Source organism: Roseibium salinum (genome assembly GCF_026240905.1).
GTDB classification, from domain to species: domain Bacteria; phylum Pseudomonadota; class Alphaproteobacteria; order Rhizobiales; family Stappiaceae; genus Roseibium; species Roseibium salinum.
In genome coordinates this window covers 56,673-114,343 of record NZ_JAPEVI010000001.1, presented here as the reverse complement: position 1 = coordinate 114,343, position 57,671 = coordinate 56,673, and the positions used below count along the sequence as shown (strand labels likewise).

Here is a 57,671-nt window from a genome sequence, read left to right as displayed (position 1 = left end):
CGGGTTCAAAGTGGATCACCCGGAACACGGCACCATTGTGCGGGGGGTGCAGGATCAACGCATCCTCCACGGTTTCGTCGGGACCATCCCACGCGGCGGGAGTTTCAAAATTCTGCCACAGGTTAATCAGCGCCACACCGGGCCGGCTGGGCCGCTCCAGGATATTCGTGGCCGGGCCATCGGATACGACAATCGCCTTGCCGGTTTCGTCATGACCGGTCACGACACGACGGACATATCGGGACATATGGGGGTTCTCCTTTGCCTCCTGTGATGAGGGCATCATAGTGCCTATGTCGAGTTTCGCAATAAAAATCGATTTTATCGGATACCTTGTTCTGATCGGTTATGGCAGAATGAGGATGCGGGGAAGGAGCGCCTGCGAGACGACAGGAGACGGCCATGAAACTACGTGTCAGCATTTTCACCAATGCCGGGACCGTACCCTTGGAAATTGCGCAAGATCGGGGATTTTTCTCTGACGAGGGCCTGGCTGTCACCGTGGTTGGCACCACCAGTTCAGTCGAACAGATGACGGGCGTAATCAATGGCCGTTATGACATTGCCGCCACCGCCATCGACAATCTGATCGCCTACAATGCGGGGCAGGGGGCGGCGCCGACAGAGCGGGTGTCAGAGTTGGTCGTGTTCATGGGCAGCGCGGCCTATCGCCTGCAGTTGGTCGTCGGCCCGGGAGTGCAAAGTTTTGAGGATCTGCGAGGCCAGCGCATCGCGGTCGATGCCTTGTCCACGGGATTCGCCTTTTTGCTGCGCGAAATGTTGGCGCTGAACGGCCTGCCCCTCGGCAGTTATGAGCTGCTGCCCACTGGGGGGCCTCGCGAACGCTGGCATGCAGTGCAAGCCGGAACCGCGGCCGGGGCGCTGTTGAACGCGTATTTCGAGAGCCTGGCCCATGGCGAAGGCTGCCGCACCCTGATCAGCGATCCTGACCCATGGGACGGCTACCAGGGCAACGTGTTTTGCGCACAGCCAGCGGTTCTGGCCACAGGCGCGGTCGATGGTTTCATGCGGGCTGTGCTGCGCGGTGTGGATTTCGTGCTTGACCCGGCCAATGCCGAACATATCGCACAGGCGCTCGTGGATCATTTGGGCGACATGACACCCGCCCGTGCCGTGCGCGTGGCCGAAGCGCTTTCGGGGCAGAACAGCATCCTTGCTCCTGGCCTGCCAGTGTCGCGTTCGGGCACGCGTCGGGTGATGGATTTGCGCCAGACCTATACGGGCAAGGCGCTGCCTTTCGACGTAGAGAGCCTGTTCGACCCGCGCGCCATGGTGCTGGCATGAGCGTGCCGCCGCTGTCGCTGACCGTCAATGGAGCCCGCGTGACCGTGACGCCGCGCGCCGGGCTGACCCTGCTTGCCCATTTGCGCAATGATCTGGGTTTGACAGGTACCAAGACTGGATGCGCCACCGGGGCTTGCGGGGCATGCACGGTGGTCATGAACGGGGCTGCTGTGCAAGCGTGCCAGGTGCCCGCCGCGGCGCTGCAAAACGCCGATGTGCAGACGATCGAGGAGCTGGTGAAAACCCCCGCCGGGCGCGCGGTGGCTGAAGCCTTGATCGCGGCAGGCGCGGCGCAATGCGGCTATTGCCTGCCTGGTATCGTTGCCGCCGCCAGCGCCGCCCTAGCGCGGGACGGGGCAGCTACGGACCTGCCCGCGGCGCTGTCGCGCAACCTGTGCCGTTGCGGCACGCATGCGCGTATTCTAGGGGCGCTTGAACGGGTGAAGAATGCATCAGGGGCAGAGGCATGACCGGGATTGGCAAACGGTTCGTGTTCGATCCCGTCGCACGCCGGATTGGCTTGCGCGTTGGCAAGGTGGAATTGGGCCAGCACATCTTCGAAGCCTATGAGGCATTGGCCGCCAACGCTCTTGGCATTGATCCGGGCCATTTGCGGGTTCTGCCCGTCAGCACCAAGGACAGTCCAGATGACGGGCTGACGGCGGGCAGCCTTTCGGTGCAGGTGACAGGCGCGGCGCTGGCGCTCGAAGCCGCGACGGTCCTGTCCAACCTGCGCAACGCCGCCGCACAGGCGCTCGGGGTATCCGCCGAAAAGGTCTCGCTCGACCCCTCGACGCTGTGTTTTGCCCATGGCCAAAACGCCTGCGACCTGTTCGACCTGTTAGCAGGGCTGGAGTGCGCGCAGATCGGCACGGTGCCCGACCTGCGCGCGGGGACGGATTTGGTCGGCGATGCGGTGATCGGCGCGCGTGCTTATCTTCAAGACATGGCGTTGCCCGGCATGATGCATGCCCGCGCCTTGCGGGGCAGGGCGGTTGATGACGTGCGCCCCCTTTTGCCCGACACCTGCCATTTGATCGTCAATCAGGCCTATGCCGCTGTCCTGGCCCCGGATGAGGCCACGCTGGCCGCGCTCTGGGCGCGCCTGGTTGAGCCCGCCGCGCCGGGCGACACGCGCTGCGATGGTCCGGTGTCTGGCTGGATCAGATGGGGACGGGTGTTGAGCACCCGGACGGGCAGCATACCAGATGCGCCGTCCACGTTCAGCGTTTCTGCCAGTCGGGGGTTCATCCTGCACGGCTCGATCGCGCCCTCTTGTGCGGTCGCGGTCTGGGACGGAGCGGAAATGACCGTCTACAGCCATTCGCAGGGCCTGTTCGCGCTGCGCACGCAGATTGCCCGCGTCCTGGAACTGGGCGCGGATCAGGTGCTGGTCCATCACGTGCCCTCTGCCGGTTGCTACGGTCATACCGGCGCAGATGATGCGGCAATGGATGCCGCCTTGATCGCGCGGCAGGCCATAGGGCAGCCCGTGCGTGTGGCCTGGCCGAGGATAGACGACATCCGCCTGGCGCCCCTTGGCGCACCCATGCTGGCCGAAGCCAAGGTGACCACGAATGAAAGCCACACCATCACCGGTTGGCAACAGGAGATCTGGAGCGCTCCGCACGGCCAGCGTCCCGGCGGGGCTGGTCATGTCAACCTTCTGGCCGCGATGGAGCGCGATCCCGACCTGCGGCCGGTCGACATACCCGATCTGCCAGAACAGGTCGGGGCAGGGGCTGCGCGCAACGCCGTGCCAATTTATGCCATACCCAAGGTGCAAGTGACCACGCATATCGTGCAGGATCTGCCTGTACGCACTTCGTCGCTGCGCGGCCTGGGCACCCATGTCAACACGATCGCGATAGAGGCTGCGATGGACCGACTGGCCGCGCGGGCCGGAGAGACGCCATTCGCGTGTCGCGACCGTCATCTGGACGACCCGCGTGCGCGCGCCGTGCTGGATAAGCTTGCCACCACCTGCGCCCCTGCCATGGCCGCGCTGTCCACCATGCCCGAGGATAGCATTGGCATTGGCCTTGGGCGCTACAAGAACAAGGCTGCCTATGCGGCGGTTGCCGCCCGTATCCGGCTGGAGGACGCGCCGCGCCTGTTGGAGTTGTGGGCCGTTGTCGATGCTGGCCATGTCGTGCATCGCGATGGGGCGTTGAACCAGATCGAGGGCGGGATGATCCAGTCCGCCAGTTGGACCTTGCTGGAGCGTGCGCTTTTGCGCAACGGCCAGATCGAGGTCGAAGGCTGGGACGATTATCCCACACTTGGATGGGACGGCGTGCCGAAGCTGCACGTTTCACTCGCAGATCCCGGCTCCGATGTGCCTTCGCTTGGGGTGGGCGAGTGCATGGTCGGCCCGACCGCTGCTGCCATCGTCAACGCCATCAGCCAGGCGTTGGGCCAGCCGATCACCGACCTGCCCCTTGACCGCGACAGGCTGATTGCCGTTCTGATGAACGACGAAAAAATCGATAAAAAGTTGCAAAATAGTTTTTCTTGATTAATCTGGTTTCATTCGGCCGTGCACGAATGAGGAGATCGGGTTCGGCCGGCACAGGTGCAACACAGGGAGGTACATATGAAAACGCTAACGAAACTCGTCGTCACAGCGGTTCTGGCGCTAGGCGCGACGCTTCCGGCGCAAGGCGTCTCAGCGCAAAGCGAACTGCGGATCGGCACCGCCAGCCTGGGCGGGGCCTATTACCCGATGGGGCAGGCGCTGGCCAATTCCATCAACAATTTCGCCGAAGGCTACACCATGTTGCCCATCGTCACGGGCGGCGGGGCGGAAAACCCCCGGCTGATCGCCTCGGGCGAGGTGGACGTGGCAATTGCCCCCGCAAGCCTTGCGTTCTTCGCCCATGAGGGCCGCACTCCCTACCCCGAGGCGCTTCCGATCTCGGGACTTGGCATTTTGCATTCCAGCGTCTTGCACATGGTCACCCTGCCCGGTTCGGGGATCAAAAGCGTCACCGACCTGCGTGGCCGTACGGTTGCCGTTGGCCCCGCTGGCGGCGGCACGCTGAACATTCTGAACGACCTGCTGTCGATGTATGACATGACGATGGAGGATATCACCCCCAGCTTCCTGTCGTATGCTGACGGCTTCAGTCAGTTGGCCGATGGCAGCGTGGATGCGTCCTTTGCGCTTGCGGGCTTCCCGACTTCTGCCGTGGTGCAGGCCGCTGCGACCAATGATCTGGAATTCATCGAACTCAGCGATGAAAACATGGCCGAGCTGAAGGCGCGCTTCCCCTATTATGGCGGGGTTGTCGTTCCAGCCGATGTTTACGGCACCGACGCGCCGGTTTCGGTCATCAGCTCGGCCAACCTGCTGATTGCTCCGGCTGACATGGACGAAGACCTGGCGTTTACCCTGACCCAGGCGGTTTACGACCACATGGATGCGCTGATCGCGGAAAATGCCTTGGCCGCGTCGATCGAGCCCGAAGCGTCGCTCGACCTGCCGATCCCGCTGCACCCAGGTGCGGCCCGGTATTTCGCCAATCGCAAATGAGCATGATCTGAACTGTAAATCGGACGTCGGCGCATGCGGCGCCGGCGGCCAAGATGTGCTTGGCAGAAAGGGGTGTAGCGGTGCTGACCATTGAAAAAGGCCTGAGCTACGTCGTGACCGTGGTCGCCATTGGGCTCAGCTTGTGGCACCTGGCGATTGTAGCGGGGTTCTTGACCTATTCCACGCTCGACATCCGCATTCTTCACCTGACGGTCCTGTTGGCGCTGGTGTTTCTGGTAAGACTGCCGCGCGACAATTCGGTCGAAAACGGCGCAAGCCCCAAACGCGCTGCCTTTGGCCTGTCGTTGCGGGTCGTTTGTGCGCTGATCGCCGTCGGCGCCGGTCTTTACACCTATTTTCGCTGGCGGCCGATTGCGTTCAGCGGCGGCGTGACGACGGATCTGGATGCGCGCGTGGGCCTGGTCATGATTGCGCTGGTGCTGATCGCGGTATCGCGCCGAATAGGCCTGTTCCTGAGCCTGATCGCGGTGGTCTTTCTGCTCTATCCGTTCGTGTCGTCCTATCTGCCCGAGGTCATTTCGACCCGTGGCTATGGATGGGAACGCGTATCTATCTTCCTGGCCACCGGCGGCGAGGGTATCTTTGGTATCCCCTTGGGCGTGTCGGCATCCTACATCATCATTTTCACGATCTTCGGCGCCTTTCTGAACAACTTTGGCGCGGGCGATTTCTTCTTTCAGTTGGCCCATTCCCTGACCCGCGGCGCACGGGCGGCCTCTGCCAAGACGGCCGTCATATTCTCCACCCTTCTGGGCATGATCTCAGGCTCGGCTGCGGGCAATGTGGCCGTGACCGGCACCATGACCATCCCGATGATGAAACGCGAAGGCTACACGCCCAACCAGGCTGCGGCGATCGAGGCCGTGGTCTCAACCGGTGGCCAGATCATGCCGCCAATCATGGGGGCTGCCGCGTTTATCATGGCCGAGATCATCGGCCGCCCCTATTCCGAGGTGATGACGGCTGCGCTTATCCCGGCGCTGTTATTCTTCAGCTCCATTTTCTTCATCGTTCATTTGCAGGCGGTCAAGGTAAACCTGCCCCGGACCGAGGCCGCCTCCGATGCACCGCCCCTGCGACGCTCCTTGCTGGCTGGCACCCGGTTCATGGTTCCGTTTTTCACCTTGATCGGGATGATGCTGGCTGGCTACTCGCCGTTTCGCGCCTCTTTCATTGCCTTGATCCTGCTGCTGGTGGGCTGCACCTTGTATGAATGGCGCGATCTGCGGGGCGTACTGCACAAAACCCTGAAATCCCTCGAAGACGGGGCGCTGGCCGTGCTGTCGATCGCGGTGGCCTGCGCGGCGGCGGGCATCGTGGCGGGGGTCTTGTCGATGACCGGGCTAGGGTCGAAAATCTCCAGCCTGATCATCGTTCTGGCCGCGGGCGAGCCGCTGCTCGCGCTGGCCATGACCGCCGTTCTGGCGATCATCCTGGGAATGGGACTGCCCACAACGGCGGCCTATCTGATCCTGGCCACTGTGGTCGCCCCGCCGCTGGTGCAGATGGGGGTGCCGCTGCTGACCGCGCACATGTTCGTGTTTTTCTTCGGCTGCATCTCGACCATTACGCCACCTGTGGCGCTTGCCTCTTATGTGGCTGCGGGGATCGCGGGCAGCGACATCAACCGCACGAGCTGGACCGCCTTTACCTATGGCATTACCAGCTACATCCTGCCCTTCATGTTCTTCTTCAGCCCGGCCTTGCTGATGCAGGGTTCAGGCATGAACGTTACAGTGGCGGTGATGACCGGGTTGCTGGCGGTGTTTTGCATCAGTTCGGCGGTCGTGGGGTATTTCCGGCGCAGCCTTAACCAGATAGGACGTGGGGCGATGGCCTTGTCCGGCCTGCTGTTGATATATCAAGAGCAGACCAGTTCCGTCATCGCCCTGCTTATGCTAACGGGTGTTGCTTTGGTGATCCAGTTCGGAGGACCCCGCGTGGCGCTCCTCGTGGCGAAGTGATCGGCCAACCGCAATCCGCCTTCCACGACCTTCTCCCTTGGAGCTTGAAGGGGCGTCAAGCTGGAAGGCCGCACGGCTCAGCCGCCGTTTGCGTATAAGCGGGCACCGCCTACGGCCCGGCGAACGGCGCCTTCGCGTAGAGCCTCCAGCGCTTGTTCCGGACCGGTGCCAGGTGCCGATGCTGATCGACGGGAGGTTTCCGCAGGTCCACATTGCCGATCTTCATCGTCTCCAGTTAGTCGTGATCACCGCCATTCAAAATCACTGGAATACTCGAGAACAGCGTGAGAAATCGGCTTAGGCCAAAAGACGTTTAGCAACGAGGAGTGTGCAGCCGGAAAACTGAACCTGTCAACTTGATGCTGAATCCACCGATCCGGCTACCCGGTTCAAAGCAGTAAGCAAGTTCGGGCACATCTGAATTGAATTCGTCGCGGATCACTCAGAGCCGCAACTGCTCGTCGAGTCCGGCCCGCCTTTTTTCGATCTGCGGAACCTCAACGAGGTGAGATCCTGCAACTGGTTCCTTGGTGGTAAACGGCACGAGGATCAGTTCTGTTTGGTTTTCTCGCTTCTGGATTATGAGGCCAAGGCAGTAATGCCTGAGCGACCAAGTGCCTAACATGAACATCACAACGCCGGTTTGGCTAAGCTATCTTGAGCTGATAGCTTGGTCGAATGGACATTCAAGTGTCTTTAATCTGTCGGCGAGACGTTCGGAAAATTCTAGCGTGATCTTTGATGCTGGTCGATCAAGGGGGCGCAATACATACAAAGTTTGCCAGAATGCCGGCGCGAATTGGGCAAGATCCAGCGCGTTCGCATAGCGTCGAGCGGTAATGGCGTCGATGATTCCCACTCCGAAACCCCGTCGGACAAAGCCGCATACCGACTCGAAGGTTTGCGCTTCAACAGTGGCTCCGGGGAAGGCGATTCCCCGCTGATCGAAGCGCTCCGACAGTTGAATCGTGGTTGGGTGTGTCGAACTCACACATATCAGGGTCTCTGCCAACAAATCGGCGGGTTTCAGCACGGGTTTGTCCCGTGGTGCTTGTCCGCGCGGAAAGGCGATCAGGCACGGGATCGAGAACTCCTGGACATCGAGGGTCTGATCCTCAGCCAGACGGGTTGAAATCGCCAGATCGAAATCATGGGTCTGCAGCAAGCCGGTCATCATTTCCGAGCGGCGCGCCTGAAGCTGAACCCGTACCGACGGCCTGTCTGCCAGAAAGCCGCTGAGGACCTCGGGCAGGAAATCGATAGCTATGTCGGGATAGGACACGATCGTGAGATCTCCACGGCGGTTGTCGCGGATCTGGCGGGCCCGATGTTCGGTTAATTCCACGCTTTCCAATGTGCGATTGACATCCGGCATCAGGAACTTCGCTTCGGGTGTGGCCACCAGTCGGCCCTTCACGCGGTCGAAGAGCCGAAACCCCAGCGTATGTTCGAGGTTGGCGATCAGACTGCTGGCCGAGGGCTGGGCGATACCCAATATTTCGGCCGCCTGCGTCATGTTTCCGCTCATCATGATCGCACGAAGGCACTGCAACTGACGAATATTGATCAAAATTCAACTCCATAGTCAAAAGCTATGAGCGCCGCAATATATATTATTATCTTCTATTGCTTCTGTTGTCTACGATCCTTGCAAGTAAACGCGGCTCGCGAAACAAGGACGCAGCACAGACCATGACTGGATTGCCGGAACTTACGAAACGCAGCAGTTTTGCTCTTGCACCGGACCTTTTGCTGACGCCAAAGGGAGCGCAGCCCGGCATGGTGTTGCAAGTCCGCGACGGCGCGATTTCCTTTGTCGGTTTCCGGACCGACTTCGAGACTCAATTTCGGGATACCCCGGTTACCGACTTGCCTGAACGCGCTATCGTGCCGGGCTTCATCGACGCACATACTCACCTTGGCCAGGCGTTCGGTAAGGCGATCACCGGGGGGAACCTGCGCAGATCTGGCGCCGCATCTGGACCCCGATGGAAGGCAGCTTTGATCCGGAAACGGTCTATGTTTCTGCCAAGTGGATGTTTCTCGAAGCGCTGCGCGGCGGTTTTACCGGCATCGTCAATTTTGCGATTCAAAATGAGGCCAAGACAGAGGCTCTTCACCGGGCGGCAACGGATGTCGGCATTCGCCTTGTGTCCAGCACCGGTGCGGCACTGCCTGTCGACGGCCGGGAATTGCCGGGAGCTTGCGACATTGCGAAGGCAATAGACTCGTCGCTGACTCGGGTCGAGGCGCATATCGCGGCTTGCAAGGACCAGCCGCTCATCACGCCTTCGCTCTGCATCCCCGCGGTGCAAGGTGCACCCGGCGAGTTGATCCGCGCATTGTCGGATTACAGCGCCGAAAAAGGCGTCCTGTTCCAGATCCATACCAACGAGCATCATGTGGAGGTGCATTGGAGCGTGTGCACATATGGCAAGCGTCCGCTGGAGTATTTCGCCGAAAATGGCGCGGTCGGGCCGCACACGTTGCACCACCATTGCACGCTGGTGACGGATAACGAGATCGAAATTCTTCGCGAGACCGGTTCCGCGGTCAGCTACAACCCGCTGGCCAGCGCCTGGAAAGGCGATCGCGCCGCGCCCGCCCTGGCATTTGCCGCCCGCGGTGTCCGCTTTGGCATCGGCACCGACAGCACGCGGTCCGACGCGCTACGCCTGCTTGAAACCGCCGAAACCGCACAGCGGTTTTCCCAAGGCATGCAGAACGCGGATTTCTCGTGTGGTGCGGCCTGGACCTGGATCGACGCCGCGACGCGCGGCAGTGCCGATGTTGCAGGGCTTGGCGGGGTGACGGGGGAGATCAGGGTCGGCCGACGCGCCGATTTCCTTGTGCTCGATCGTCGACAGCCCGAGGTCAATCCTTCCTGGGACTTCGAATGGGAACTGGTCCGGCTTTACAATCGCGACCAGATCGAAGCGGTGATCATCGACGGCAGGACCGTCATGGAGCATTCCCGGCCCGTCGGTTGGGATGCGGAAGAATTCCTCAAGACCAACAGGGACCGCGCGCATGACGTCGTCAGCGCTGCGCCGATTGTTCGGTGCCATGGCCGGTCGGGCGATTTTCGGAACAGATGAAAGGGTAGCAAAGCGATGGAAACGCATCTGAAAAAATACGGCCAGCTTGTCATGTCGCTTATGGGCGTGGTGGCGATCTGGTGGATCGTGTCGGGCTTCGGGCTCGTCAACCAGAACCTCTTTCCGACCCCTCCCCAGGTTCTGGCTGCCGCGGTGGAGCTCTACAAGGACGGAGTCTTGATCAGTGACTTGCAGATATCGCTGAAACGCGCCGGCATCGGCTTTGCGATCGGCTCGACACTGGGGGTGCTGATCGGGCTGCTTACCGCACGGGTCTTTGCCTTTTCGGTGGCTCTGGAACCCTTCCTGACGTTGTTGCGACCGATCCCTGCCATTGCGCTGGTGCCGATTGCCATCGTCTGGTTCGGCATCGGCGAAGGATCGAAATACTTCGTGATCTCCTACACAGTATTCCTGGCCGTCTGGCTGAATACCCATGCCGGAGCTTCTGCCGTCGCGGGCACCTATATCCGCGCCGCGCGGTCGCTTGGCGCCAATCGCTTCCGCGAGTTTTTCGAAGTCGTCGTTCCTGCCGCAGCGCCACATATCGTCGTTGGGCTTCGGCTGGGTGCGGCGCTGGCGTTCCTCAGCCTGGTCGCCGCCGAGCTTAGCGGCGCCTCGTCGGGCATCGGCTTCCGCCTTCAGGATGCCCGCCAGTTCATTCAGACCGACCGCATGTTCGTGGGGCTCATCGAGCTCGGCATCCTTGGCGCGCTGCTCGACTCGGTCTTTGTCATCATCAGCCGCCGGCTGGTCCATTGGGAGAGCGCATGATGGAAGCTGCACTGAAAATAGTCGAGGAAACTCAGGCAATGTCCAACACCGAGGTCGGCAGAATTGACGTGGAAAACGCCGCGGTCACATTCGAGGGCCCCGGAGGCAAGAAGATCGAGGCTCTCGCACCGACCGATCTGGTGATCGAGCCAGGATCGTTCATCTCGCTGATCGGACCGTCGGGATGCGGCAAGTCCACCTTGTTGAACGCGGTCGGCGGTTTTGTCGCTCTGTCCAGCGGTATCATCAAGCTGGATGGCGAGCCGGTGACAGGCATCAATCCGGATGTCGGAGTGGTGTTCCAGCAATACGCCCTGTTCCCGTGGTTCACTGCGCTCGGCAACGTCCTGTTTGCGCTCAAGCGGTTCCCGATGACGAAAGAGGAGCGCAGGGAGCGTGCGATGACAGCTCTCAAGGAAGTCGGGCTCGAAGGACGCGAAAACAATTATCCCGGCCAGTTGTCGGGTGGAATGCGGCAGCGGGTGGCACTTGCCCGGACCTTCGTGACCTCGCCGAAGGTTCTGTTGATGGATGAACCATTCGGTGCGCTGGATGCCCAGACCCGTGTGGTCATGCACGAGATCCTTCTGCGCGTGTGGGAGGCACACAAGGCCACCGTAATCTTCGTCACCCATGACGTCGATGAAGCACTGATCCTGTCCGACAAGGCCCATATCATGAGCGCCGGACCGGGTCGCATCATCGAGACCATGGACATCACCGACGAGCGGCCGCGCCGGGCGCATCAGGTGACCGAGAGCTTCCTGAAGAACCGCAATCACATCATCAGTCTGCTGCGCCAACCCGGTGCCGACGATCACTGATGCACACTCAATTTAACCGGAGGTAACAATGTACAACCCGCTCAAATCAACCTTTCTCGCCGCTGGCCTCGCCACAATGGCGACAGCCGCGATGGCGCAAGACACCGAAATCACGTTTGGTGGCGGCGCCTATCTCGACATTCCGCAACTGTCGGTCGCGATGGATCATGACCTGTTTGCAAAGCACGGTCTGGATGTGAACGTCATTCCGTTTCAGTCCGGCCGTGCGGCATTCGAAGCGCTCCTTGGCGGCCAGCTTGACGTTGCCGTCATGGCCGAATTCCCCGCCGTTGTCGGTGCGATGCGCGATCAGGAGTTCAAGGTCATTGCCGGCCTGTCACGGTATCAGGCCACGCGGATCATCCATACCGGCGATGCCAGAATCGATTCTGTGGCCGACCTGGCGGGCAAGCCGATCGGGGTCACGGCCGGAACCAATGTGCATTTCTGGCTAGAGAACGAGCTGAGGGACGCCGGCGTCGAGGCCGAAATCGTCTCTGTCGGCCCCCCGGACATCGTTCCGGCCCTGGCGCGCGGCGATATCTTTGCCGGGGCAATGTTCCCGTCCTTCTACGGCGGCGCGAAAGAGATCTTGGGAGACAAGTATCAGGAAATCCCGATTTCCAGCTACGAGACCCATTTCATTCTCGTGGCCACCCAAGAGTTGATCGACGACAATCCCGACGCGGTAACTGCCGTCCTGTCGGCTTTGGTCGAAGCCGAAGAGGTAGTGAAAGCCGATCCCACGGAATCACACGAAGCCGTGTCGCGCGTGCTGAGCGGAACGCTCAAACCTGAGGAGGTGGCCGAAGCCTCCGCCAACTACAGCTTCAATGTCAGCCTGGACGAGGCCCTGATCGATCTGATGGTCGATGAAGGCGTCTGGATCAATCAACGCGGTTCCATCAAAGGCGATGTGCCGACACGGGACTCGATCGGTGCTTACTTTGACAGCAGCTTTCTTGCCGAAATCGATGCAAGCCGCGTTTCCATAAACTGATCGTCTTCTCCTCCTCAACTGGCCGGATCATCCCCGTGGTCCGGCCCTTTTTCTTGGACACACGGAATGGATCCTGCGTATCTTGCACTTCTTGGCTTTGCGGTTTTCGGAGCCTCCATTCTTCAGGCTGCGACAGGAATCGGCTATGGCGTCATTGCCGGTCCGATCTTTCTAGTCGCATTGAACGGCACTGAAGCGCTCCAGATCAGTACGCTGCATAATCTGTTGATCGCGATCATACTCGTGCCGATGCTGCGCGGCGGTGTCGAAAAAAGAATTCTCGGATTTCTGGCGGCCGGCAGTATCGCCGGGATTGCCTTCGGCTTGTTTCTGCAGGCAGAACTAAGTGTTGTCGCTTTGAAGCTCGTTGCTGCGGCCATGGTGGCATTTGTCGCACTGACGCTTGTTTCCGACATGCGTCGGAAAAGCGCAGCAGTTTCCACATTCGGAGAACCCGGGATCGAAGTTGCGTCTGTCGGAGTGTTGTCGGGCATCATGGGCGGTATGTTGGCAATGCCTGGACCATTGGCCGCGACATGGATGTCGATCCGCTCCTACGAGAAAGCCTCCGTGCGCTCGACAATTCTCGCCTTCTTTGTCTTCGCTTATGGCGCGAATGTTCTGTCATACACTGCAGTGTCCGGTTTTGATGCTCAGACTTTGAAGTTGGCCGTTTTCCTGACTCCTCCTCTGGTGCTCGGCATCGCGGCCGGCTGGGTGATCTCGCGCCTTCTATCCGAAATGCTTTTTCGAAAGATTCTTCTGAGTGTTTTGACGGCTACCACCGTGATGCTTTTATCCAGCGTCGTTTGACGGCGGCTGTGAAACGGCATTTGGATGTGACCCTGTCAGATGACGGAATTTCAACGGCTTATGATGCCGATCGGCGTCGCGACCCCTCGCCAGTTCACAGGTCAGCTGCTCTTTACGCGCACGGGCCGCGCTCAGATCCGGAAAATATTCCAGACGCGATTGGCCCCAAGTGCCGAGACGACCCCAGGAGCGATTGAGAACAAAGGCGCCGAACATCGTCGGTTCTATGGACAACGAGTAGAACCGGGCCATGTTGAGGCGCGGGTCAACGCGCGTCAGAAGAACGGTTTCGTCATGAGTTCCATATCGCCACTGTTCGGCACAGACGCCCCAATCCTCCAATGAAGGATTTGAATCGTGGTTGCATCTGACGATTTGCAACGATGATGGGACGGCTGAGTTCGCCGGAACGACCCTTGTTATCTGAGGGCGATCTACGACGGCTTGGCCGGGCCGAGCCGATCCTCATCATCGATCAATGTCAGGCGAGACGAGGCGCCTCTTCCCCATCTCCAGAGCACCAGGTTCGTATCGCCTGGACCGGCTCCCTTGGCGAAGCTGCGCACGAGCAGGCCGTTGTAACCCTCCGCGATCAGTTGGCGGGCCAAACGCTGCGTTCGTGCTTCGCCTGTCGTCGTCGTCTGGTCGCGCCAGGTCGGGTCTGCCAGCGCGGTTTCGTCGAAGCCTGCTGCAGCCAAAGCCGACGTATCGCGGGTGTCGAAGACCATCTCGATCTCGGCGCGATAGCAGACAAGTGTCGTCGGCTGAAGATTGCCAACCTGATTGGCTTCCCTCAATGCCGTCAGCACGGAAGTCGACGCGTAGAGCGCCGGCACACCTTTTGGATTAAACCGGCCGCCATAGAGCTCCGCCCCGCGTCCCGACATCGGTTCGCGTGCATAGACCGGATTAAGGGCCCTGTAGAGTTTTCCGAAATAGGTGAGAGCCACGGTCAGGCGTGCACGCCGGCGTCGACAGCATCGATGAAGTCGTGCACTTCGCCCGCCCGTCCGTCTCGCACCAGTTGCATGGCCGTCTGCCCGGAAAACCCCGGCAGCGGCTCGGATCGGTACCAGGCGTAAGCTATCAACGCCGAGCCGAAACGCGGCTCGACCTTGTTGACGATCTCCACCATCTCGCGCAGCCGTCGCTGTGTTTTGTCCGATCGCACCCGATCCTTGCGCTGGATCGCATCCTTGCCGAGGCCGACCGTCCGTGCGATTTCCTCGCTCGTCGTCCGAAAAGCGCTCGCGATCTTGTTCGGTGCAAATAGCCCGTGGTCTGAATATTGCGCGAGGTCCATGGCTTCACCTAATATTGACGGTAATCTTGACGCAATATAGCGTCTATATGATTGGCGATCAAGTGCCAGAGAGGGATGACTTCGCGACATACCTCATGGAGTTGCTGGACTGGAACCGTCAACTGGTTTTGGCGGGGTGGCTTTAGGAGCGTGGGCGCCGCATTTCCGCTTATTGCTCGGACCTGTCGCAAAACTCTTCAAAGGCGAAACCGGCACCCCGGCGGTCTTGGCATTCCCCATTGGAAGGCCATCACTGATTAGCAGGTTGCGTCACAACCTTTATCGGAGTTCAGAAACTGCCAGATATCAGGCAGCTTTTCAGATCACGACAGGACGTGCGGAGATAACCGAATAACCGACGACATCGAGGATCGAAGCCGAGCGCGGTGTGCTCGCTGCTCCGGTCCGGTCGATTCTCAAAAAGACGTCAAAGCCCGTCCTTTCCAAGCTGCCGGCATCCAGAAGGTTGCCAGAGAGTCTTTTGCCCTGCCTTCACAGAATTTTTTCGCAATCAGTATTGCACTTCACATAAGCGCATGCTTATGTGACCTCATGATTGAGAACGAGATTTTCAAGGCCCTGGCTGATCCGACACGGCGCGCGATCTTCGAAAAGCTGGCCAATGGCAGCATGAACGCAAGTTCACTGCGCGACGGCATTGATATCAGCCAGCCTGCGATGTCGCAGCATCTTGCCGTTCTGTGCCAGGCAGGGCTTGTGCGGCAGGAACGGCAGGGCCGGTTCGTGAACTACGAAGTCGATCCCGATGGGCTGGCCCTTATCGCCGGCTGGCTTTCGAAATACCGTGCTTACTGGCCGGCCCGCATCGATGCATTGAGGGCACTGCTGAAGGACATGGACCAATGAGTGACCAGACGACCGACGCAGAGATTGTTAAGACGACAGGAACCGATGCTGAAGCGGCGGACCTAGTGCTGGAATACGAACTCGAAGCACCGCCGGAAAAGGTCTGGCGGGCAATCACGATCCCCGCATTCAGGGAGAGGTGGCTACCGGGACGGGATCTCGCCGAGGCGGAGCCCGTCGTTGAGGTGCCCGGCAAGGAAATCTCTTACCGAATGAGGGACACGGCCCCGCCATTTCTGGAAAGCGTCGTGGCGTTTCAGCTTCGGCCCGACAGCAATGGCGGCACGGTTATAAGGATCGTCCATGACCTTGCCGATGGCCGCTTGGCGCCGCGGATGCCCAAGGCCGCAAACAACAATGAGCCGGTTCTGATGCTGGCTGCCTGACCGCCCCTCAATCAACCAAAATTATCAAGACACAGGAGTTCGCCAAATGCGCGAAGCGATGCAGCTCGTCCCAATGGTGGTGGAACAATCCAGCCGTGGTGAACGCTCTTTCGATATCTATTCCCGACTGCTTCGCGAGCGGATCGTCTTTCTCAATGGTGAGGTGAACGATACGGTGTCGGCGCTCATCTGCGCGCAATTGCTTTTTCTGGAAGCTGATAGTCCCAAGAAGCCGATTCAGCTTTACATCAATTCACCCGGCGGCATGGTCACCAGCGGTTTTGCGATGTACGACACCATGCGTTATATCCGGGCACCCGTTCATACGCTGTGCATGGGAACTGCCCGCTCGATGGGATCATTTCTGCTGATGGCCGGCGAACCTGGGCAGCGTGCGGTGTTGCCCAATGCCAATATCCTCATCCATCAGCCCTCCGGCGGCTTCCAGGGCCAGGCCTCGGACATGGCAATCCATGCTGAGGAAATCCTGCGCACGAAGCAGCGCATGACGCGGCTTTATGCCAAGCACTGCAACCGAACATATGAGGAGTTCGAGCTTGCGATGGACCGGGACCGGTTCATGACGCCTGAAGAGGCGCTGGAGTGGGGACTGATCGACTGCATCCTGACTGAACGAGACGCCACCGAATTGTGAATCGGCGCAACCGAGTGCCCCCGAGCGGGGCCTTTCGCTGATTCACATGCCGTCCTGGAAATGAACGTTCCGTGGCCCGATATGCTCGGCTGACAGAAAAGTTGCTAGCATGGCGAGCGGCCTTAGAAACCTTGGAACAGCATATCCAAGGCCCTCGTAATTTCTGGAAAAGACCCATCCAGGCTCCCGATCGATTCCCCCAGTTGAGAGACCGAAACCGCTGACAGGAACTGAGTGGCCATAACGAACGACTCACCTTCTATGGTGAATATCGGATTTAGGATTTTCGCCGGGGCAGGGGCCTCCGATTTCCGCAACAGCGGCACAACAACCCGTGTATTGAGGCTTTCCAGAAGGTCCGCCTGAACATCCAGGACAAGGACTTGATCGGGTTCAAGCCGGTAGAGACGATTTCTGGCCATCAGAACAGCCGGTTTTTCCCTAGCGGCAGTCCATGGTCTGCAACATAGGAATTGGAACTGTTCAGCGCAGCCTGGTTCTCCAGTTTCCACTGATCGGCCAGGGTTCTGGAAACAGCTGTCCGAATACCTTCTTCTGCAGCCTTGGAGATGTTGATGCCCAGATCCTTCGCAGAGCGAACAAGCGATGCATCAATTGTCAGGTTGGTTGATCTTCTTGCCGTTGAAGGTGCCATTTCACTTCGTTCCCGAGATACGTTGCCGCGACGACGATACAACAGAAGACGCGCAGACTCAATGCGCATAGTCTATGCGCGTAAATACTGAACTTTTTTGACCATTTGATAAAAACCTCACTCCGCAATGGCTTCCTGTCGGCGAAAGATGCGAACCGACTTGCGCTCCTTGATCGCCCTCACGAGTTCGGCCTGGACCTGCTTGGTGAACTTGATGCTGAATTTCTTCACACCGACCTTTCGGTCAGCATTCCAAGCCCGACGCTCCCAATGCGTTCGAATTATATTGCGCAGTACCCATTTATCTTCTCCTTTGACCATTGGTCGTTTGGAGAACACCTGAGATCAAAGATGGGGCCGAAACGGACCGGCAGGTTTTTCTAAGCGGAAAAGCAACTGCGCGCTTTCTTACCCCGCGCGACGAAAATGCCCACCATTTCTCAACAGCGACGGCAGGCTCACAAATTGAGCGAGATCGGTCGCAAGGAGACTGCTGCGCAAACAATTCGGTCCGCATTGAGCGTTGGCGCCAGCTCTGCCGGCGCCAACGTGTCCCACCTCTCGGGCATCCGTCAGAAGATCAGCGTCAGTTCGTCAAGAATGACACCGCCGGTTGCGGTGATCACCACTTCATCGACCTGATCGAAGGTGGAATCCGGCAGCGTGGCGAGGCTTTCCTTGTTGTCCCAGGTCCGGAAGCTGTCGCTGCCGACCAGTTGGCCGTCAAAGTATCCTTCGACTGTCACTTCGACGTTCTTGCCGCTGACGGCAGAAAAGAAACATTGTTCGAAGTCGAAAGCCTCCCCGTCCGACCGGGCAATTGTCAGGCTGTCACCGGAGCTTTGTCCGGCCAGCGATCCGGCTGCCACACCTGTGGACCGGTCGGTTGCCACCAGATCGGTGAATACGAATCCGTCCTCGGAAGTGAATGCTTCCCCGATGGTCCCGCTTTCGAAACCGATGACGGCCGTCGCCGGCTCAGGAGGTGGGGTTCCGATGCCGCTGATGGCTATCACCGCTGTTGCTGTATCGGCGCCGCCGTTTCCGTCCGAGATTTCGTAGACGAAGCTGTCGGTTGCACTCTCTCCGTCGAAAAGATAGTCGAATGCACCGTTCGGATCATATGTGAACGATCCATCCTCGGCGAAAATGACGATTGCGCCGGTTGCCAGCGTCACTGTTCCGCCGGTCTGGCCGGCAACGGAAGTAACTGTGAGCGCATCCCCATCTGCATCACCGTCATTGGCAAGAAGGTTGCGGCTGACAGGCGTGCCCTCGTCGGTCGCAAAGCTGTCATCGGCAGCTTCAGGTGCTGTGTTGCCACCGGGCAGACCTTCCGCGTGGGTCACCAGACCGATTTCGTCGACCAGGAATTCACCATTTGCGGAAACGACAATTCGGTCGGCGCTGTCGAATGTGGAATCGAAGGTCACTTCACTAACGCGGTTGCTGCGGGTGTTCACTGTAGTGCTGCCGACCAACACGCCGTCGTCATAGGCTTCGAACTGGAGACGCACGCGCCCGCTCACTGCCTGAAGCATCAGACTGTCCAGATCGAAGTCCATGTCCGACGATGTGATCGTAAACCCTGACGAGATTCCCGAAAGCGACCCGGAAAGGGGGCTGTCGGAAGTTATGTTCATACCGGCGAACTCCAGGCCCTCCTGTCCTGAATAGGTGCCCGGGACCATGCCTTCGAAATCGACTGTTACCGATGCAGGTTCCGTCGTGACGGACGGAGAGTACCCGTCGATCGTCAGAGATACGGTTGCGGTGTCATAGCCACCCTGGCCGTCGGAAATGCGGTAGGAGAAACTGTCTGTCCCCGTCTGGCCGGCTTCCAGATAGTCGAATGCACCGTTCGGATCGTAATCGAACGAGCCATCGGCGTTTACAGTCAGTCTTGCGCCGGATGCAAGCGTAATCTGATTACCGACGTCCGTAGCCGACCCTTCGACCTCGACGATCGTCAGGCTGTCACCGTCACCATCGTCGTCATTGACTAGCAAGTTGTTTGACAGGGTTTCGTTTTCAGCGACATTGTAGCTGTCATCGGCGGCCACGGGAACGGTATTTTCCGAAGCGCCGTTTACGGTGATAGTGACCGTTGCAGTGCCAGATCCCTCGACGCCGTCGGTAGCCGTATAGGTGAAGCTGTCTATCGCCGTTTCGCCATCCGCCAATGCGTCAAAGGCACCGTTCTGATCGTAGTCGAAGGTGCCGTCCGCGTTGACGGTCAAGATGGCGCCGGATGCCAGCAGGATCTGGTTGCCCACATTTGCCACCGATCCGTTGACGGTTGCGATGCTCAAGGCGTCGCCATTCGCGTCCGCATCGTTTGCCAGAAGGCTCACGCCTGACAGCACGATGTTCTCGTCCACCGAAAAGGCGTCATTGGCCGCCACGGGAGCAGCATTGACCGAAGTGCCGTTCACGGTGATGGTAACCGTTGCAGTGCCAGATCCCTCGACGCCGTCGGTAGCCGTATAGGTGAAGCTGTCTGTCGCCGTTTCACCATCCGCCAATGCGTCAAAGGCACCGTTCTGATCGTAGTCGAAGGTGCCATCCAGATTGACAGTCAAGATGGCGCCGGATGCCAGCTGGATCAGGTTGCCCACATTTGCCGCCGATCCGTTGACGGTTGCGATGCTCAAGGTGTCGCCATCCGCGTCCGCATCGTTTGCTAGAAGGCTCACGCCTGACAGCACGGCGTCTTCGTCCACCGCGAAAGTGTCATCGGCAGTCACCGGAGCGGTATTGGGCGTGGGCTCCGACGTCAGCGAGTCGACAATATTCTCGAAGGTCAAGTTCTGGTCCGCAAATCCGAGCCAGTCGACCGTGCTTTCGACCAGATCCACGGCGGCGTTGATCACTTGCAGGAAGCTGCCGGTCACCGAGAACGAATAGTCGGAAAAATTGCCTGCGAACAAGACCCAGTCAGTGCCCGAGCCGCCGAGATACGTGTCTGACCCGAGACTGTCATGGAACGTGTCGTCACCGCCATTGCCCGTCAGCGTGTTGTCCGCGCTGTTGCCGTAGAAGGTTTCCGAGCCTGCGCCGCCGATGGCGTTTTCAATAATCGTCCCTTCGGCGATCGTCAGGTTGCCTACCTTGCCACCGATGCTGGAGACCGACGGAGACGTCGCGGTCCTGTCGGAAGGGGCAAGGTTGATCACCGTGTTGTTGCTGAAGCCGGAAAGGTCCAGCGTGTCGGTACCGCCGCTATCGACGATCGTGGACGCCGTATTTCCCGCATAGGTGGACCACTGGGCCCAGATATCGCTGACCTCGGAAGTAATCGTGGTATTGAAGCCCCAGGTGGTGTCTTCCGTAAAGGCGTTGGCTACGCCATACCCTTGAGAGCCATAGAGATCGTCGAGAGCCATCCAGTCGACCGACATGGGTGTTTGCAGGTAGACCCTCGAGGCGTCGACCGACGTGTTTTCGGTCTGGCTGAAATACGACATCATGGATGCCTGCCAGCTGTCGTTCTCGAAGGTATTGTCCGTCCCGTAGATGGCCGAGCCGTTGTAATTGCCCTGGTGGCCGAGGCCGAGCGCATGACCGATTTCGTGGAAAATGGTCTGCAGCGTGTAGTCGTTGTAAGTCGATGTGCCGCCCGACCATGTGGTGGAAATGTTCACATAGCCGGCCGCCAGTTCCCCGTTCGAATAATAACTGTAATTGGCAAAGGCGCCGGAGGAATTGTCGCTGAAGAAGAAGTCTACGACGGAGGCGTCCGTGGATGTCGTTTCGATGAAGTCGATGCCGAGCGTTGCCTCATACAGCTTGAAGATCTCGCGGACCAGAAACTGCCGGTCGGCGGTCAAACCGTCGGCATCCGAGGAGTAGCCGGAAATATTGTAATAGAGAACGCCGTTGTTCGGATCCGCCCCGGACGTACCCAGATTGTGCGAGAGCGTGCCTTCGGGATTGCTGACCACAAGTCCTTTGTCGGCCCAGTATCCGCTGGTCAGGTAATCGGCGAGGTCTCCGAGTGGTGACGGTGCAAAGGAGGTTTCCGACGAGTTCGTCGTCCCGTCACCTGCCGCATCCGAACTATCCTCTTCGCGCATGCCGCATGCCAGGCAGGGGCAGGATTGTTCGTCGTGCAGGATGAGACCGTCCGTGTCGTGCAAGGGAGCAAACGCAGTGAAGCCGGGAGCGGATCCGGTCGCCATGCCTTCATCGGACGAAAGATCTGCCAAGGCGTCTGCTGCAACGGTGTTGAATGGTCCCCTGCCGCTTTCGTTGCGGGATGCATCGAAAAGGGAGTCAAGCAAGGAAGACAAAAGCGTCGAACCGTCGCCCTCGGTCGTGAGCCCTGCTTCGTCGCTTTCTGAAACGTCCGCATCGCCCACCCATGCAAGCCGTCCGCTGACTTGTGCATCCGAAAGGGTGTTTCCGGAAAACCGGGCGGAAGGTTCACCCTCCGAAGGTATCCGACTGGCGGCATTCTCTTGAGCTGAGGATATATCTACCAGTACTTCCTGATCCACAGGCGTTAGTGTCGGGATCTGCGAATACTGGAGCCCCGGTGCGAACCACGCTGGCACGGTGAAAGCTTTGAACGTATCTACGATACCAGGACCGTCCTTCTGACCAAAAGAATCTGTCGGGTGCATGAGCCCTCTCGTTGCAAGGTTTGGACGACCTGACGAATCAGGTCCCCAATTTCCGAAATTGGTGCAGACGATGCTGCAGCCGCAACGGGACAGTCCATAGACTCATGGCTGCATTATGGTGAGCCGACAATATGAGGCGCTTAATATTCCCGCCAATTCCTATCAAATATATTGATGAGTCCGGTCATCTGTGCGCGGCTGAAAAATGGTGCATTTGGACCGATGTTCGGACAAGCTTCTTTTCGGCAAGGAATATTTCCTTTGGCCTGCCATGTCGCATGTGCCGGCTCGACGCACCCAGGCAGTCGGCCTGCCATCCCGGCTGGACGATCGCAACAGGTTGCAGAAATGCGAAATTAGTGCTGTATATCTCGAATTTTCCGGTCATGAGCCGGTTGATTGGCGGAATTCGGTGCCAATCGCGCGGGGCATTCGATCACGCGTGAGTGAAAAACAGCGCAGGGAAGACTGATCTCGACAGGCTCCGGTGTACACTGTCTTCGACCGGATCGACGATCTCGAAAGTCCTCCGCTCTCCGGTCCTGAGCTTGGGTCAACGCGTATGGTTGTCTGCGGCCTCACCGTGCTGAATGAAAGCGGCTGCAGCTTCCGTTCGATTGGATACCCCCATTTTCGAGATAATATGGTGAATGTGCAGTTTGATAGTATGTTCGGAGAGCCTTAGGGCTGCGGCAATGTTCTTGTTTTGCAATCCTTGAGCGATTAGCGCGAGCACCTCATTCTCCCTGGGAGTCAAAGCGTCGACTACGTGCGTGCCATTTGCACATGCACCATTTGATGTATGACCGCCGACCGTCTGGCCCGCGGTTGTCATGGGCGGATTTCGGTGGACTTCCAGCAGCTCAAAAAGCTCCGGAGGCATATAGGATCCGCCGTGCAGCAGGATCTGGACTGCAAACAGCCACAAATCCAGCCGGAGGTTCATTGGCAGAATATTGTGGATGACGCCGGCTTTCAGGCATTCCCGAATGTGGTGTGTGGAGTTGCAGTCACCGTTAAGCGTCAGGCACAGGTTCGCATTGGAGTACATTTCCTCGATTTGCCTGAATTCTGTGATGTTGGCGGCACCGTAGCCTGCATCTATCAAAATGGTCGTGGGATGAATTCCCTTGCTGCTCGCGGAACGGACCAGGCTGCGCCAATCATCTTCGATATGAACAACGAGGTCGGGAAGTTCGCGAAGCAAGGAGTTTTGAAGTTGTTTCGGCAACCTCTCCTCTGGCCCGATAAAACATAAATGACGCAAATGGCTCGACATGCAATTTCTCCAGCCTCTTTCACTCGCAACCAAATTTCCCTAGGGGAATTTGGCTGCGCCGAAGTGCCAAAAGAGAGGTTGTCCAGCACAAATTGTTGTAAGATTTATTGTTTACAAATTAATATCAAACGAGATAGAAATCTATAGGGTATTAATCTAAATATCAATATTAAAATTCTAAGTTATATATTAAAAAAATCAAACTTTTACTAGAAATTCGTAGGAATATATGATTATTTTCTATTTTATCTGCAGAATTTTCTCGAAAAGGCAAGAAATTAAGCAATACATGACTATATCTATCCCATTTTTTGGTAATTGTTATTCAACCTATTATGATCCCGCATTTTTTATTTCATGACAACAGAAGCTTCCCAGTTGGCCTTTGAGTGAGCTTCTTTGTTTTTCATGGATTATCTTCCTATCGATTTGGTGCACATGCCTCGCAAATAACGATGTGCGCGTAAACTGTCATATAGTGACTTGTCGGCAATCGATCCCCGCGGCCATGCATCCCAATAAACGGATGCGCCAACCATTGGCCAAATTGCCGGGAGAAGAATTTCTGCCTGCTCCATATATTCATCTCCTCCTGTCAGATATTCACAATACCATTTGAAGCTGCCCTTTTGATTATACCAAGAATTATCTATTTCAAGCTTCGGCAAACAAAGTATGATTTGTAGGTGGATAAATGCGCTGATTAAATCAGAGCGTCTATTTGAAATAGAGATCAGATTTTTGAATGATAGTTTCAATAAATTCTTCAAGACGCACAAGAAAAGACTTTCTGTGTGAAATACAATGCGGCATGAAACAACACGTGTCGGGGTTTCCGAGGTCATTTGAGCGCAAAATATTGTTGGCGAGTTCCTAAAGACACGAGCTCGTAAAGACATCGGAGCGGATGGTTAGATCTATTCTGCGGGGGCGGGCCGAACGGGAGGAAGTGCCGGAATGGGTTCTGCTAATTGATTGTCTAATTCACCGCACGGGTGCAGCGGCACGCCGTAAAGGAACCCGCATTTGAAATAAAACGGAACAGCCCGGTGACCGCCCCTCCACGAGCGAGGGAATTCCCGGACAAACAACCGTCAAAAATGCCACGCCGACTTTCTCCAACGAATTCATGCGCAAGCGGCCCGGATGCACGGATATCGCATCCCGGCTGAAGAAGAACATTTGGGAGACAAGGTCATGGGTGTCACAAGCACAGGCAAATTTGTAGTCCTCGATGAGTCCGAAGAACTGCAGAACTATTACGAGAGTATGGGCATTGTCGGCGATGAGGACGACAACGACATTGCGACCGATCGGTTGCCATTGGCTTTTTCAGGTCGGTTGGGCTTCTACAGCCTGACGCTGGATGAGGCTGCGCTGAGCGGCTACGGCGATGCAATGACCGATGCGGCGAGCGATGAAGGAGACTATATTGTCACGGTCGACTCGGAAGTCACCGACCTCTCGCTTGCTGCCAATTCAGATGGAGATGCGTTCACGGCATATGGCGCGAACGCCGTCTCCACATTTTCAAGCGGACACTTCACCGTTGGCGGCGATGAGATCTATTTCTTCGCCGATCCGACGGACAGCAACATTGTCTATGGCGTGGCGGGAAACACCGCAGACGGTGACGGAACGGACATCGTCCTGGCCATCTATCTCGAAGAAGTCCTGAACACTGATGGCGACATCGTCGCCGCCAAGATGTGGACCGTGCTCATGGAGGGCTACACGCTGGCGCACGACGATACCGCGGACAGCGACGATAGCCTTGACTTCACGAACAAGCTGTTCGTCGCGGCAACGTCGGAGGTTGACTTCGACTTTGGCGGAGCGCCTCCGGGCAACAACCTCTTCATGTGGTTCGGCGACCTCGACCAGGCGATCATCGTGACGGGACGGGATCCGGCCAACCAGTCCGAGGGAGAAAACATCTCCTCCGGCGATACGGTCAACACCAGCGGTCAGGCCGTGACCAGCCTGGGAACCAACGGACAGCAGGTGAAGGCCGGCGAGGGGATGTATTTCACCTATGTCAGCGGTTCGACCTCCACTCCGGACCCCAACGAATTCATCGTTCCGAACCTCGATCAGACCGAGGCCGACGTCGAGGCCAACATCACTTTCGATGAACTGACCGATGCAACTGGCGGCACCTTCAGCATATCGCAGGTGAACCCTGGCAATACCAACACGACTGTCGCCATAAGGATTACCGCCTATACGACGGATGACGAACCGGGCACCGGGTTCGTCGACGGCCTCGGTGATTCAGATGATGTTGCCGTATCCATCTCGGGCATCACGATCAACGGTGTTGCCGTTGCATTCTCAGTCGACGGGGACAGCGTCATCGTGGACGGCGTGAAGTCCGGGGATGTCGTTGGCTTCACGACCGACGGCGTTCACCAGCGTCTTTTGATCGAGAATGCCCAGCCGACATCGGGGCAAGGATCGAACCTCAGCTTCGACCTCGGCGGTTTCTCCCTGATCCAGGTCTCGACCGCCTCTGAAGAGATAGGCTCAAAGGTTGTCATCGAGGACGACGGGCCGGACAGCGGCGGCGATCAAGCCGTACCAATTCTCGAACTGGACGAAAGCCCACTGGATCCTGACGGAGATGGTCTCTGGGAAGTCACGGAAGGCATGGCGGGCAGTTTCGGCACGCCGGACTTCGGCACCGATGGGGAGGCGTCGGTCACCTATGTCTTCGTGCCCTTTGCGGAAGGAGCGCTGACGGGTCTCTACGCACTGAATCCGGCCAACACCGGTATGGGCGATCCGATAAGGCTCTATCTGAGCGACGATGAAAAGACGATCACCGGGTCGACAGCGCTGTTGGAAGGAAACGTTGACGCGGGCAATACATATTTCACCATCGAAGTGGACGGGGTGGGCGATGTGACGTTCACCCGGCTTCTGAACATCTGGCACGGTGACACAGCCGACCCGGACGATCAGGAAGGGATCAGCGCTGCCGCCGGAACGATCGTTCTCCAGCAGACGATTGTCGAAGGAGACGGTGACAGCCTGGTAACCGAACTGGACCTGTCCAACGGCATCTTCTTTATCGCGGACGACGGGCCGGCGATCGATCTGACGTCGCTGTCTCCGACAATCGCGGTCGACGAGTCGGTCGGCACGGCCGGGTCGTCCAAGGACGAGCCGGGGAACGCGGCACCTGATGACGAGACCCATGCCAATGCGCCGGGAGGTGCCATCGGCTACGCGGAGACAAGTGCCGCGTCGCTGTTCTCCGAGACGGCCGATGCGGGAACTGACGGTGAGGACAGCAAGGTCTATGCCCTGGTGCTGACCGCCGGTGCGACGGGCCTCACCGACACGGCCTCGGGCGAAGCGGTCGTGCTGTCCGAGGTTGGCGGCGTGATCGAGGGCCGCACCGATATCGGCGGTGATCTGGTGTTCACCATTGAAGTCGATGCGAACACGGGCGACGTGACGACGGCCCTTTTCCGGTCGCTCGACCACGGTGCGGACCTGAACGACCATGACAGTGCGGTGAGCATGGCCTCCGGGCTGGTCGAACTCGAGGCGACGCTGACGGACGGCGATGCCGATAAGGCCTCCGACAAGATCGAGCTCGGCAGCCTGATCGAGTTCGAGGACGACGGGCCGGCGATCGATCTGACGGCGCTGTCGCCGACGATCGCGGTCGACGAGTCCGTCGGCACGGCGGGGTCGAGCCAGGACGAGCCGGGGAACGCGGCACCTGATGACGAGACCCACGCCAATGCGCCGGGGAACGCCATCGGCTACGCGGAGACGAGCGCAGCGTCGCTGTTCTCCGAGACGGCCGATGCGGGAACTGACGGTGAGGACAGCAAGGTCTATGCCCTGGTTCTGAATGCCGGAGCGACGGGCCTGACCGACACCGCCTCGGGCGAGGCGGTCGTTCTGTCCGAGACTGGTGGTGTGATCGAGGGCCGCACCGATACCGGTGGTGATCTGGTGTTCACCATCGAGGTCGATGCGAACACGGGCGACGTGACGACGACCCTCTACCGATCGCTCGACCACGGCCCGGACCTGAACGACCATGATAGCGCGGTGAGCATGGCCGCCGGGCTGGTCGAACTCGAGGCGACGCTGACGGACGGCGATACCGACACGGCCTCCGACAAGATCGAGCTCGGTAGCCTGATCGAGTTCGAAGACGACGGGCCTTTGGTCACGGTCGAGGATACTTCCCAGAATTCCGCCGACACGACGGCGACCTATGGGACGGGTGCCGAAGGGGACTGGGCCGACGATCCCGGCAGCGATGACTTCGATTCTGCTGAGCGTGAGCTTCGACAGTTATCAAATCGACGCTCATGGGACCGTTCTTACCGACCTGAGCAACAGCACGTTCTCAAAGACCGGCGACTTCAGCTTCATGGGGTCGATCACGGACGACTTCAACGGCGACGGCATGGACGACACGGTGAGCTTCACGCTGACCTTCGACACGATTGCCGACACCTATGACCTACAGTTCACGACGCCGCCGACTACGATCTCGACCTTCGACACTTCTCAGGGTGCTCTCGCGGCTGGTGGTCCCGACGCGGTACGGACGTTGGCGTTCCCGCCGGCTGGTCACGATAACGACGTCATCTTCTTCGGCGCCGTCGCGACCGCACCGTTGGAGAACGGGACTGTCGGCGGGGATCCAAATGACCTTGAGGACCTGGTCGAGAACGATCCGACGGAGGCTACTTTGGAGGGGCTGAATGTTCCGAACTTGATCAATGCCAACACAAAGATGAACGTGTCAACCTCGGGTATCGGAATCAATAACAACAACTTGGACGGTGCCGATGAGGGTGCCGGAACAGGTCTGTTCGCCGGAACGTCCATTACCTCCGGTGACGAGAGCTTCGTGGTCAATCCCGAGCAGGATGTTGATGCGGTCAGGGTCTACATCGACAACTCCGTCGGCGGATATGATCCGGATTCCGAAGACCTTTACTACGTCGTCTATTACACCGATGGAACCGTCAGTGGGCCGACAGACGTCACCGCCGTCTCCCCAGTCCCGAAATCGGATCCTGCGGACGAGTGGCCCGACGTGGCACAGGGTGGCACCTATTTCGATATTGACGGAGGCGAAAAGCAGATCGAGGCAGTTCAACTCACGATGGGCTCGGGGACAGTCAAGATCCCGGTAATCGAGTTCACTGTCGAGACGGAATTCGATCCGGCGCCGCTTGACCTCGACTTCACGGCCACCCTGTTCGATGACGACGGCGACAGCTCCGAGGACACTTTCTCGGTCCATGTCGATCCCGACGCCATCGTGTGAGCGACCGGGCGAGCCCGCCACCACCGGCGGGCTCGTCTCTTGTCAATGGAGTCCTTGTTCACGGATTGATTTCTCATGTCCCAACAGACCGACTCAAATCGCCTTGCTCAGGTCATGAGCGCGGTGCGCAGGCAGTTCCCGGCACTTGTCGTGTTGAGCTGTCTGGTCAATCTGCTGCTTCTCGTCACCAGCATCTACATGCTGCAGGTCTATGACCGGGTGCTGTCGAGCGGTTCGATGGATACGCTTCTCTGGCTGACTGTGATTGCGGTGTTTGCGGTTGCGGTGTACAGCGTGCTGGAGCAATCCCGGAGGATGATCCTCTCCCGGGCCGCCGGCTGGCTCGACAGTGAGCTCAATGCTCCGATGCTGAGGCGCGCGATGGAAGTGCGGCTCGCGGGAAAAGGCGGGCGCGCCGGCACGCGCGATGTCGCCGACCTGAGGAAATTCTACGCGAGCGATGCCATCCTGGCCATTCTCGATGCTCCCTGGAGCATCATTTTCATCGCCTTCATCTGGGTGCTGCATCCTATCCTTGGTGTGGTTGCCACGGCTGGCGCCCTGATCCTCCTCAGCCTGGCACTTGCCAATGACGCCTTGACGCGAAACCGGCAGAAGCAGGTAGCGGCAGCCACGAAGACCCATCAGGACGCCGCAATGCGTTATGTCGATGCGGGCGAGACCATCAATCCTCTCGGCATGGCACGGGCCGTCTTCGACCGCTGGCGCGATGGGCAGGGCCAGGTCGTGGCCGAACAGCAGTTGCTTGCCGACCGGACGGCAAAGATCCTTTCGATGTCGCGCGGACTGAGACTGGTGCTGCAGATTGCGATTCTCGCCGCCGGTGCCCGTCTCGTCCTGCAGGGCGAAATTACGGCCGGTGCGATGATTGCCGCCTCGATCGTCATGGGCCGTGCGCTGGCGCCGATCGAGCGGGCGACCGGTGCATGGCACTCCTACGTCGCGGCGAGAAGCGCACGGTCAAACCTGACGGAGCTTTTTGCCGACGCGGAGCAGCGCAGCGTGGACGCGGTTTCTCTGCCGCGTCCGGAAGGCGGACTTGCCTTCGAAAGTGTTTTTTACGTCCCTCCTGGTACCGAGCATCCCATTCTCAACGGGGTCAGCTTCGAGATAGAACCAGGGGAAAATTGTGCGGTCGTCGGACCATCGGGTGCAGGTAAATCCAGCCTCTGCCGTCTGGCGGTTGGGGCCTGGAAGCCGTTCAGAGGCCATGTGCGTCTCGACGGCGCGGATGTCTTCGATTGGGATCCGGACGAACTCGGGCCGCATATCGGCTATCTGCCGCAGCAGGTCGAACTCCTGCCGGGCACGGTCGCCCAGAATATTGCCCGCTTCCGGGAGGTCGACAGCGAGGGCGTTATCAAGGCGGCAAAGCTGGCCGGTGTCCACGAGCTCATCCTCGCGTTACCCGATGGCTACGAAACCGAGATCACCTTGCACTCGCGGCGCATTTCGCTCGGCCAGCGCCAACGCCTGGGGTTGGCACGGGCGCTGTACGGCGATCCCGCGCTGGTCGTTCTCGACGAACCGAATTCCAACATGGACGAGGCAGGGGAACGTGCTCTCATCGATGTGCTGACGCGGCTCAAACAACTTGGCGCGACCGTCGTCATCGTGACGCACCAGGTATCGATGATGGCATGCGCAGACAAGGTGCTGGCGCTGAAAGACGGTACGGTTGCCGCCTTCGGACCACGCGACCAGGTGGTGCGGCCGGTACGGCCAGTCGCCTCGAAAACCGTGCAACCTGCCAAGGCAAACCTAGATGGAAAGCAGCCGCCACAGACGGCTCGCGGAAATCTGATTATGGCGGCGGAATGAGAAGATGAACGATTTGCAGGAAATTCTCTCCACAACGGCGGATCGGGCCGAAGACCTGTTGCGGATGGCCGTGGCGGCATCCCGGGCAGGCTTCGACGAACTCGTCGAGGCGACACGAGTGCCGTTGGCGTTTGCCGGGATCGAGCCCACCGACACAAATGCCATGCTCGCGGTCGGTGCGGCCGGTCTTGTGGCAGTCTTCGTCCTCTTCCGGCTCTACCGACTGGTCGTTCGACGTCGCGCCGTGCTGCCTTCCGCGACGCTGGAGGCAATGACGCGGTATCCGCGGCGCCTGGGTATCGCCGCCGTCGCCCTGTTCGTGCTTGTGTTCATCGGGTGGTCGGCTCTCGCGCCTCTGGCGAGCGCAGCACTTGCCCCGGGCATCATCAGCCCCGACGGCTACCGGAAAACCGTTCAACACCTAGAAGGCGGCATTATCCGGTCAATCCATGTGCGCGAAGGCGAGAAGGTCGAGGCCGGCGATCCGCTGATCTCTCTCGACAATACGCGGGCCAAGGCGCTTGACGCGGAGATCCGCGAGCGTCTCCGGCACGTTCTGGCGACTGCCGCCCGACTGGAGGCCGAACGCACCGGCGCCGCCGATATCGTCTTTCCCGATCTCCTCCATGCCGCGAATTCGCCCGAACTCCAGCGGGTCATGGAGGGTCAGCGACAATTGCTGAGCAACCGGCAAGCAGCGCACAAGGGACGTATCCAGATCTTCAAAGCCCGTGTCCGCCAGTTGGAAGAGCAGAATGCAGGCCTCAAGGACGTTATTGCGGCTGAGGACGAACAGCTTGCCCTCATAGATGAAGAAATCACTGCTGCGCAGGCCCTTCTCGACAAGGGCCTTGAACGCAAACCGCGCGTGCTGGCGCTGAAGCGCTATCGCGCCGACATCTCGGCCCAGAAAGCGAGCAACCGTGCCAAAATCGCCGAAAACGCCCAAGCGGTCGGAGAGACCGAACTGCAATTGCTGACGATAACCGAAGAGCGGCAGGAGAAGATCGGTGCGGAGCTCGCCGATACGCGCCGGATCCTCGCTGAGCTCAAGAGCCAGTTGCCTTCACGCGAAGACATCCTCAAGCGCACGGTCATCCGCGCGCCGGTGACCGGCACGGTGATGAACATGCGCGTGACGACCGAAAGCGGCGTCATGGACCCGGGGCAGCCGCTGCTCGACATCGTTCCGGAGGCAAGCGGGCTGATCATCGACGCAAAGGTTCGCCCGACCGACATCGAGCGGATCAGACCCGGCATGCCCACCCGCGTGGTTCTCACGGCATACCGGCAGCGGAACTTGCCGCAGATTCACGGCAGGTTGCGGTCGATATCCGCGGATGCGCTGATCGAGGAGCGCACCGGCGAAAGCTATTTTCTGGCAAAAGTCGAGGTGGCGCCGGAGGAACTCGCAGATCTGGATGAGGTGAAACTCGTTCCCGGAATGCCCGCAGAAATTCTGCTCATGGACAGCGAACAGACACTGTTCTCATACTTGGTGGCCCCGATACTCGACAGCGCTCGCCGAAGCTTTCGTGAAAATTGAATTGAGAGAAGAAGTTTTGGCTCGCGACCCTGCGCTTCGAGCTCGCTGGCCTCGTCCGGCTGCCTTTCGTCTGGCGGCTTGGATGGGCGCTGGACCGCCTCGGCTGGCCGCGTCTCGTGCTGTTGGTTTCAGGCGTGGGCGAACCCTATGCGTTGGTCGCTGCCCAAGGTCTGCGCTTCGCACCCGCTGCGCATGCGGGCGCGCTGATCCCCGGTATCATGCCACTCTACGTCGCCGCGCTCACCGGCCAGCTCAATCCGCTATCTGTCCACATGTTACATTCAGGGCTGCAGCGGTCACCGCGCTCAGGCGGTCGGAAGCGAGCAGTGCTGCGGCATCAGTCGGCGCCGGGGCAGGGGCACACTTCGGCCGGGGGTTATCCCCTCGGAAGGCCCGCGTCCCGCAGACCCTGTACGATATGCGCGTAGCCCTCGCGGTAGACAGCTTCCGGACTTTCAGCGAAATCGCGCCAGACCTTCGTAGCGGCGGCAAGGTCGGGCAGCCCGCGCCCGAACGCCTCTATCGTTAGCCAGTCATCATAGCCAATTTCCGCGATCCCGGCGAAGATTCCAGACCAGTCGATATTGCCTCTGCCTGGCACCCCCCGATCATTCTCCGAAATATGGATATGGACGACATCGTCCCGGTTGCGCGTCAGCGCCCCTACCGGATCGGTCTCCTCGATATTGGCGTGGAACGTGTCATACATGGCCTTTATGTTCGGATGATCGACCCGGCGGACCAAATCGCAGAGATCGTCCATCGTGTTGACCAGATAGCATTCGAACCGGTTGAGCGCCTCAAGGCCCACGGTAACGCCAAACTCTTGCGCGTGCTCGCCGATGCGCTGCTGGCTATCGATGGCCCGTTCGAGCTCCTCCGGTGTCGGACCCTGGCCGGAAAACTGGCCGAGCACCGAATGCAGCGGCCCGGACACCCTGTCGGCACCAAGCGCGCTTGAGCACTCAAGCACCCAGCGCATTCGATCAATACCAGCTTTTCGCTTTTCCGCCGTGGAGGAAATCAGATCGAACTCCGGATCGCCAAGAGCCGAAACCGCCGTGCGCTTGAGGCCCAGGGAATCGAGCAGATTGCCGAGACGTGCATAGTCGGCCGGCTCCCCTTCGAAGACCGGAATCTCCACGCCGTCGAAACCGGTCTTGCGAATATCCGCAAGCAGCGCCTCATGCTCCACTCCGACCCGCGTCGTCCATAAAAACATGCACATGCCGATCTTCATCTAAAATCTCCCACCGCCAATCTGGTACTACCAGTATGCCGAATGATGATCCAGCGTAAAGCGGGAGATATCCGGCCGGCAACGCAATTTCCAATTGCGATACCGTAATATAAAAGTCCAGATCGACTCTATCCTCCTCTTGACCGCTAATGCAACCAGGCGCTATCTGGTATAACCAGAAGCAACAAACGGCAAATGAATTCCAACCGAAGCTTCGAAGTCAGGGAGGACGGGAATGCATCTATCGACCCACAACTGGATGCGCGCGGAACCGCTGGAAACGACGGTACGCCGGATCAAGCAATACGGCTATGAGTCAATCGAGATTTCCGGCGAGCCGACGCAGTACGACGTCAAGGAAACGAGAGCGCTCCTGAAAGACACCGGCATGCGCTGCTGGGGCGCGGTCACGCTGACCCTGGGCGACCGGAACCTGGCCGCGAAGGACGAAGGCCAGCGGGCGAAGTCCGTCGACTATGTCAAGTCGGTGATTACCATGGTGTCTGAACTGGAGGGCGAAATTGTTACTCTCGTTCCGGCAACCGTCGGCAAGGTCGTGCCCGACGGTACGCCCGAGGAAGAATGGGGCTGGGTCGTCGATGCCACCAGGGAGTGTTTTTACCACGCACAGAAAAAGGGCGTGAAGATCGCGGTCGAACCACTCAACCGCTTCGAGACCTATCTATTCAACCGCTGCGCCCAGGCGCTCGCGCTGGCCGATGCCGTCGGTCCCGAATGCGGCGTCTGCCTCGATGCTTTCCATCTCAACATAGAGGAAAGCGACATCTATGAAGCCATTCGCCTTGCGGGCGACCGGTTGTTCGACTTCCACGTTGCCGACAACAACCGTTTCGCAGCCGGTCTCGGACATCTGGACTGGCCGAAGATCGTCGGCACGCTCAAGGAAATTGGTTATGACGGTGCGCTCACAAACGAATTCGTCGCGCCAGTCGACCGGACGCCGGCGGCGATGTATCCGGAAATGGTCGAGACCAGCCCGGTCGACATATCGCCGGAACAGCTGAAGTTCATCCAGGATCATGGATCTTCGCTGCTGACGGAGGACTTCTATGCCGACCAGATGCGGATCACCGCTGAGACCCTCTTGCCATTGATGAAATGATCACGCCGACGCGGCAGGAGGAGGTCCGATGCGCATCAAATCGATCGAAGCCCGCTGGGTTCAAATTCCCATCGAGGAATCGCGCCAGCATGTCAGCGACTTTGGTCGATTGCGGACATTCGATGCCGCCATTGTCAGGATCGAGACCGAGGACGGCCTCGTCGGGTGGGGGGAAGGCAAGAACGCCGCCGGCAGTGCCGGCCAGTATGGCGCGCTGGTCCATCTCATCAATCACGAATTCGGGCCGTTTCTCATCGGCTGGGATGCTTCCCAGATCACGCCCATCTGGGAAGCGCTGTACAACGGAACACGGAGTGAAAGCGCCGCGAGCGGCGGACATGTGTTTCCGGTGCTTGCCCGCCGAGGGCTGACGCTAGCCGCCATTAGCGCGATCGATATCGCCTTGTGGGACATCAAAGGCAAGGCGTTGGGAGAGCCTGTTTGGGCGCTTCTTGGTGGTCGTTCGGCAGAACGTCTTCCTGCATATGCGTCCGGTGGCTGGGCCGATGCTGACGGCATTGGCGACCAATTGCGTTCCTACATCGATGTCGGCGGTTTCAGGTCGGTGAAGATGCGAGTCGGTGCCATGGACGGTGCTGCTCACGTGTCGGCCAAACGTGTCCACGCCGCAAGGGATGCGATTGGCGCGGACATCGGTCTGATGGTCGACGCCCACGGCACATACACGGTTTCGGAAGCCAAGCGGTTCGCGGCAATGGTCGCCGACTGCGATCTCACGTGGTTCGAAGAGCCCGTCACCGGGGACGACCTGCCCGGATTGGCAGAGTTCCGGAGTTCGACGAACATTCCGGTCGCTCTTGGCGAATCCGAGTGCACACGGTTTGATTTTCGCGACCTGCTGGTCTCGCGCGCGGTCGACATCCTGCAGCCCGATCCCGCCTATTGTGGCGGCATCACGGAGGCAATGCGCATCGCGACTTTGGCCTCGGCTTTCAATTTGCGCCTTGCTCCTCATCTTTGGGCCGGTGCCCCGGCCTTTTTCGCCGGCCTTCATATTGTCGCAGCGGCTCCCGCAGGCTTTATCATCGAATACTCCCTGGGCGCCAACCCGATGATCCACGATCTCTCGAAGCAGCCGGTCAGCGTGGTAGACGGAATGATTGCAGTACCGGATGCGCCTGGAATTGGTCTTGACGTGAACACCGATATCATTACGCGTTTCTCGAAAAACTGACGAGAGCGAACAGACCATGCAAGGACAGGAAATACTTCCAGCGATAGCCGCCCATCTTCTGGCGTGCGCGCGGACCACCGGGGGCAAAGCGCCCTCGGAACGCGACCTGGCCGAGCATTTCTCGGTCAGTCGGGGTCAGGTCCGCGAGGCGCTGGCGATCCTGGAAGCGCTGCAGGTGATTGAGCGCCGCGCCAAATCCGGCATTTATGTCAATGTGGATCGAACGGGCATCGAGGCCATGGCCTTCTTTGCACGCACCGGCCTGCCGCTGGAAAACCGCCAAATCTACGAGGCGGTGGAGGTGCGTAAGATCCACGAGATCAAGGCCGCCGAACTGGCGGCCGTGCGCGCGGACGAACAGAATTTCGATCGCCTGCGCGATATTCTTGACCGGTCCGAGAAACGCATCAGCGACGGTGAAGGCCTCGACGGACTGGATCAAGAATTCCATCTGGAAATCGTAAAGGCTACCCAGAACACGATGTTTCTCAATATCTGTACTGCGTTCTATGAGATCGGAGAGAAACGGTTGCAGATCTATTTCCGAAGTCCGGAACGCAATCGAAAATCCCACGCGGAGCACAAGCAGATCTATGATGCGCTTGTGAATCGGGACGCGGCGCTGGCTTCAGCGCTCATGGTGTCGCATCTCCGGGGCGCGATGAGCTACTGGACCGAGCTCCTGGAACCCGCCGATCCGTCTGAATGAATGGCCGGACTGATGATATTTTCGACCCATCCCCTGCACCCGGAAGTAACCGATGCGCTGTCCGCTATCGGTGACTACCGCGTCGCCAGCGCGCCCTCAGCCAAGGCGATTTCGTCTGAAAGCGAAGGCGCCGAACTGATCGTCGTAAGAGCCCCGATACCGCCGGAAGTCATTGAACGCGAAAAAGGGCTGCGGGCTTTGGTTCGGCATGGCGCCGGTCTCGACATGATCCCGGTCGAAACGGCCACCCGGGCAGGCGTTCTTGTCGCCAACGTTCCAGGCGCCAACGCGATCACCGTGGCGGAACACGTCATCTGGTCGGCACTGGCGCTCTTGCGAAGATACCCAAACGTAAACGACGATCTGCGAGCGCGCGGGTGGGTCGAGGGCCGCGCCCATGCGGACCATGGACGCGAACTGACCGGCAAGACAATCGGCATCGTCGGCATGGGCAATGTCGGCAGGAAACTGGCAGGGATGGCCCAACACGGTTTCGGGATGGAGGTAATCTGCCACACGCGCCGGCCTGACAGTGTTCCGCAGAGCGTTCGGGCGATGTCGCTGGATCAAGTACTCGGCACCGCCGACGTCCTCGTGTTGTGCTGCCCTCTCACCGAGCAGACTCGTGGCTTGATTGACGCCGCTGCGCTCATGCGGCTAAAGCCCGGCGCGTTGCTGATCAATGTCGCGCGTGGTCCGGTCGTGGTTGAAGACGCCTTGATCGATGCGATCGAAAGCGGCCATCTCAGTGGCGCTGCGATCGACGTTTTCGATCACCAGCCACTGCCGAACAGTCACCGGCTGTTCGATCTGAGGAATGTAATTCTGACGCCGCACATGGCCGGCATAACCGAAGAGAGCATGCTGCGCATGGGTCAGGTTGTGGCCGCTGAAATCCGGCGCATCGCGGCCGGCGATCTGCCTGAGAATCTCGTCAATCCGGAAGCGCTTGATCTCTATCGCAAGAGGTTTGTCTAAACCGGCGGTCTGGGAACAGGGCCTCATGAGACCCTGCCACAGATTATTTTCCGTCCAGATTGGAGCGCTTTAGACCGCCAGGTCCCGTCCCGTTTCCGGATCGAACGAGAGTACGCGCTCGGGCTTCCACCCGAAACGGACGACTTCGTCCCGATCGATACGTGTGCCTGCCGGGACAGTGGCGTGCAGCCTCGTGTCTCCCATGTCCAGGGCCAGGATCTTGATGACGCCCTGGTCCTCAATATCGAAAACACGTGCTTCAGCCGGGGCTCCGGATTCGATAATCAGATTCTCGGGCCTGACCCCGAAAGTGACTTTCTGCTCCAAGTTTGCCGGAGATGACACCGGCAGGCTGAAGTCACTCACACGAGCGCTGTCTCCCTGGAGCCGGCCTTCGATCAGGTTCATCGGCGGCGTTCCGACGGACCGCGCAACAAACGTGTTCAGCGGTCGTTCGTAGATTTCAGATGGCGTGCCGACCTGGACCAGACGTCCGCTTCTCAGAACCCCGATCTTGTCGCCCATCGACATGGCCTCGACCTGGTCATGCGTCACGAACAGGAACGTTGCGCCGAGATCCTGGTGCAACTTCTTGAGTTCGACCCGGAGCGACTCCCGTAACTTCGCATCGAGCGCCGAAAGCGGCTCGTCCATGAGAAACACGCGCGGGTCGCGCACAATGGCACGCCCGATTGAGACACGCTGCATCTCGCCGCCCGACAGGCGCTCGACCTTGCGATCGAGCAGGTGCGTGATCTGCAACGTTTTTGCCGCACGGTCCACGCGGCGCGCGATTTCCTCTGCATTCATGTTGCGCACTTTCGGGCGCAGCGGGAACTCCAGGTTCCCACGGACCGACAGACGCGGATAAAGCGAATATTGCTGAAGGACGAGCGCGACGTCGCGCTCGGCGACACTCCAGCCAGTCACATCGGTATCGCTGATATAGACATTACCCTCGTCCGGTTTTTCGAGCCCGGCCATGATCCTCAGCGTTGTGGTCTTGCCAGCACCGGTTCGTCCGAGAAGGACGAAAAACTCGCCATCCTCAACGGTCAGGCTGAGATCCTTGAGGGCGCGTGTGCCGCCATAGCGCTTCGTGACGTTTTGAAGTTCAATTCGCGCCATCAGACGGTTCTCCTCATCGCGTTTCCGGTTTCGGCGTTAAAGAAATGTGCGCGATGCGGATCTAGTGCGACCCAGACATTTTGGCCTTCCCCTCCGGTGAATCCCGATTCACTCCGGGCACGCAACGTTTGTTCTCCAACGCGGACATCGACGATATCGTGACTTCCGAGCGGCTCGACGTTCGTTACCTGTGTTTCTATGTACCCGTCCTTCGGATCGTGAGAGAGCATCACGGCTTCGGGCCGAACGCCAAGTTTGGTGGGCGCTCCGTTCAGGTGCGATACCGTTTCAGGGGGCACCGGGAACCCATCCGAGCCTCCAATACGAAGCAGCGTATCGGTGCCTGCCCCTTCGACCGTCACATCCGCAACGTTCATGACCGGAGACCCGACGAACTGCGCGACAAAAAGGTTGGCCGGATGAAGGTAGACTTCGTCGGGTGCGCCGACCTGCTGAAGCAAGCCGTCATGCATGACGACGATGCGGTCCGCCAGCGACATTGCCTCGACCTGATCGTGGGTCACGTAGACGCTGGTCGATTCCCGCGCAATGTGAAGCCGCTTGATCTCGGCGCGCATCTGTTCGCGCAGCTTCGCATCGAGCGCACCGATCGGTTCGTCCATGAGAAGAGCTTTCGGCCGCCGAACCAGCGCCCGGCCAATGGCGACGCGCTGCATGTCACCGCCCGAAAGGGCCGACGGCCGGCGCGACAGAAGTTGCTCGATTCCAAGGAACCTGGCGACCTCCTTCACTTCGGCTTTCCGTTCCGCCTGTTTGCTGCGCACGGCTCGAAGGGGAAAGGCGATGTTTTCCTCGACCGTCATGTGTGGGTAGAGCGAAAAGGACTGGAAAACGAAGGCGATGTCGCGGTCAGCGGCCTTGAGGTCCTGGACCTCCCTGCCGTCGATCGTGATGGTGCCGGAGGATACTGTTTCCAGACCGGCTATCGCGCGCAGTGTGGTGGTCTTGCCGCAGCCGGACTGCCCGAGCATCACGACGAATTCGCCGTCCTCGATGACGAGATTTACATCCTTGAGCACCTGAACGGGGCCGAAGAATTTTTGTACGTTATTAAGTTCGATCCGCGCCATCAGATGAGTTCTTCCTCTTCCTCTTCCTCAGCCTCGGGTTCGGGCGGGATGTGACTGGTTACGAGAAATGCGATCAGCCCGAGAATGGTGATCGTCAGCCCGTAACGGTGCAGGATCTCGACCCACGGCTGGCAAAGACACACCAGGCCGCCGATCATCACCCACTGCGCGGAAGGCTCAAGATATTGCGAGTTCAGTTCGCGAAAGGTCATTTGCGGATTGCTCCGAAGGACATGCCCCTCAGCAAGTGATTGCGAAGGAGAAACGTGAAGATGGCGACAGGAAGCAGGAACAGAAACGCACCGGCGGCGATTACGCTCCAGTCGGGAAGGCCGGAGCCTACCTGCGACGGGATGTAAGGCGGAGCCGTCTGCGCATTGCGGGACGTCATCATCAGCGCGAAGGCGTATTCGTTCCAGGCTATAATGAAGCAGAACACGGCCGTGGCTGCGATGCCCGTCAGGGCTTCCGGAAGCACGATCTTGAAGAACGCCTGCAGCCGCGTGTAGCCGTCGACCAGCGCTGCCTCCTCGTATTCCTTGGGAATCTCATCGATGAACCCCTTCATGATCCACACCGCGAACGACAGGTTGAAGGCGGTATAGAGGATGATCAGGCCGAGATGCGTGTCATACAGGCCGACCGTTCGGTACATCAGGAACATCGGAATGGCGACGACCACTGGAGGCAGCATTCTCGTACTGAGAATGAAGAACAGCCAGTCCTGCTCGCCCTTCACCTTGAAGCGCGAAAATCCGTAGGCGGTGAGCGTGCCCATCGAGACCGCCAGGAACGTCGAGATAATCGAGACAATCAGTGAGTTCTTGTAGCGGTCCCAGTAACCGGACGAGGTGATCGCTCCGGTCTTTCGATTTTTCACGACCTGTTCGCCGTCGTCATAGATCAGCTGCTCCCACCAGGGCGCGGCTTCGTAGACATCTTCCTCGACCGGTTGGCGTAGCTGCGAACGCTTTGTGAAAAGCTTGGCGAACGGCGTCAATGTGGGCTCGAACACCACCGTCGGTGGGACAGTGGTGGCGAGGCTGCGTGGTTTGAAGGCGGTTGACGCGATCCAGTAGATCGGCATCAGCATGATCATGAGCGCGACCAATACCGCGACGATTGCCACCCGATTGAGAGCAACTTCGCCCTTGGTTTTGATTTCGGCCATCTCAGCGCGCCTTTGCCTTGTTCAGATACTTCACGTAGATGTTGGTGATCGCCACGACCATGATCAGGACGATATAGGCTAATGCCGAACTCAACCCCGTCTGCCACTCCAGGAACGCCATCTTGTAGAGACGGATCGCGATCAATTCGGTTGTCGGTTGCGACGACAGAATGTAGGCGTGGTCGAATGTCTTGAATGCTTCCATGGTTCGGAAAATTATCGCGATCATCAGGATCGGCGCGACCAGCGGCAGCGTAATACGGAAGAATGTGTAAAACGGGCCTGCCCTGTCGATCTCGGCTGCCTCGTAGAGATGTTTCGGAACGGCCGAGAGCCCCGCCAGAGACAGCAACATCACGAATGGCGACCACATCCAGATGTCGACAAGCGCGACGGCATATAGCGCCACGTCCGGGTCCGCCAACCACTCGAATTTCCCCAGCCCGAGAAAGTAATTGATGATTCCGAAGGACGGATCGTAGAGCAGCTTCCAGAACAGACCGACGACGGCCATGGAGAGCATCATCGGCAGCAACAGCAGTGTCGTGATCAGCCCTTTGAGCGGGATCTTGCGATTGAGGAGCATCGCCAAGCCGAAGCCCACTACCACCTGGCCCGTCACCGATATCAGGACGTATTTTGCGGTGATCGTGAAGTTTCGCCAGATAAACGGGTCGCTGAGTAACTCCCGATAGTTGGCGAGGCCGATCCAATTGGCCGGCGCTGTCGTGGAAGCACGGAAATCCGTAAAAGATGTCCAGAGCGAATACAGCAGCGGAAAGACGTTGAATATTATCAGGAACGCAATCGTCGGAATGATGAACAAGTTCCGGATCGAGAGGTCCGAAAACCCGCGTGATGCAGCGCGGCTGTCCGGCTCCAGCCTGGATATTAGTTCTGTCACGGTGTCACTTTCTTGGCTTAAGTGAGGCGGGCGCAATGTGCGCCCGCTGCCATGTCAGTTGATCTGCCGACTACTCGGTGCGGCCATATTTCTTGAAGGTTTCCACCCAGTCCGCTGCGAGCGCATCGAGGGCTTCCTTCGCCGTACCTTCCCCGCCAACGACGTAGGGGTAAAGGCGCCGGTTGGCTGCAGTCAGCAACTCCGCGTATTCCGGAACAGCCCAGAAGTCCTTCACCTTGAACATCGTCTGGTAGAAGGCTTCGTTATACGGCGTGGCGTTGCGGAACTCTTCGCTTTCGAGAGTGGCCGCATGGGCCGTGTAGCCACCGAGATCGGCCCACCGCTTCTGCACGTCGTCCTGAATGAACCATTCGAGGAACTTGTAGCTCTCGTCGATATTGTTCGAGTATGAGACAATCGAGATGCCCTGTCCGCCAAGCGCCGCAAACTGATCACCGTCCGGACCTGCCGGATTGGCGAAGAAGCCGGTGGCGTCCGCATGAGGGTTGGATGCCGGATTCACCAGAGCCGGAAAAAAGGCGAAGTAGTTCATCGACATCGCAGCCAGGCCTTCCGTAATCGCCTGATTGTTTTCAACGAAGAACGTCTTCGACCAGCCCGGAGGCGTATACTCATAGAGCTGGCGATAGGCTTCCAGAGCCGCAACCGCCTGCTCCGAATTGAGGATGCCCTCGACTTCGTAGGTCTCGTAGTTCCCGAGATCAGCGCCATAGGAGAACAGTGCGTTCTCGACGCCCATCACCAGCCCGTCATAGGAATTGTCGGTATAGATGGCGACCCCGTAACGGTTTTCGTCGGGCCGATGGAAAAATTCCGCAATGTCAATGAGCTGCTGCCAGGTTTTGGGCACATCAAGCGGATAGCCGTACTTCGCTTCGAAGGCCTTCATCTCGGCCGGATCTTCGAACCAGTCCTTGCGATACGACCAGCCGACGGCATCGCCTTCTGCCGGGATTGCCCAGAACTTGCCTGAATTGCCCGGGTATTCCGCATAGTACTTGACGGTTGCGGGAGCCATTACATTGCCAAGATCGTGCTTCTTGAAGAACTCCGTCAGGTCGACGTAGTGTCCACCTTCCGATGCCGCGCCCAGCCACTGGCTGTCGCCAACGATCATGTCGTAGGCCGAGCCCCGGGCGTTGAATTCCGTGAAAGCCTTGGTCTGAAAGTCCTGCCAGGGTGTGGTTTCGACGGTCACCACAACGCCGGTTTCGGCTTCATACTCGTTGACGAGTTCCTGCAGGTAGTTGGCCGGATCCCACTCCGCCCAAAAAATTGTCAGTTCCTGTGCCGAGGCCGCGGGCACGCAAAGCGCAAGCGCTGCTGCTCCGGCGAATAGCCGGCTGATATATCTTCTCATTTCTGTCTCCTCCCAATTTGCTGCGTAGCAGCCTTAAAATGCTGATTCCTCTCCTATTGCTCCTCCTTCGACTGACTGTCACCGACGCCGCGATGACAATTTTGGTAGTACCAGACTGGCCAAGTTGTCAAGGATATGTTTACTTCATTGCAACCGAGTCCATGACCTGGCAAAGCTATGAAAATACCCCAGTATGACACCAATTTTTCCGATTACAAATTGGTTGCATCGGACACGGTGCGCTTCGCACGCTTGCCGGCATCGCGCTCCAATCTGGCCCGACCAGATTTGAACAATCTAGACATTGCCCCCTGTAGTTTCCCGGCGAGCCGCCTCAATCATCGCCTGCGCCGCCCACAGCGCCGTTTTCTGTGCCTCTTCGTCACTCAGCCCCCAAATGTCCTTGAGAACCACCATCGCCTCTACCCCGAACGTCAGAGACAGCGCGCGGATCAGGCGCGTTGCCTGATCTTCGGGGAGATCCAGATCGCGCGTCGCGCTGACGAGCAATTGCCGGCGATGGCCACGACCGAGCGTCGCATCCGCCCCATTAACTTCGAGCGACTGACGAAGCGCGGCGCGAAAGGTTGCCTCGTGCTCGTAGAGCCGGGGAAAGGCGGTCGCGTACAGGGAGGCGACACGGTCGCCACCGTCGAGACGGTCTTCCCAGTTCAGGATCGGGCCGAGGGCTTCCGCAACGACCGCGCGCACCATGTCGGATCTGGTCGGAAAATACCTGTAGGCGGTCGAGCGAGCGACACCGGCCTCTTCAGCCACTTCACTGACCGACGGCGACAGGCCATTGCGCATCATTTCGGTTGCCGTGGAAACCATCAGTGCATGCGTGCGGGCCGCCGCTCCCTTGAGCGGAAGATCTTTTTTGGAGGTTTGATCGCGTTGACGTGAGACTTGCATCCCAATATGGTACTCGAGTCCTATTTAGGGTCAAGTCGTATTTTTGAAAGCCGCCGATAGAGCGGCCGTGACGACTGGGAGGAACAAGCATTGCGTGTGATTCATGTTGTCGGCACGGCTGACACCAAGGGTGAGGAACTCGCCTATTTGCGCGATCTGATCACGGCCGGGGGCCAGCAGGCAGTGATTGTCGACCTGGGCACGCGCGCGCCGACAATCGAGGTCGATGTTTCGGCGCATGACGTTGCATCGTGCCACCCGGAGGGGGAAGGCGTTGTGCTTGGCGGAGACGACCGCGGGACCGCGGTTGCGGCCATGGGGACGGCTTTCTCGCTCTGGTGCCGCCGGAACGCGGACAATATCTCCGGAGTGATCTCGGTCGGCGGTGGCGGTGGTACCTCCATGGCCTGTTCGGGAATGCGCGAACTTCCCTACGGCATCCCGAAATTCATGGTTTCCACGCTAGCCTCCGCGGACACAGCGCCATATGTCGGCACGTCCGACATCGTTATGGTGCCGTCGATTACCGATGTTGCCGGACTGAACAGGCTGAGCCGTGTCATCCTTTCGAATGCCGCTCATGCCCTGCTCGGAGTGGTCACGGCACCGCGTCCTGCGGCGGCCGAGGACAAGACAGCCATCGGGCTGACCATGTTCGGCGTGACAACCACGTGCGTGAACGCCATCACCGACAGATTGCGCGACCGCTTCGACTGCCTCGTGTTTCACGCGACGGGGATCGGCGGGAGATCCATGGAACGCCTGCTGGAGCAGGGCTTCACATCCGGCATTGTCGACATCACGACCACGGAAATCGCGGACCTCCTTTTCGGTGGTGTTCTCGCGGCCGACCATGACCGGCTGGATGTCATCGCGCGCACCGGCGCGCCATGGGTCGGGTCGGTCGGGGCGCTGGACATGGTGAACTTCTGGGCTCCAGACACCATTCCCGCCCACTATCGGGACAGAAAATTCTACGAACACAATCCGAACATCACCCTGATGCGGACAACCGCGCAGGAAAACGCCAGGATGGGTCGATGGATCGGTGAAAAGCTGAACGCCTGCCACGGCCCCGTGCGGCTCCTGATACCGGAGAACGGCATCTCCGCGCTCGATATCGAGGGCGGTGCGTTCTGGGATCCGGAGGTCGATGCCGCCCTTTTCGACGCATTGCGGGAAACCATCGAAGACGACAACCGGCTGGTTTTCCTGCCTTACCACATCAATGACCCGGCCTTCGCCGCGGCTGTTGCCGACACTTTTGAAGAACTTATGGAGCCCCGATGCCACTGATACCGCGCAAAACCATCCTCAACCGTTTCAAAGCCATGATCGAGAACGGCGAACCGATCATCGGCGGCGGCGCTGGCACGGGCCTGTCGGCCAAATCGGAAGAAGCTGGCGGAATAGACCTCATTATCATCTACAACTCCGGCCGCTATCGCATGGCCGGACGCGGCTCCGCGGCCGGGTTGCTTGCCTATGGCAATGCCAATGAGATCGTGAAGGAGATGGCGGTCGAAGTCCTGCCCGTGGTGGCAAGGACGCCCGTCCTTGCGGGCGTGAACGGCACCGACCCCTTCATCCTGATGCCCCGTTTCCTGGCCGAGCTGAAGGCCATGGGCTTTTCCGGAGTTCAGAATTTCCCGACAGTTGGCCTTTTCGACGGCACGATGCGGCAAAGTTTCGAGGAAACGGGAATGGGCTTCGGGCTTGAGGTCGACATGATCGCCGAAGCGCATGCCCAGGACATGCTGACGACGCCCTATGTTTTCAATCCGGACGAAGCCATCGCCATGGCCAAGGTAGGCGCGGACATTCTCGTGGCACATATGGGAGTGACCACCGGCGGCACCATCGGCGCGACGTCGGCAAAGACCTTGGATCAGTGCGTCACTGAAATTGACGCCATTGCAAGCGCGGCGCGGTCCGTTCGCGAGGACATGATCATTCTATGTCACGGCGGGCCGATCTCAATGCCTGAAGACGCCGCCTACGTCCTCAGGAACGCCGAGCGCATCCACGGCTTCTACGGCGCCTCGTCGGCCGAGCGTCTGCCGGCAGAGCGCGCTATTGCCGAGCAAATCCGCGCATTCAAGACCGTCACTGCGAAAGGATAAAAGCCATGACCGACGTGAAGGATCTTTTCAAATACCCCCAAGACGTCAACGCATACGGTTTCGACTGGGGCCAGCTGTCGGTCACGCTCGGCCCTCGGGTGAACGGTGCCAAACAGTTCTCGGCCGCCGTCGTGACCGTGCCACCCGGCCAGGGACATGCCCGCCACAACCATCCTGGATCCGAGGAGATCATCTACATCCTCAAGGGAGAAGGCGAACAAATGGTCGAGGACGAGGACGGGACGCCACACACCGAGACTGTGCGCGCCGGTTGCTCGATCTTCATTCCGGATAGCCGGTTCCACTCTACTTTGAACACGGGGCAGACCGAAATGCAGATTTTCGTTGTCTATTCACCGGCCGGGCCGGAGGAGTTGCTAAAGGAACTTCCCGATTTTCACCTGATCCCGACGGGACGATGAGCCATGGCAGATGTAGTCTCCGATGCGCTGCCATATGACTTCCGTCTCCTCGACGATCTCATGGACAAGGCAGGGATCGACGTTCTGCTGGCGACCTCCAAGCACAACGTTCAGTATCTCCTGGGCGGTTATCGCTTCATCTTCTTTTCCGCGATGGATGCGATCGGCCACAGCCGCTACCTACCTATCGTCGTCTATGTGAAGGGCGCGCCGCAAAAGACGGCCTATGTCGCCAACAAGATGGAAGGGATGGAACATGCCAATCATCCCTTCTGGACACCGCATTTCTTCCCGGTTGCATGGGGAACGCGTGACGCAATGGCACGGGCGATTGAACACCTGAAAGCAGAAGGTCCTGCCGCGCCGCGCATTGGGATCGAGCCCGGATTTCTTCCGCTGGATGCGGCGAGAGACCTCGAAGCCGCCTTTTCGAACGCTCCGCTTGTCGATGCCTGCGGGGTTCTGGAACGGCTGCGCGCGGTGAAGTCGCCCGGCGAGCTGGCATTGCTGAAGGATGCTTCCGAACGCATCAGCGCGTCCATGAAGGCGACCATTTCCTGGGCCCGTGAAGGATCCACGAAAAAGCAGATAATCGACCGCCTTCGCGTCGAGGAATCGTCCCGGGGACTGCAGTTCGAATACTGCCTGCTGACATTGGGTGCGTCCCACAATCGCGCATCCTCCGATCAGGCATGGGCATCGGGAGAGGTCCTGTCGATCGACTCGGGCGGAAATCTCGACGGGTATATCGGTGACATCTGCCGCATGGGCGTTCTGGGCGAGCCCGACGCGGAACTGCACGATTTGCTCGCAGAGATCGAAACGGTGCAACAGGCCGCTTTCGACAAGGTGAAGGCGGGCGCCGTCGCAGGCGACCTCATTGCGGCCGGTGAGGCCGAACTCCGGAAGCAACCGAATGCGTCCTGCACCGATTTCTTCGCGCACGGCATGGGCGTCATCACCCACGAAGCACCTTTCCTGATGACCAACCATCCCGTCGCGTATCAGGGCATCGATCGCGATAGTCCGCTGAAGGCCGGCATGGTCCTGTCGGTGGAGACGACGATGCTCCATCCAACGCGCGGATTCATCAAGCTGGAAGACACCCTCGCCGTCACGGAAAACGGCTACGAGCTCTACGGAAGTGACGGCCGCGGATGGAACCGCGGAGGGGAATAACGAAGGAGGAAGCGTAAATGCATGGCAAGAAAATACTGATGCTGATCGGCGAATACTCGGAGGAGTATGAAATTTTCGTCGTCCAGCAAGCGCTGGAGGCTGTCGGTCATACCGTCGATATCATCTGCCCGGAAACGAAGAGGGGCGACCGAGTGACGACCTCGGTTCACGACTTCGGTCCCGGTGTGATGACATGGACCGAGCATATCGGCCATGCGATCGAGGTGACCCAGGACTTCGACACGACGAAGACCGATAGCTACGACTCGGTTTACATCGCCGGCGGACGGGGTCCGGAATACATCCGCACCTATGAGCGCGTTCGCGAGATCGTCCGCGAATTCCACCGCGACGACAAGCCGATCGCCGCGATTTGCCATGGGGTCCAGGTGCTGGTTGCAGTGCCTGAAGTGATCCGGGGCAAGCGTGTCGCGGGGCTGTTCACCACACGTCCTGAAGTCGAACTGACCGGGGCAACCTACGTTCCCATTGGCGGAAAGGACGCCTTGCGCGACGGCAATCTGGTGACCGCCGAGGGGTGGACGGCCCTGGCCGCCTTCATCCGCGAATATCTTGGCGTACTCGGTACGGAGATCATCCATCACCCGATCGGTCAACCGGCAAGGGCTTCGGCCGCGGAGTAGGTCCGGCACGCCACAGGCGCCCCGGAGAACCACGCTTAGACGGAACCGACGCTGACCCATGGCGGACTGCGCGACAACCGCAGTCCCGCCCGTCGAAGGGCGGCGCGCCGTATCACGATGAAGACAGCTCTGCCTATTGCAGTTCAAGCAGTTTGACAACGAGAGGTATGACGATGAAGACGATCAATGGACCGGCGCTGTTTCTCGCACAATTTGCCGGCGACGCAGCGCCATTCGATTCCTGGAATTCGATCACCAAATGGGCGGCTGATTGCGGCTACAAGGGCGTCCAGGTTCCGAGTTGGGACGGTCGCCTGATCGACCTTGCGAAGGCTGCGGCCTCGAAGGACTATTGCGACGAGTTCAAAGGCGTGGCAGCCGGGAACGGCGTCGAGGTCACCGAGCTTTCCACGCATCTGCAAGGCCAGCTCGTGGCGGTACACCCCGCCTATGACGCAGCCTTCGACGGTTTCGCGGCACCGGAGGTGCGCGGCAACCCGAAGGCGCGCCAGGAGTGGGCGGTCAAACAGGTGAAGATGGCGCTGGACGCCTCCCGCAACATGGGTATCGGCGCGATGGCGAGCTTTTCCGGTGCGCTCGCTTGGCCCTATGTGTATCCCTGGCCGCAACGGCCGGTCGGGCTGATCGAAACCGCGTTCGACGAGTTGGCAAAACGCTGGCGGCCGATCCTCGATCACGCCGACGCCTGCGGTGTCGATGTCTGCTACGAGATCCATCCGGGCGAGGATCTGCATGACGGTGTGACGTTCGAGATGTTCCTCGAGCGCCTCGACGGACACGCCCGCTGCAACATGCTCTACGATCCGTCGCACTATGTGCTGCAATGCCTGGACTATCTCGACCACATCGACATCTATGCGGATCGCATCAAGATGTTCCACGTCAAGGACGCGGAATTCAACCCGACCGGCCGCCAAGGCGTCTATTCCGGCTATCAACCCTGGGTCGACCGTGCGGGACGTTTCCGCTCACTCGGCGACGGACAGGTCGACTTTGGTTCGATCTTCTCGAAACTAACCGCCATCGATTTCGATGGCTGGGCCGTGGTCGAGTGGGAATGCTGCCTGAAACATCCGGAAGACGGCGCGCGCGAGGGCGCGCAGTTCGTCACCGACCACATCATCCGGGTGACTGAAAAGGCCTTCGACGATTTCGCCGGCGCCGGCACGGACGAGACCGCCAACCGGCGTATGCTCGGCATAGTCTGAAGGTGCCTGCCGGGACACCGGAATGTCCAGTCGCTAGCAGCGCGGCACGGCGGACATTGGCCGCACTGCCGTGTTCCGCTGCGCCTGTCCATCGCGACGGCAATGCGTAGGCTGCCGGACCAGTATCGGAAAATTCCATATGATCCTTCAGACGGCGGGCTATTCTAAGACATTTAGCCTTGGTCGACAGACAATCTTACGGTTCCAGAAAGACTTGCGCCTGGCACCAGCAGACACAGCCCGAATTTGGCTTCCGGCAATGCGGCAAGCGCACCTGAGACATGGGAAGCAGGCTCCATGCACAGGTAGTCCGCTTTCCGGTGTAGGACGAGATGGGATAGGTGAGGGTGGCTGTAGAAAGTGATCCCGGCGCCATCACCGATGCAGGCGGTTGCTTTCGTCCAATCGGAAAAGTGCTCCGTAGAATCAATTGCGATCGAGTTGCCCCCTGCACCAATATCCCGGGGTCTTCGTTCCGGCAGCCCTGACGGGCCGGACGGGTTCCACTGGCTTCTTGCGTCGGTCAGGACCAGCCCATCGCGCGATGGCTTGAAATAGGGATGCCAACCGAGACCGCCGGGCATGGTCGCATGACCTGAATTCGTGAGGCTCAGACCGATGGACAGGCTATTGCCGTCGAGTTCGAACCGCTGTGCGGCCGTGAAGTCGAACGGCCATTCCTGGTCGGCATGGTAGTCCAGCACCATCTCAACGAAATCCGGCCCCTTCTCCGTGATGCGCCAGCGGCGGCGGTGTGCCGGGCCGTGTATGACGTCCGCACCGTTCGCCGAATTGGGTTTCAGCCGGATCAAGCGACTTTCGTGCCTGAACCTGGAATCGCGCACCCGGTTGTGAAACGGAAAGAGGGGAAAGGCCCCCGCTTTGGGCCAGACGCCCCGGTCAAAGGATGCGTCCTGCAGTGGCACGAGAAGATCGCCGTGGTCGGCATGACGGAGGCGCAGCATACGCCCGCCCGCCAGGGGCTGGAATGTCGCCTCAAGAAAGTGGTTGCTGATGGTGTGACGTTCAGATGCCGGGTCCGAAAGCAAGCTCGCGGATGACGTTTCCGCACTTGTCATGGCAGGCGCTGTCGGATCTTGCCGTCATGGTCGATCACGCAGAAACGGCCACCCTGGAAGAATTCGGCTATCTGCGGCAGCGGCGACGGGCGTTCTCGCTGGGTTTCGGGCCCGGCGGCCGCTTCGGCGGTGTCGGTGGGAGCGTAGCCGAGGGACGTGGCGGTGTCGTTGTTCCACCAACTGGACGGCACGCGTGACACGCCGAAGACGGTTGTGCAGGTGATGTCGGGGTGTTCCAGTCCGATCAGGACGAGTTGGGCAAGGTCCCGCGCACTGACCCACATGTTGAGCGCTCTTGCATCCGAAGGGCGATCTCCGGCATTCCCGATGCGGATGTTCAGCGTGCGGATCCCGAACTTGTCGAAGTAGAGACCCGCCTCCAGCTCTCCCCAGCACTTGCTCAGCCCATAAAGGCTGTCGGGCCGCATCGGATCCGTATCGGAAATCCGTGTCTGACGCGGGTAAAAGCCGACCGCGTGGTCTCGACGAGCCGAAGACCACGCGCTCAATCCCGTTCTGGCGCGCAGCCTCGAGGACGTTATGCGTGCCCAGGACGTTGACGCTAAGGATGTCTTCGATGCTGCGCTCGTTCGGGTAGCCGGCAAGATGCACGACGGCATCCACGCCGACCAGGCTCCGTGTGAGCTCATTGCCATCGGCGATGTTGACCCGGTCCCACGTTTCCCTCGGGCCGAGTTCGCCGGGTTCGACGATATCGACGATCTTGATGCTCGCCACCTTGTCGGAAAGGGCATTCCGGAGCGCCGTGCCGACCCGGCCGGACCCGCCGGTAATGGCGATCCGCTTGTCGGACCGCTGCATGGGTCGACCTGTCGTGTTTGGCTCTGAGCCGTTGGCGGATGGGGTGTGCTTGGCCATGTGTCAGACGTCCTCGAACATTCGCTGCCGCGCGCAACTCAGGTGATCGTACATCGCGGATCCCGTTGGTTCAGAATTCCGAATGCGGTTTGCATGCTGGTTTCCGGCGCGCTCATCTCGCGCCGCGCGAAGACAGCCGGACATGCGCATCGGGTTGGACCGCCGGGCAATACCCCAGGCGACGGTTTCTTGTGCTGCCGCGATCAGGCGCACGATCGAGTTGAAGACCGTGTCGGCCACACCCACCGTTGAAGCGCTGTTGCCAAAGCTGGATCCGCGGGCTTGATCCTTGATCTTAAAGGAGGAACTCCCAAACAGCGCCTTACTAATGTCCGTAATAGTGTACGATTTATGCGTGGCAATATCTGGCTCGAAAAGACTGATATCAGACATTTTTGCCTTTCTATTCAGATAGATAGTGTTTGATCAATTTATTGGCAGGATACTGTCTAACATGTTTTGCCAGAGCCGCTACACAAAATAATGTACGATATCAGTTGAAAAATGTAAATTGCTGTTATACGACTTTAGTGCGCACTGTGAGCGGCAAGGGTGAGGAGCCCGTGGCCAGGAGGAGGCGTGAAAAATGGGAGGACAGAATGAGACGAGATCAAGGAACTGGCATGTCCCTGCCGGCGAGGCGTCTGACAGCCAGCCTCATGCTGAGTGGCGCGATCATGCCATTGAATGCGCTTCCGGCAGTCGCACAGGAGGCTACCGGCCAAGCCCCGTCGCTCGCGGCAATGGTGGAGGCGGGCAGCCTGCCGCCCGTGGCGGAGCGCGTCGGCGAAGAGCCTGAGGTGGTGGAGCCGCTGAACGCCATCGGGACCTATGGTGGCGACCTGCGCATTGGCTTGCGGGGAAGTTCCGACCACAACCACATTCTGCGTGTCGTCGGACCTCAGGGCCTCGTGCGTTGGGATCCCCAGTATACCGAGATCGTGCCCAACGTTGCGGAGCGCTTCGAGGTCGAAGACGGCGGCCGCGTGTTTACGTTCTATCTTCGCGACGGGATGAAATGGTCGGACGGCGAACCGTTCACGGCCGATGATGTGCTGTTCAACATCGACGACCTTGTGCTGAATGAGGAGTTCGCGCCTACGCCGCCACGCTACACCTCGGGCGGTGAGCCGATGCAGGTCGAAAAGGTGGATGACTACACCGTACGCTTCACCTTCAAGGAACCCTATGGCGACTTCCTGGCAGAACTCGCCAGTCCGCTGGGGCAGCATCCGGTGCTCTACGCCAAGCACTACTGTTCACAGTTCCTGCCCACCTACAACGACAATGTGGATGAGCTGATCGCGAAGAACGAAGCCACCGACTGGCAGAACCTGTTCCTGCAAAAGTGCGGCGACCTCGAGATCCCGGCTCGCTGGGGCAATCCGGAGCGCCCGACGCTGGATCCATGGGTGATCAAGGAGCCTTATGTCGGTGGTACGACGCGTGTCGTGCTGGAGCGCAATCCCTATTTCTGGCAGATCGATACCGAGGGTAACCAGTTGCCCTACATCGACCAGATCGTCGCGCCGATCGACCAGGATGTCGAGAGCCTGATCCTCGGTGTCATCGGCGGGCGGATCGATTTCGGCCTCAGGCACATTGATCCGCCGGCGAACCGGCCCGTACTGGCCGAAAACCGTGAGAAAGGTGACTACCACTTTTTCGCTGCGGAACCGCCCGGTGGCAGCAATATGATCATCAACCTGAACCTCACCCATAAAGATCCCGATCTGCGGGAGCTGTTCAACAGGAAGGACTTCCGGGTCGCGCTCTCCCTCGGCATGGATCGCCAGGAGATCATCGACACGGTGATGCTGGGCGAAGGTGAGCCGTGGCAGCACGGGCCGTTCGAGGATCATCCATATTACCACGAGCAGACCGCCAAGCAGTTCCTCGAACACGACCCCGAGCAAGCAAATGCACTGCTGGACGGTCTTGGCCTCGAGCGCGGGCCTGACGGCGTGCGCCAGATGCCGAACGGCGAACCGGTGCGGTTCCAGGTCGACGTCATCCCGACGTTCGATCCGGTCTGGGTGGATGCTCTGCAACTGGTCGAGCAGCAATGGGCCGAACTGGGCGTGGACATGGAAATCAACCCGATGGAACGCACGTTCTTCTACGAGCGCACGTCCAACAGCAACGATCACGATGCCGCGGTGTGGAACGCCAAGCAGAGCTGGGTTGCGGGTCAGATTCCCCAGATGCTTGTTCCGGTGCACCATGACAGCCGCTATGGCATTGCCTGGCGGGACTGGTACCTGAGCGGTGGCGAGAGTGGCGAAGAGCCGCCGGCGTCGATCAAGGAACGTCTGCGGCTCTATGACGAGGCGCGTGGCATGACCGATCCGGAAGAGCGCCGCAAGACGATGCTTGAGATCGCCCAGATCGCGGCCGACGAGTTCGAGGTAATCGGCGTGGCCAAAGCCATTCCGACCTACGGAATCGTCAAGAACGACCTGATGAACGTGCCGGAGAAGATGCCGAGTTCGTGGTACTATGCGACGCCTTCGCCGACCCTGCCACAGACGTGGTTCTGGAAGGACGAGTAAGGCAAACCCCTGCGGCGCTACCGAACTGGAAGCGCCGCAGCGCCCACGAGTTCACGCCGGTAAGGTGGAAGGTCGCTTCCGACAAAGGTGACACCGCTTGCTGGACGAGCGGATCGATGGCGCCAGCAGTTGAGCCTCGGGTTCCCTCAGATATCACGCACTCGCTACACCCTGCATTCCTTGACTGACAATCGATCTGCAGGGGCCGGTGCCAACCGAAGAATAATTCCCACGGGAGTTTCCTGATGTTGTTTGCCTACATCGCGCGCCGCATTCTTTGGGCGATCCCGTTCATGTTCGCGGTCTCGCTCATCGCATTCGCGCTGATCACCGCTCCTCCAGGCGATTATCTTACGTCCTTCGCTGCGACGCTGGCCCAATCCGGCGATATCGTGGACGAGGCGAGGTTGGACGCACTTCGTGAACGCTACGGCTTCGATCAGCCCTTCCTTGTCCAGTACTTTCACTGGATCGGCGGTGTCCTTCAGGGCGACTTCGGAATTTCCTTCGAATGGCAACAGCCAGTGGGGCAGCTGATCTGGGAGCGCATGGCGCTGTCCGTTACCCTGGCACTGGCGACATTGATGTTCACATGGGCGGTAGCCCTGCCCATCGGGATCTACTCAGCCGTTCGAAAGTATTCAGTCGGAGATTACTTCTTCACGACGATAGGCTTCATCGGATTAGCCACCCCGAACTTCCTCTTCGCGCTCGTGCTCATGTACGTGGCGGTCGTTTATTTCGGGTCGGATGTATCCGGCCTTTTCTCCGAGGAATACAAGGATGCCCCCTGGTCTCTGGCCAAGATCGGTGACCTTGCGGCTCATATCTGGATCCCGGTGATCATTCTCGGCACCAGCGCGACGGCAAGTCTGGTCCGCATCATGCGTGCCAACCTGCTGGATGAACTGTACCGCCCCTATGTGACAACCGCCCGAGCCAAGGGCCTGTCTGAATTCCGGCTGATCATGAAGTATCCGGTGCGGATCGCGATCAATCCCTTTATCTCAACGATCGGCTGGGCATTCCCGCAACTGATATCAGGCGCCGTCATCACAGCCTTCGTGCTTTCGCTGCCGACTTCGGGGCCGCTGATGCTCCAGGCGCTCCTGGCGCAGGACATGTACCTGGCGGGAGCCTTCATCCTTCTGCTCTGCTGCCTGTCCATCGTCGGGATGCTCGTGTCCGACATCCTGCTCGCGGTGATCGACCCGCGCATTCGTTTCCGGTGACCCTCAATGACTGCTGAAATCGACATCGACCACCGCGCTTTGGAGCAATCGCCGGAGGATTTTGCGTCTCAATGGCGTCTGATCTGGATTGCCTTCCGCCGGCACCGCCTGGCCATGACCGGCGCGATAATCGTCCTTCTGTTTTATTTCGTGGGCGCCTTCGCGGAGATCCTCGCTCCATTCGATCCGAACGCGACCTCGTCGGCGGATATCTATCATCCGCCGCAAATGATCCACCTGATCGACAGGCATCCCGACGGCGGCTGGTCCTTCAATCCCCATGTCACCGCCCTGACGGCGGAGCGGGACCCGTTCACGCTCCAGACCACCTTCACGGAGGATCCTGACCGCAAGATCTACCTGGACTTTTTCGGCAAGGGCGATCCCTACCGTCTGTGGGGCATCATTCCAATGGAGCGACACCTGCTGACCACGGAAGACCCTCAGGAACGCTTCTTCCTGATCGGTGCCGATCGCCTGGGGCGCGACATGCTGAGCCGGACGATCTATGGCACGCGGATATCCATGTCCATCGGCCTCATCGGCGTCAGTCTCAGCCTCGTGCTCGGACTGATCCTTGGAGGGATCTCCGGCTATTACGGCGGCCGTGTCGATATGTTGATTCAAAGGGTCGTGGAACTGGTGATATCTCTGCCGACGATTCCGATCTGGCTGGGACTGAGCGCCGCGCTTCCGCAGGATTGGTCGCCGTTGACACGCTATTTCGCGATAACCGTCATTCTTTCGCTGGTTGCCTGGACGGAACTCGCTCGTGTGGTCCGAGGACGTTTTCTGGCCCTGCGAACCGAGGACTTCGTCACGGCGGCGCGGCTGGACGGTTGCACGCGGGGAAGGGTGATCTTTCGCCACATGATGCCGTCGATGGTGAGCCACATCATTGCCTCCGTCACTCTGGCGATCCCGGTAATGATCATCGCGGAGACATCGCTTTCCTTCCTGGGGCTTGGCCTGACGCCGCCGATCATCTCATGGGGCGTCCTGTTGAAAGAAGCGCAAAACGTCCGGTCGATTGCCCAGGCGCCCTGGCTCTTCGCTCCGGGTGCTGCCGTATGCCTTGCGGTACTCGCCCTGAATTTCCTGGGTGACGGTCTGCGCGATGCCGCCGACCCTTACGTTCAGGACAGCCACTGATGAGCAAGACAGCCATGAACTCCGAAGCCAACACAACGGTTCTCGAACTCAAGAACCTGACGACCGAATTCGTCACCAAACGCGGCGCCTTTCGCGCGGTGGATGATGTCTCGCTCGAGCTGCACGCCGGCAAGACGCTTTGCGTCGTGGGTGAAAGCGGATCGGGAAAGAGCGTGATGTCGCGCTCGATCCTGCAGATCGTCGATCCGCCCGGCCGTGTGACAGGCGGGCAGGCGCTGTTGCACCGGCACCGCACGGCGCGCCGCGGTGCTGAGGAAGAGACGATCGACCTGTTGCGGCTCAATCCCAAGTCATCGGCCATCCGCAGCCTGCGCGGGCGCGACATCGCCATGATCTTTCAGGAGCCGATGAGTTCGCTCTCGCCGGTTCACCGGATCGGCGACCAGGTCGGCGAGGCGATACGCCTGCACGAGCGGGTCTCGAAAAAAGACGCGCGTGAGCGGACGGTCGAGCTTCTTCGCAAGGTCGAGATCCCGCGCCCGGAGAAGGCCATCGACCAGTTCCCCTTCGAGTTCTCCGGCGGCATGCGGCAACGGGCGATGATCGCCATGGCGCTCGCCTGCAACCCGACCGTCCTGATTGCCGACGAGCCGACCACCGCGCTCGATGTCACGATACAGGCCGAGATTCTCGATCTGATCCGGTCGATCCAGGACGAGAGCGACATGGCGGTCCTGTTCATAACCCACGACATGGGAGTCGTAGCTGAAATCGCCGACGAAATCGCCGTGATGCGCTTCGGCAAGGTGGTCGAGACGGGAGACGTCTACGAGATCTTCGAGGATCCCAAGCACCACTATACGCAACGGCTGCTCAACTCGGTTCGCGAGCTCGATCACCCCTCCCAGCGGCGGCTGGCCATGCGCGAGACTCGCCCGGTGGGGTCGCCATGCCTCGTGTCGGACAATGTCCGCAAGGTATTCGGCGCGGGCTCGAGCTGGTTCAGGGGAGAAGTGAAGGGGCTTGTTGCCGTTGACGACGCCGACCTGGAGCTGCGAACCGGCGAGAATCTCGGCATCGTCGGCGAAAGCGGGTCGGGCAAGACCACTCTTGGTCGCTGCCTGCAGCGCGTGCACGATGTCACGGCCGGGCGGATCCTTTACACCGATGAAAGCGGGCGGGAGCTCGACCTCGCCCCGATGAGCGAAAATCAACTTGCGCAGCCATGGCGCGACATCCGCACCGTGTTCCAGGATCCGTTTTCCTCGCTCAATCCGCGCATGACCATCGGCCAGATCATTGCGGAGCCGCTTGTCGTCGAAGGTAAGCTTTCTGGGCGTGAGATACGCGAGCGCGTCCATGAACTGCTCGACCTCGTCGGACTGCCGCGCTCGGCCTACATGCGCTATCCGCATGCGTTTTCGGGCGGGCAGCGGCAACGCGTGTCCATCGCACGAGCGATCGCGCCGAACCCGCGCATCATCATCGCTGATGAGGCGACTTCGGCCCTCGACGTGAGCTTGCGAACCCAGATCCTGGATTTGCTTCTCGACCTTCAGGAAAGGCTCGATCTGAGCTTCATCC

General features: G+C 59.4%; 50 protein-coding genes and 1 pseudogene (2 of these 51 cut by a window edge). 31 read left to right on the top strand and 20 right to left on the bottom strand.

Features of this window, described 5'->3' with window-relative positions:
• A protein-coding gene (locus ON753_RS00535) for a cupin domain-containing protein (protein WP_265960598.1) crosses the window boundary here: on the bottom strand, positions 1-247 show its 5' portion. 311 nt of this gene lie to the left of the window's left edge; only the first 247 of its 558 coding nucleotides appear in the window; the start codon lies at positions 245-247; its stop codon lies beyond the left edge, outside the window.
• 155 nt (positions 248-402) lie between these two features.
• Between ON753_RS00535 and ON753_RS00530 the strand changes: the two genes are divergently transcribed.
• From ON753_RS00530 to ON753_RS00510, 5 genes are all read left to right on the top strand, one after another.
• Positions 403-1,305, top strand: coding sequence for an ABC transporter substrate-binding protein (locus tag ON753_RS00530; protein ID WP_265960597.1), 903 nt, complete (start codon positions 403-405; stop codon positions 1,303-1,305).
• The gene (locus ON753_RS00525) at positions 1,302-1,775 is read left to right on the top strand and encodes a (2Fe-2S)-binding protein (RefSeq protein WP_265960596.1); all 474 of its coding nucleotides are present in this window, start codon (positions 1,302-1,304) and stop codon (positions 1,773-1,775) included. Before ON753_RS00530 ends, ON753_RS00525 begins: the two co-directional genes overlap by 4 nt.
• Entirely contained in the window at positions 1,772-3,823 is a 2,052-nt protein-coding gene (locus ON753_RS00520; RefSeq protein ID WP_265960595.1) for a molybdopterin cofactor-binding domain-containing protein, read from the top strand. The genes ON753_RS00525 and ON753_RS00520 overlap by 4 nt, the downstream gene beginning before the upstream one ends.
• Before the next feature lie 78 nt (positions 3,824-3,901).
• Positions 3,902-4,840: a TAXI family TRAP transporter solute-binding subunit gene (locus ON753_RS00515; RefSeq protein WP_265960594.1), complete on the top strand. Its 939-nt coding sequence runs from the start codon at positions 3,902-3,904 to the stop codon at positions 4,838-4,840.
• Positions 4,841-4,920: 80 nt separating this feature from the next.
• A complete protein-coding gene (locus tag ON753_RS00510; RefSeq protein ID WP_265960593.1) occupies positions 4,921-6,825 on the top strand; it encodes a TRAP transporter permease in 1,905 nt (634 codons plus the stop codon).
• A gap of 652 nt (positions 6,826-7,477) precedes the next feature.
• On the opposite strand, the gene ON753_RS00505 is transcribed toward ON753_RS00510, so the two are convergent.
• Entirely contained in the window at positions 7,478-8,395 is a 918-nt protein-coding gene (locus tag ON753_RS00505; RefSeq protein ID WP_265960592.1) for a LysR family transcriptional regulator, read from the bottom strand.
• A 418-nt stretch (positions 8,396-8,813) separates the two neighbouring features.
• On the opposite strand from ON753_RS00505, the gene ON753_RS00500 reads away from it, so the two are divergent.
• The 5 genes from ON753_RS00500 to ON753_RS00480 all read left to right on the top strand — a co-directional run bounded on the left by ON753_RS00500 (position 8,814) and on the right by ON753_RS00480 (position 13,334).
• Entirely contained in the window at positions 8,814-9,923 is a 1,110-nt protein-coding gene (locus tag ON753_RS00500; RefSeq protein ID WP_265960591.1) for an amidohydrolase family protein, read from the top strand.
• A gap of 15 nt (positions 9,924-9,938) precedes the next feature.
• On the top strand, positions 9,939-10,697 hold the full coding sequence (locus ON753_RS00495) for an ABC transporter permease (RefSeq protein ID WP_265960590.1): 759 nt from the start codon (positions 9,939-9,941) through the stop codon (positions 10,695-10,697).
• A complete protein-coding gene (locus ON753_RS00490) occupies positions 10,694-11,521 on the top strand; it encodes an ABC transporter ATP-binding protein (RefSeq protein ID WP_265960589.1) in 828 nt (275 codons plus the stop codon). The genes ON753_RS00495 and ON753_RS00490 overlap by 4 nt, the downstream gene beginning before the upstream one ends.
• Before the next feature lie 28 nt (positions 11,522-11,549).
• Positions 11,550-12,521, top strand: coding sequence for an ABC transporter substrate-binding protein (locus tag ON753_RS00485; RefSeq protein WP_265960588.1), 972 nt, complete (start codon positions 11,550-11,552; stop codon positions 12,519-12,521).
• A 66-nt stretch (positions 12,522-12,587) separates the two neighbouring features.
• Positions 12,588-13,334, top strand: coding sequence for a sulfite exporter TauE/SafE family protein (locus ON753_RS00480; protein WP_265960587.1), 747 nt, complete (start codon positions 12,588-12,590; stop codon positions 13,332-13,334).
• Here the strand turns inward: ON753_RS00480 and ON753_RS00475 are convergent.
• The 3 genes from ON753_RS00475 to ON753_RS00465 all read right to left on the bottom strand — a co-directional run bounded on the left by ON753_RS00475 (position 13,317) and on the right by ON753_RS00465 (position 14,637).
• On the bottom strand, positions 13,317-13,586 hold the full coding sequence (locus tag ON753_RS00475) for a WGR domain-containing protein (RefSeq protein ID WP_377047275.1): 270 nt from the start codon (positions 13,584-13,586) through the stop codon (positions 13,317-13,319). The genes ON753_RS00480 and ON753_RS00475 overlap by 18 nt on opposite strands.
• A 182-nt stretch (positions 13,587-13,768) precedes the next feature.
• A complete protein-coding gene (locus ON753_RS00470) occupies positions 13,769-14,284 on the bottom strand; it encodes an RES family NAD+ phosphorylase (protein ID WP_265960585.1) in 516 nt (171 codons plus the stop codon).
• Positions 14,285-14,286: 2 nt separating this feature from the next.
• On the bottom strand, positions 14,287-14,637 hold the full coding sequence (locus ON753_RS00465; protein ID WP_265960584.1) for an antitoxin Xre/MbcA/ParS toxin-binding domain-containing protein: 351 nt from the start codon (positions 14,635-14,637) through the stop codon (positions 14,287-14,289).
• 552 nt (positions 14,638-15,189) lie between these two features.
• On the opposite strand from ON753_RS00465, the gene ON753_RS00460 reads away from it, so the two are divergent.
• Genes ON753_RS00460 through ON753_RS00450 form a run of 3 tightly spaced genes read left to right on the top strand, consistent with a single transcriptional unit; the run spans position 15,190 to position 16,545 of the window.
• Positions 15,190-15,504 (top strand): ArsR/SmtB family transcription factor, encoded by a 315-nt coding sequence (locus ON753_RS00460; protein WP_265960583.1) that lies wholly within the window; start codon positions 15,190-15,192, stop codon positions 15,502-15,504.
• Complete coding sequence (locus ON753_RS00455; protein WP_265960582.1) at positions 15,501-15,890, top strand: SRPBCC family protein; 390 nt, start codon at positions 15,501-15,503, stop codon at positions 15,888-15,890. Before ON753_RS00460 ends, ON753_RS00455 begins: the two co-directional genes overlap by 4 nt.
• A 46-nt stretch (positions 15,891-15,936) precedes the next feature.
• Entirely contained in the window at positions 15,937-16,545 is a 609-nt protein-coding gene (locus ON753_RS00450) for an ATP-dependent Clp protease proteolytic subunit (RefSeq protein WP_265960581.1), read from the top strand.
• Positions 16,546-16,667: 122 nt separating this feature from the next.
• Here the strand turns inward: ON753_RS00450 and ON753_RS00445 are convergent, their stop codons facing one another.
• The 4 genes from ON753_RS00445 to ON753_RS00430 form a co-directional block, all read right to left on the bottom strand.
• A complete protein-coding gene (locus ON753_RS00445) occupies positions 16,668-16,967 on the bottom strand; it encodes a CcdB family protein (protein ID WP_265960580.1) in 300 nt (99 codons plus the stop codon).
• Positions 16,967-17,200: a type II toxin-antitoxin system CcdA family antitoxin gene (locus ON753_RS00440; RefSeq protein ID WP_265960579.1), complete on the bottom strand. Its 234-nt coding sequence runs from the start codon at positions 17,198-17,200 to the stop codon at positions 16,967-16,969. The genes ON753_RS00445 and ON753_RS00440 overlap by 1 nt, the downstream gene beginning before the upstream one ends.
• Before the next feature lie 572 nt (positions 17,201-17,772).
• Entirely contained in the window at positions 17,773-21,408 is a 3,636-nt protein-coding gene (locus ON753_RS00435) for an Ig-like domain-containing protein (RefSeq protein ID WP_265960578.1), read from the bottom strand.
• Between the two features lie 970 nt (positions 21,409-22,378).
• A complete protein-coding gene (locus tag ON753_RS00430; protein WP_265960577.1) occupies positions 22,379-23,104 on the bottom strand; it encodes a response regulator transcription factor in 726 nt (241 codons plus the stop codon).
• A gap of 1,197 nt (positions 23,105-24,301) precedes the next feature.
• On the opposite strand from ON753_RS00430, the gene ON753_RS00425 reads away from it, so the two are divergent.
• The 4 genes from ON753_RS00425 (at position 24,302) to ON753_RS00410 (ending at position 31,800) form a co-directional block, all read left to right on the top strand.
• The gene (locus ON753_RS00425; protein WP_265960576.1) at positions 24,302-27,595 is read left to right on the top strand and encodes a DUF5801 repeats-in-toxin domain-containing protein; all 3,294 of its coding nucleotides are present in this window, start codon (positions 24,302-24,304) and stop codon (positions 27,593-27,595) included.
• Entirely contained in the window at positions 27,504-28,412 is a 909-nt protein-coding gene (locus tag ON753_RS00420) for a hypothetical protein (protein WP_265960575.1), read from the top strand. The genes ON753_RS00425 and ON753_RS00420 overlap by 92 nt, the downstream gene beginning before the upstream one ends.
• Before the next feature lie 75 nt (positions 28,413-28,487).
• Positions 28,488-30,254 (top strand): type I secretion system permease/ATPase, encoded by a 1,767-nt coding sequence (locus ON753_RS00415; RefSeq protein WP_265960574.1) that lies wholly within the window; start codon positions 28,488-28,490, stop codon positions 30,252-30,254.
• 4 nt (positions 30,255-30,258) lie between these two features.
• The gene (locus ON753_RS00410) at positions 30,259-31,800 is read left to right on the top strand and encodes an HlyD family type I secretion periplasmic adaptor subunit (protein ID WP_265960573.1); all 1,542 of its coding nucleotides are present in this window, start codon (positions 30,259-30,261) and stop codon (positions 31,798-31,800) included.
• Between the two features lie 376 nt (positions 31,801-32,176).
• Here ON753_RS00410 and ON753_RS00405 read toward each other — a convergent pair whose 3' ends face one another.
• The gene (locus ON753_RS00405) at positions 32,177-33,040 is read right to left on the bottom strand and encodes a sugar phosphate isomerase/epimerase family protein (RefSeq protein WP_265960572.1); all 864 of its coding nucleotides are present in this window, start codon (positions 33,038-33,040) and stop codon (positions 32,177-32,179) included.
• A gap of 235 nt (positions 33,041-33,275) precedes the next feature.
• Between ON753_RS00405 and ON753_RS00400 the strand changes: the two genes are divergently transcribed.
• Genes ON753_RS00400 through ON753_RS00385 form a run of 4 tightly spaced genes read left to right on the top strand, consistent with a single transcriptional unit; the run spans position 33,276 to position 37,045 of the window.
• Positions 33,276-34,163, top strand: a complete 888-nt coding sequence (locus ON753_RS00400) for a sugar phosphate isomerase/epimerase family protein (protein ID WP_265960571.1) — start codon at positions 33,276-33,278, stop codon at positions 34,161-34,163.
• 28 nt (positions 34,164-34,191) lie between these two features.
• A complete protein-coding gene (locus ON753_RS00395) occupies positions 34,192-35,358 on the top strand; it encodes a mandelate racemase/muconate lactonizing enzyme family protein (RefSeq protein WP_265960570.1) in 1,167 nt (388 codons plus the stop codon).
• 16 nt (positions 35,359-35,374) lie between these two features.
• On the top strand, positions 35,375-36,067 hold the full coding sequence (locus ON753_RS00390) for a FadR/GntR family transcriptional regulator (RefSeq protein ID WP_265960569.1): 693 nt from the start codon (positions 35,375-35,377) through the stop codon (positions 36,065-36,067).
• Positions 36,068-36,079: 12 nt separating this feature from the next.
• Positions 36,080-37,045 (top strand): NAD(P)-dependent oxidoreductase, encoded by a 966-nt coding sequence (locus ON753_RS00385; protein WP_265960568.1) that lies wholly within the window; start codon positions 36,080-36,082, stop codon positions 37,043-37,045.
• Between the two features lie 69 nt (positions 37,046-37,114).
• Here ON753_RS00385 and ON753_RS00380 read toward each other — a convergent pair whose 3' ends face one another.
• The 7 genes from ON753_RS00380 to ON753_RS00350 all read right to left on the bottom strand — a co-directional run bounded on the left by ON753_RS00380 (position 37,115) and on the right by ON753_RS00350 (position 43,635).
• The gene (locus tag ON753_RS00380; protein WP_265960567.1) at positions 37,115-38,173 is read right to left on the bottom strand and encodes an ABC transporter ATP-binding protein; all 1,059 of its coding nucleotides are present in this window, start codon (positions 38,171-38,173) and stop codon (positions 37,115-37,117) included.
• Complete coding sequence (locus ON753_RS00375; RefSeq protein WP_265960566.1) at positions 38,173-39,264, bottom strand: ABC transporter ATP-binding protein; 1,092 nt, start codon at positions 39,262-39,264, stop codon at positions 38,173-38,175. Before ON753_RS00375 ends, ON753_RS00380 begins: the two co-directional genes overlap by 1 nt.
• A complete protein-coding gene (locus ON753_RS00370; RefSeq protein ID WP_265960565.1) occupies positions 39,264-39,476 on the bottom strand; it encodes a hypothetical protein in 213 nt (70 codons plus the stop codon). The genes ON753_RS00375 and ON753_RS00370 overlap by 1 nt, the downstream gene beginning before the upstream one ends.
• Positions 39,473-40,435, bottom strand: a complete 963-nt coding sequence (locus tag ON753_RS00365; RefSeq protein ID WP_265960564.1) for a carbohydrate ABC transporter permease — start codon at positions 40,433-40,435, stop codon at positions 39,473-39,475. The genes ON753_RS00370 and ON753_RS00365 overlap by 4 nt, the downstream gene beginning before the upstream one ends.
• A gap of 1 nt (position 40,436) precedes the next feature.
• Complete coding sequence (locus tag ON753_RS00360) at positions 40,437-41,339, bottom strand: carbohydrate ABC transporter permease (protein ID WP_377047278.1); 903 nt, start codon at positions 41,337-41,339, stop codon at positions 40,437-40,439.
• A gap of 70 nt (positions 41,340-41,409) precedes the next feature.
• Positions 41,410-42,720, bottom strand: a complete 1,311-nt coding sequence (locus tag ON753_RS00355) for an ABC transporter substrate-binding protein (RefSeq protein WP_265960563.1) — start codon at positions 42,718-42,720, stop codon at positions 41,410-41,412.
• Positions 42,721-43,017: 297 nt separating this feature from the next.
• Complete coding sequence (locus ON753_RS00350) at positions 43,018-43,635, bottom strand: TetR/AcrR family transcriptional regulator (protein ID WP_265960562.1); 618 nt, start codon at positions 43,633-43,635, stop codon at positions 43,018-43,020.
• A gap of 90 nt (positions 43,636-43,725) precedes the next feature.
• On the opposite strand from ON753_RS00350, the gene ON753_RS00345 reads away from it, so the two are divergent.
• The 6 genes from ON753_RS00345 (at position 43,726) to ON753_RS00320 (ending at position 49,232) form a co-directional block, all read left to right on the top strand.
• Entirely contained in the window at positions 43,726-44,931 is a 1,206-nt protein-coding gene (locus ON753_RS00345) for a Tm-1-like ATP-binding domain-containing protein (protein WP_265960561.1), read from the top strand.
• Entirely contained in the window at positions 44,922-45,758 is an 837-nt protein-coding gene (locus tag ON753_RS00340) for a phosphoenolpyruvate hydrolase family protein (RefSeq protein ID WP_265960560.1), read from the top strand. Before ON753_RS00345 ends, ON753_RS00340 begins: the two co-directional genes overlap by 10 nt.
• Before the next feature lie 5 nt (positions 45,759-45,763).
• On the top strand, positions 45,764-46,180 hold the full coding sequence (locus tag ON753_RS00335; protein ID WP_265960559.1) for a cupin domain-containing protein: 417 nt from the start codon (positions 45,764-45,766) through the stop codon (positions 46,178-46,180).
• A 3-nt stretch (positions 46,181-46,183) separates the two neighbouring features.
• A complete protein-coding gene (locus ON753_RS00330) occupies positions 46,184-47,359 on the top strand; it encodes a M24 family metallopeptidase (protein WP_265960558.1) in 1,176 nt (391 codons plus the stop codon).
• A 17-nt stretch (positions 47,360-47,376) separates the two neighbouring features.
• Positions 47,377-48,003 (top strand): DJ-1/PfpI family protein, encoded by a 627-nt coding sequence (locus tag ON753_RS00325; protein ID WP_265960557.1) that lies wholly within the window; start codon positions 47,377-47,379, stop codon positions 48,001-48,003.
• 173 nt (positions 48,004-48,176) lie between these two features.
• Complete coding sequence (locus ON753_RS00320; protein ID WP_265960556.1) at positions 48,177-49,232, top strand: sugar phosphate isomerase/epimerase family protein; 1,056 nt, start codon at positions 48,177-48,179, stop codon at positions 49,230-49,232.
• A 173-nt stretch (positions 49,233-49,405) separates the two neighbouring features.
• Here ON753_RS00320 and ON753_RS00315 read toward each other — a convergent pair whose 3' ends face one another.
• The 3 genes and pseudogenes from ON753_RS00315 to ON753_RS00305 all read right to left on the bottom strand — a co-directional run bounded on the left by ON753_RS00315 (position 49,406) and on the right by ON753_RS00305 (position 51,583).
• Positions 49,406-50,281: an aldose epimerase family protein gene (locus tag ON753_RS00315; protein WP_265960555.1), complete on the bottom strand. Its 876-nt coding sequence runs from the start codon at positions 50,279-50,281 to the stop codon at positions 49,406-49,408.
• 26 nt (positions 50,282-50,307) lie between these two features.
• Positions 50,308-51,133: pseudogene (locus ON753_RS00310) on the bottom strand (NAD-dependent epimerase/dehydratase family protein).
• Positions 51,134-51,193: 60 nt separating this feature from the next.
• Positions 51,194-51,583: a hypothetical protein gene (locus ON753_RS00305; RefSeq protein ID WP_265960554.1), complete on the bottom strand. Its 390-nt coding sequence runs from the start codon at positions 51,581-51,583 to the stop codon at positions 51,194-51,196.
• 230 nt (positions 51,584-51,813) lie between these two features.
• On the opposite strand from ON753_RS00305, the gene ON753_RS00300 reads away from it, so the two are divergent.
• From ON753_RS00300 to ON753_RS00285, 4 genes are all read left to right on the top strand, one after another.
• Positions 51,814-53,742 (top strand): ABC transporter substrate-binding protein, encoded by a 1,929-nt coding sequence (locus ON753_RS00300; RefSeq protein WP_377047328.1) that lies wholly within the window; start codon positions 51,814-51,816, stop codon positions 53,740-53,742.
• A 245-nt stretch (positions 53,743-53,987) separates the two neighbouring features.
• A complete protein-coding gene (locus tag ON753_RS00295) occupies positions 53,988-54,974 on the top strand; it encodes an ABC transporter permease (protein ID WP_377047280.1) in 987 nt (328 codons plus the stop codon).
• 6 nt (positions 54,975-54,980) lie between these two features.
• Positions 54,981-56,126: an ABC transporter permease gene (locus ON753_RS00290; protein WP_265960552.1), complete on the top strand. Its 1,146-nt coding sequence runs from the start codon at positions 54,981-54,983 to the stop codon at positions 56,124-56,126.
• Positions 56,126-57,671: the 5' portion of a dipeptide ABC transporter ATP-binding protein gene (locus ON753_RS00285; protein ID WP_265960551.1), read on the top strand. 209 nt of this gene lie beyond the right edge of the window; only the first 1,546 of its 1,755 coding nucleotides appear in the window; its start codon is at positions 56,126-56,128; its stop codon lies off the right edge, out of view. The genes ON753_RS00290 and ON753_RS00285 overlap by 1 nt, the downstream gene beginning before the upstream one ends.

Excerpts from the sequence above, each read along its gene's own strand:
- ON753_RS00530 (WP_265960597.1), top strand. The coding sequence starts at position 403 with ATGAAACTACGTGTCAGCATTTTCACCAATGCCGGGACCGTACCCTTG.
- ON753_RS00525 (WP_265960596.1), top strand. The coding sequence starts at position 1,302 with ATGAGCGTGCCGCCGCTGTCGCTGACCGTCAATGGAGCCCGCGTGACC.
- ON753_RS00520 (WP_265960595.1), top strand. The coding sequence starts at position 1,772 with ATGACCGGGATTGGCAAACGGTTCGTGTTCGATCCCGTCGCACGCCGG.
- ON753_RS00515 (WP_265960594.1), top strand. The coding sequence starts at position 3,902 with ATGAAAACGCTAACGAAACTCGTCGTCACAGCGGTTCTGGCGCTAGGC.
- ON753_RS00500 (WP_265960591.1), top strand. The coding sequence starts at position 8,814 with ATGGAAGGCAGCTTTGATCCGGAAACGGTCTATGTTTCTGCCAAGTGG.
- ON753_RS00495 (WP_265960590.1), top strand. The coding sequence starts at position 9,939 with ATGGAAACGCATCTGAAAAAATACGGCCAGCTTGTCATGTCGCTTATG.
- ON753_RS00490 (WP_265960589.1), top strand. The coding sequence starts at position 10,694 with ATGATGGAAGCTGCACTGAAAATAGTCGAGGAAACTCAGGCAATGTCC.
- ON753_RS00485 (WP_265960588.1), top strand. The coding sequence starts at position 11,550 with ATGTACAACCCGCTCAAATCAACCTTTCTCGCCGCTGGCCTCGCCACA.
- ON753_RS00480 (WP_265960587.1), top strand. The coding sequence starts at position 12,588 with ATGGATCCTGCGTATCTTGCACTTCTTGGCTTTGCGGTTTTCGGAGCC.
- ON753_RS00475 (WP_377047275.1), bottom strand. The coding sequence starts at position 13,586 with ATGGCCCGGTTCTACTCGTTGTCCATAGAACCGACGATGTTCGGCGCC.
- ON753_RS00465 (WP_265960584.1), bottom strand. The coding sequence starts at position 14,637 with ATGGACCTCGCGCAATATTCAGACCACGGGCTATTTGCACCGAACAAG.
- ON753_RS00460 (WP_265960583.1), top strand. The coding sequence starts at position 15,190 with ATGATTGAGAACGAGATTTTCAAGGCCCTGGCTGATCCGACACGGCGC.
- ON753_RS00455 (WP_265960582.1), top strand. The coding sequence starts at position 15,501 with ATGAGTGACCAGACGACCGACGCAGAGATTGTTAAGACGACAGGAACC.
- ON753_RS00450 (WP_265960581.1), top strand. The coding sequence starts at position 15,937 with ATGCGCGAAGCGATGCAGCTCGTCCCAATGGTGGTGGAACAATCCAGC.
- ON753_RS00445 (WP_265960580.1), bottom strand. The coding sequence starts at position 16,967 with ATGGCCAGAAATCGTCTCTACCGGCTTGAACCCGATCAAGTCCTTGTC.
- ON753_RS00440 (WP_265960579.1), bottom strand. The coding sequence starts at position 17,200 with ATGGCACCTTCAACGGCAAGAAGATCAACCAACCTGACAATTGATGCA.
- ON753_RS00430 (WP_265960577.1), bottom strand. The coding sequence starts at position 23,104 with ATGTCGAGCCATTTGCGTCATTTATGTTTTATCGGGCCAGAGGAGAGG.
- ON753_RS00425 (WP_265960576.1), top strand. The coding sequence starts at position 24,302 with ATGGGTGTCACAAGCACAGGCAAATTTGTAGTCCTCGATGAGTCCGAA.
- ON753_RS00420 (WP_265960575.1), top strand. The coding sequence starts at position 27,504 with ATGGGGTCGATCACGGACGACTTCAACGGCGACGGCATGGACGACACG.
- ON753_RS00415 (WP_265960574.1), top strand. The coding sequence starts at position 28,488 with ATGTCCCAACAGACCGACTCAAATCGCCTTGCTCAGGTCATGAGCGCG.
- ON753_RS00410 (WP_265960573.1), top strand. The coding sequence starts at position 30,259 with ATGAACGATTTGCAGGAAATTCTCTCCACAACGGCGGATCGGGCCGAA.
- ON753_RS00405 (WP_265960572.1), bottom strand. The coding sequence starts at position 33,040 with ATGAAGATCGGCATGTGCATGTTTTTATGGACGACGCGGGTCGGAGTG.
- ON753_RS00400 (WP_265960571.1), top strand. The coding sequence starts at position 33,276 with ATGCATCTATCGACCCACAACTGGATGCGCGCGGAACCGCTGGAAACG.
- ON753_RS00395 (WP_265960570.1), top strand. The coding sequence starts at position 34,192 with ATGCGCATCAAATCGATCGAAGCCCGCTGGGTTCAAATTCCCATCGAG.
- ON753_RS00390 (WP_265960569.1), top strand. The coding sequence starts at position 35,375 with ATGCAAGGACAGGAAATACTTCCAGCGATAGCCGCCCATCTTCTGGCG.
- ON753_RS00385 (WP_265960568.1), top strand. The coding sequence starts at position 36,080 with ATGATATTTTCGACCCATCCCCTGCACCCGGAAGTAACCGATGCGCTG.
- ON753_RS00380 (WP_265960567.1), bottom strand. The coding sequence starts at position 38,173 with ATGGCGCGAATTGAACTTCAAAACGTCACGAAGCGCTATGGCGGCACA.
- ON753_RS00375 (WP_265960566.1), bottom strand. The coding sequence starts at position 39,264 with ATGGCGCGGATCGAACTTAATAACGTACAAAAATTCTTCGGCCCCGTT.
- ON753_RS00370 (WP_265960565.1), bottom strand. The coding sequence starts at position 39,476 with ATGACCTTTCGCGAACTGAACTCGCAATATCTTGAGCCTTCCGCGCAG.
- ON753_RS00365 (WP_265960564.1), bottom strand. The coding sequence starts at position 40,435 with ATGGCCGAAATCAAAACCAAGGGCGAAGTTGCTCTCAATCGGGTGGCA.
- ON753_RS00355 (WP_265960563.1), bottom strand. The coding sequence starts at position 42,720 with ATGAGAAGATATATCAGCCGGCTATTCGCCGGAGCAGCAGCGCTTGCG.
- ON753_RS00350 (WP_265960562.1), bottom strand. The coding sequence starts at position 43,635 with ATGCAAGTCTCACGTCAACGCGATCAAACCTCCAAAAAAGATCTTCCG.
- ON753_RS00340 (WP_265960560.1), top strand. The coding sequence starts at position 44,922 with ATGCCACTGATACCGCGCAAAACCATCCTCAACCGTTTCAAAGCCATG.
- ON753_RS00335 (WP_265960559.1), top strand. The coding sequence starts at position 45,764 with ATGACCGACGTGAAGGATCTTTTCAAATACCCCCAAGACGTCAACGCA.
- ON753_RS00330 (WP_265960558.1), top strand. The coding sequence starts at position 46,184 with ATGGCAGATGTAGTCTCCGATGCGCTGCCATATGACTTCCGTCTCCTC.
- ON753_RS00325 (WP_265960557.1), top strand. The coding sequence starts at position 47,377 with ATGCATGGCAAGAAAATACTGATGCTGATCGGCGAATACTCGGAGGAG.
- ON753_RS00320 (WP_265960556.1), top strand. The coding sequence starts at position 48,177 with ATGAAGACGATCAATGGACCGGCGCTGTTTCTCGCACAATTTGCCGGC.
- ON753_RS00305 (WP_265960554.1), bottom strand. The coding sequence starts at position 51,583 with ATGTCTGATATCAGTCTTTTCGAGCCAGATATTGCCACGCATAAATCG.
- ON753_RS00300 (WP_377047328.1), top strand. The coding sequence starts at position 51,814 with ATGTCCCTGCCGGCGAGGCGTCTGACAGCCAGCCTCATGCTGAGTGGC.
- ON753_RS00295 (WP_377047280.1), top strand. The coding sequence starts at position 53,988 with ATGTTGTTTGCCTACATCGCGCGCCGCATTCTTTGGGCGATCCCGTTC.
- ON753_RS00290 (WP_265960552.1), top strand. The coding sequence starts at position 54,981 with ATGACTGCTGAAATCGACATCGACCACCGCGCTTTGGAGCAATCGCCG.